Below are 57671 nucleotides of genomic sequence, written 5' to 3'. Positions count from 1 at the left end.
CGGTCACCGCCGGGCAGCGAGGTGAGCACTCCGGCCTGGCCTAGAGCGGGCAGGCCGACGTTGCTCACCCGGAGTCCATGGGCCGAGGTGAAGTCGGCCTGGTCGCGCTGCGAGGCGCTGAGCGAGGCGGCCTGGCCGAGCGCCAGCATGCCCATCGAGACCGCGAGCACCATCAGCAGCACCGGGCCGGCGTTGCGCCGGGGCCGGCGGGCGAACTGCCAGCCGGCCAGCGCGGCCGGCAGCCCACGGCCCCGGGTGGCTCGCCGTTCGCCCAGCCGGGCGGCCAGCGGCAGCAGCCGCAGCGCCAGGACGGTGCCCGCGCACAGCGCCAGCGTCGGTGCGGTGACCAGCACCGGGTCCAGGCCGAGTTGGCCGCCGGCGTCGGCCGACAGCGCGCCGCCGCCGGCCGATCCGCCTTGCCCCGAGCCGTAGTGCGAGAGCTGCAGGTAGGCCAGCACGGCCAGGGCGAGCAGGGCGAGGTCGGCGCCGGAGCGGGCCAACCCGAAGGCCAGCGCCTGACGCCGACCGGCCCGCCGCTGCAGTACCGCGCCGCCGGTCCGCGCGACGGTGGGTATCAGCACGATCAGTACGGCGCCGATCGCCACGCCGACGGTGATCAGCCAGGAGCTGAGGTCCAGTCCGCCGTCGAGGCGCACCCCGGTGTCGGCGAGTGGGCCGAACCGGCCGAGCAGGCCCAGCAGGACGGGCGTGAGCAGCGGCGCCAGCAGGGCGGCCGGCAGCGCCAGCACACCCGCCTCCAGCGCGGTCACCCCGGCGACCCGGTACCAGGCCGCGCCACGCGCGGTGAGCAGTGCGTTCTCGGTGGTCTGACGTTCGCTCAGCAGCCTGGTCACCAGGACCAGCGCGGCGATCGCCAGGACCGCCAGCTGCAGCGCGCCGATCACCAGGGTGGACTCGGCGACCAGCAGGTCGTTGTGCAGATCACCCAGCGCGTCCGGGAGTTGGCTGGTCGCCGAGTTTCCGGTGGTGTTCTGGAAGGCGGCGATCCGCTCGGGGATGCGCGTGCGCAGGGCATCCATGTCGGCGGCCTTCGCGGCGCCGAAGTCGCCGGTGACCAGCCAGTTGATGCCCTGCTGGGCGACCGCTCCGCTGCTGAAGGCGGTGTCGGGGGTCAGCAGCGGTCCGTACGTGGCGAAGCCGCTGACCTGCAGCCCGTGCCCGCCCAGCGGGTCGAGCTGCCAGTACGGGTCGGTCCCGTCGGCGGGGTGGTAGGTGCCGGTGACCAGGACGTCCTTGGCCGAACCGTCCAGGCGGTCGACCAGGCGCAGGGCCAGCGGCAGAGCCGACGGATTCAGGCCGAGCCGGCTGATCGCCACATCCGGCGCCGCCACCTCGACCGGCGCACCGGCCGTGGCGGGCTGCGGCAGCCGGCCCCCGGTGAGGGCGACCTTCGCCGGGTCGATGGTCGCGAGCAGGGTCAGGTCGGGGTCGGCGGGCTTGCCGTCCGCGGTCTTCGCACCGGTGACGGGCAGGGCGTAGGCGTGGCTGCGGGCCACCATCCGCACGGTGCTGGGCAGCGAGTCGAAGATGTCCCGGGCCAGCCCGTGCACCTGCTTGTCGGCCTTGGGCCGCCCGGCGAGGTCGGTGTCGGTGGTCACCTGGACGGTGGCCCGGGAGCGGTCCTGGACCAGCAGTGCGCGGCGCACCCCCGCGTCCCCGACGCCCGCGTCGAAGGCGTTGAGCGCGGCGAGCACCGCAGCCGTCAACACGATGGTCAGCGCCGCGGCACCGGCCAGCGCGAGCCTGCTGCGCAATCTGCGCAGGACGAAGCCGCCCATGGACGCTGTTCCTCCCCCGAAGTGGTTACCGCCTGGCGGTAACCACCCACCGAATACCGGGCGATGTTGTCAGACTGCGAACTCTGGGGGAAGGGTTCTGCGGGAAATGAGTCCGGAGCGGAAGCGAACGCGCACCGGGCATGTCAACTGGTCGGTAGCCCCGACCGGTCGGGGTCGATCAATCGGAGTTGATCATCGACGCGGCGGCGTACGTCAGGTAGTCCCACAGCTGCTGCTCGGCCGCCGGCTCCAAGGCCAGCTCGTCCACCGCCACGCGCATGTGCCGCAACCAGGCGTCGTGCGCGGCCCGGTCCACCTTGAACGGCACGTGGCGCATCCGCAACCGGGGGTGCCCGCGCTCCTCGCTGTAGGTGCGCGGGCCACCCCAGTACTGCATCAGGAAGAGGGTCAGACGCTCTTCGGCCGGACCGAGGTCCTCCTCGGGGTACATCGGGCGCAGCAGCTCGTCCCCGGCCACCCCCTGGTAGAACCGGTGCACCAGCCGGCGGAAGGCGGCCTCGCCGCCGACCGCCTCGAAGAAGCTCTCCTCGCGAGTCCCACTACGCCCGATCTCAGTCACCCGACCATCCTACGGCCGGGTTCTGAGCCTCGGTGTAGGCGTTGTTCCAGGCGTTGTTCCATGCCTCGATCGGGCCTCGCTCGGGCCTTCCTCAGGCCTCGCTCGGGCCTTGCTCGGGCCTCGCGCTGGCCTTCCTCTGGGCTTCCTCAGGCCTCGCTCTAGGCTTCCTCCCAGCTGAACAGGCGCCAGGCGATGCCGGTGAGGACCAGGGCGAAGGCCAGCAGACCGGTCATCGCGGGCAGCGCGTCCAGTACTCCGCCGCCCCGGCTGAGCACCGACTGGGCGGAGGTGACCAGGTACCGCAGCGGGAAGACGTGGGAGAGCTGCCGCAGCCACGCGGGTGAGCCGTCGAGCGGGAAGAAGGCGCCGGAGAGGAAGGACATCGGCAGGATGATCACCTGGTTGATCCCGTTCGCCGCCTCCTCGGTCTTCGCGATCGCCCCGGTGACCAGCCCGATCGACATGAACGCCAGGGTCGCGCAGACCACCAGCGGGATCACCAGCCACCAGTTCCCGGTCAGTTTGAGCCCGAACACCGGCGTGGTCGCCACCAGCAGGAAGATCGCGGTCTGCACCAGCGCAACCACGGTGGTCACCAGCACCCGCGAGCCGACGATCGACCCGATGCTGACCGGCGCCAGCCGCAGCCGCCGCAGCAGCCGCTTCTTGCGCCAGGAGACCAGGCTGAGCGAGGCGCTGAAGATCGCCCCGGTGGCCACCGCCCAACCCAGCAGGCCGGGAGTGAGGTACTGGATCGGCTTCATCGTCTGGTCCTCCACCTGCGAGGCAGCCACCGTCCAGGCCGGCGGCTGCCCGGTGGCCCGCTGGTTGGCCGTCTGCACCACGGACTGGAGGACGGCCTGCAGACCGCCCGCGCGGACCTGGTCGGAGGCGCTGTAACGGACCACGATCTGCCCGTTCGGTCCCTGCTCGACCAGCCCGTCCAGGTCGCCCTTGCGCACCTTCTGCAAGGCGGTGGCCTCATCACCGATCTGACTGATCGTCAGCACCTGCTCCAGGCCCTTGCGCTCGTCGCCCTTGATGGAGTCGAGCGCCGCCACCGGCCCGACCTGGGCCACCTTGACGTGCGGCGAGGTGGCGCCCTTGAAAAGGAAGCCGAAGAGCAGCAGGAACATCAACGGCAGGGCCAGCATGAAGAAGAGCGCCGTGCGGTCGCGCAGGAAGGCCACGAACATCACCCGGGAGAGGCTGGCGAAGGCGCTGGCCCGCTCTCTCGGTACGTCGGCCTGCTTGTCGGGCGCGTCGGCCTGCCTTATGGGTGCGGCGTTCATGCTCGGTACTCCCGTCCGGTCAGGTGCAGGAAGACGTCCTCGAGCGTGGCGCCGCGAACCTCCAGTCCGCGCAGTGCGTTCTGCTCGGCCAGCACCGAGAGCACCGGCGCGGGCAGCCGGGTGGCGACCGAGAGCAGCACTCCGTCGTCCTCCACCGCGGCCACCTCGGCGCCCGCCGCCGCGAACAGCTCGCGCGCGGCCTCGGCGCCGATCAGCCCCGACTCCACGCTGATCCGCACGGTGTCGTCCAACTCCCTTACCAGCGTGGCGGGTGCGCCGGTGCGCAGCACCTTGCCGTGGTCCATCACGGAGACCCGGTCGCAGAGCACCTCGGCCTCGTCCAGGTAGTGCGTGGTCAGCACCACGGTGCGGCCCTCGGCGTTGATGTCGCGCAGCAGGTCCCACAGGTTGCGCCGGGCCTGGGGGTCCAGGCCGGTGGTCGGCTCGTCCAGGAAGACCAACTCCGGGTCGTGCACCAGCGCGCAGGCGATCGAGAGCCGCTGCGCCTGGCCGCCGGACATCTTGTCGGTGGGCACCGAGGCGGAGTCGGTCAGCCCGACCCGGTCCAGCCAACTGTCGGCCCGCTTGGGACCGATGCCGTAGAAGGAGGCGAAGGTGCGGATGGTCTCGCGCGCCGTCAGCCGGTCGAAGAAGGCGGATGCCTGGAACTGCACGCCGATCCGCGGCAGCAGTTCGGTGTTGCGCGGCCAGGGCTTCAGCCCGAGCAGCTCCACCCGCCCCTCGTCCGGCTCGCGGATCCCCTCCAGGATCTCCAACGTGGTGGTCTTGCCGGCGCCGTTGGGCCCGAGCAGACCGTAGAACTCGCCAGTCTCGACGGTGAGTGACACCCCGTCGACAGCCTGGACATCCCCGTACCGCTTCCGGATCCCGTCGGCGGCTATTGCTGTTGTCATGGGTCCAGACCCTAGGCCCGACCGGCCACCTGTGCGAAGTACCCACGCCGGGTCTGACGTTCGCGGCGCACGGTCGGGACCAGCCCGGCCGTGCCGCCGAGCAGAACGATCGCGCCCAGAATCGAGCCCGGAGTGACGTACTCCCCGGCCGGGCGGACGACCGAGGGCTCGCCGGGCGCGTAGCGGACGGAAACCTCGGTGCCGGTGGCGAGGTCGGTGACGCGGTTGTCGTCGGCGTTGTAGGTGCGGCCGTCGATGGTCCAGTGGTACGCGCAGGTCCGGCCCTTGCCGACCTGGTCGCAGTGGTCGATCACCGCCACCGCCGGAGTGCGCAGCACCAGGTCGTCCCGCAACTGCGCGGCCACCGTGGCCAGCCCGCCCACGGTCAGCAGGGTCAGGACGAAAGTCATCGCGTACCAGGCGTCACTGCGCGCGGGGATGTCCGAGTGCTTGGCCAGCTCGGCCGCGGCAATGCCGTTGCGCACGGTCAGATACCCGCCGATCAGTACCGGCAAGGCCCCCGCGACCACCAGGCTGACGACCAGGTACCGCAGTCCGAGGAACGCCTCGCCCAGCAGCACGGCAGTGGCCAGCACGAGATAGCCCGCGCCCCAGCTGGTGGTCTGCCTGCTCAGTCGTAGAACTCGCTGAGCTGCTGCGTTCCCCGGGTCGATCACGGCTGGACGGTAGCAGAGCGGCTTCGGGCGCCACCGAACCTGTGCTCGAAGGCCGCCCGGTTCGCGGACCGCGGGGAACGGTCCCAGACGGCGAAGACCACCCGGGTGAACGCCGCGCCGTGCAGCGCCAGCGCCCGCTCGAAAGCCGCTGCCACCGTCTCCGGGTCGTTGCGGAACACCCCGCATCCCCAAGCCCCGAGCACCAGTTCACGCGCACCGTGCTGGGCGGCCACCGCCAGTACCCGCTGCGCCCGCTCGGCCAGCAGCTCCGCCAGCTCGGCCGGCTCCGGCGGTCCCGCCGGTCCGGTCTCCGAACGCATGGCCAGTTGACTGGCGTTGGGGGCTGCCGAGGTCAGGAAGGAGGCGGTCCACGGCTGTTCCAGCAGCTCGCGCCGTCCGTCACGGATCACCGGAACGTGCGGGGACCAGATCACCCGGTGGCTGTAACGCAGGTCGGTGGAGGCGCGGTGGGCGGCGTAGTAGTCGGGTGCTTCCAGCAGGCAGCGGTACAGCAACGCGCTGCGGCAGAGGTCCTCCTCCTGAGCGGCCGCTCCGCGTACGTACCCGCCGCCGGGGTTGCGCGCGGAAGCGAAGTTGAGCACCGCGACATGCTCGGCGCCGTCCTCGGTGAGCCTCAGGGCAGCCTGGATGCTGTCCTCGGCGGTCACCTCAACCGAGCCGCGCAGTCCGCCGGTTGGGGTGATGGTGTGGTCCGGTGGATAGCTGACGGTCCCGGCGCGAGCGGCGTCGAGGAGGTCGGCGATCTCGACCGTCGTGGCGGTGGCGTTCCGGTAGGTCCCCTGCTCGGCGATCAGCTCGTTCTCGGTGGCGATGGAGCGCAGTCGGTTGCTCATGCGGCGATGCTAGCCCCTGATTATCGTCAGTGTGACGAATTTATGGCCGACCCTGGGAGCTGAGGCTTTACCAAACGGTCGACCACCTTCCCTTCCCACCGGGATAACGTCGAACTCATGAGCGTCGTCAACGTGTTCGCGGTCGCGGCCGAGCTGCCCGCCGCCTGGAAGTCCCAGGTACTGGGCCAGGTGGGAACGGCCTGCATGAAGGTCCTTCGGATGGACGAGCTGCCCGTCGAGGAGGAGGCACACGGCGCCGCCGAGGCGCTGCTCGTGCTCGACGGCCGGTTGGAGCTGGTGGTGGACGGGGAATCGATGACGGTGGGACCGGGGGAGCTGTTCCTGGTGCCGGCGGGCGCCAGGCACTCGGTGGGCGCGGGTAGCCGGGGCACGCTGGTGATCGTGGAGGTCCCCGAGAAGGTCCCCGAGGAGGTCGCCGCAGAGCTGGTGTAGCAGGCCACCCCTAGGATGGCGGACGTTCAGCCTCGGCCGCAGGTGGCCGGGTGTGCACACGGGGGAACGAGGGGGAACATGTTCGGCATCATCCGGCCGTGCCGGCACCGGCTGTCCGAGCGGCTCAGAACGTCGTGGATGGCTCATCTCTGTGGGCTGTGCCTGGCGCTCAGGGACGATCACGGCCAACTGGCCCGGTCTGCCACCAACTACGACGGCCTGGTCATCTCGGTACTGGTCGAGGCACAGAGCCCGGTCGGCTCCGGTTCCGGCCGTCGCACCGCGGGTCCCTGCCCCCTGCGTGGGATGCGGACCGCCGAGGTCGCCCGCGGCGAGGGTGCGCGGTTGGCGGCGGCGGTCTCCCTCGCGCTCGCCTCGGTCAAGGTTCGCGACCACGTCCTGGACGGCGACGGCGTGTTCGCCCGACGCCCGGTTGCGGCCGGCGCTCGCGCAGTGGCCGGCCGCTGGGAACGACAGAGCGCCGGCAGCGCCTCGGTGGTCGGCTTCGACACCGCCGTCCTGCTCGAAGCCGCAGCCCGCCAGGGCGAGTTGGAGCGCACCGCCCGCCCCGGCGGCTCGATCCTGCTGGTCACCGAACCCACCGAGACCGCCACCGCCGCAGCCTTCGCCCACACCGCCGTCCTCGCCGGCCGCCCCGCCAACGCGACGGCGCTGGCCGAAGCCGGCCGCCTCTTCGGCCGCCTCGCCCACCTGCTCGACGCCGTCGAGGACCAGGCCGCAGACGCAACCACCGGCGCCTGGAACCCGCTCACCGCCACCAACACCGACCGCACCGAGGCCGAACGCCTCTGCCGCGACGCGGTACACGGCATCCGGCTGGCCCTCACCGAAGTGCACTTCACCGACCGCGCACTGATACACCGACTGCTGGCCCACGAGACCGAAGCCGCCATCGACCGCGTCTTCGGCCACGGCCCCGGCTGCACCCTCCCCACCCACGCGGCCGCGTCCATCGCCCCGAGCGCAGTGATCCTCGACAAGCCGCCGGCGGCTCCGCAGCCGCCCCGCCGCTCCACCCTCGCCGGATGCGCGATGTGGGCGCTGATGGCCTGCACCTGCCAGCTCCTCTGCTGCGACCACGGCGACCCCTGGACCCGCGAACCCAAGCAGGGCTGGTGCCAGCGCAACTGCGACGGGGACTGCTGCGGCGAGTGCTGCCTGGAGGGCTGCTGCGAGTGCAGTTGCGACTGCTGTGACTGTGGCGACGCCTGCGAGTGCTGCAACTGCTGCGACTGCGGCTGAGCGCGGAACTGCCGAGAAGTGGGCCGTCACCTCACCCGGTGACGGCCCACCTCTGGTCTGTCTGGTCTGTCAGTTGTAGACGCCGGTGCAGTGGTACGACCGCTGCTGGCCGTTGTAGTAGTAGCCGACGCAGGCCGTCATGCTGTGCCCCGGACCGTCGTAGTACCACGGCGACTGCGCACCAGAGTTGGAGCTGTAGATGACGCTTCCGTTGTCCACCAGCCGGAACTCGCAGTAGTAGGGGTCGGAGGCGTCGTTCTGAGTCGGGTCGATGGCCTGGAAGTCGTGGTACCGGCCGTCCCCCGGGTTGTAGTGCAGTTCGATCTTCTGGGTCGCCGCGCACGGCCCCGCCGAGGTCGACCAGGTCCCCTCGACAGCGAACGCGGGAGACGAGCCGGTCAGCACCGCGCCCACCCCCAGCGCGGCGACAGCAACTCCGAGCGAGGCACGGCGAGTCAGACGAGAGAGCATGAGGGTCCTTCCAGGCAGGCGCCCCGATCTGAGGCTGCGCCGATCCTGGTCCCGTGCCCTCACGTTCGACTTACCGCGGGCTTACAGCCCCTACAGGGCCCAGCAGTTCGCCAGCACGGCAGAGTGGCCGAAGTGGAACCGAAGGCATCGGCGATGGTGAACTGGTGCGGCAACGGGCCTCCTGGGCCGGAGGGTTGGTCTCGACAACCGCACTCCTACCAAGAGGCCCGTTCTTCTACGCCCACCGAGCGGCCAGCACGAACGTTCGAGATTTCCTCAGAGAAATGATCTTTCGGAGCAGTCTGTCGGTGGACACCATCACACCCCTGGCGGGATGGCGAACGGGTCGTACTCCTCGGGCATGAAGCAGCCGTAGTCCTGGAGTGGCTGCGGATCGTTCAGCACGATGTGCTTGCGCTCGCCCGCAGGTGAGAGTCCGTCTGGGCGGTCCAGAATCCGATGGCCGGGGAGTCCGGTGGACGCTGGTGCGTCGGCTGCGAGTCGACCGAAGCGATCCAGCAGAGCCCACACAGCATCGTAGACATCGCGGATGTCCTCGGCCGCTCTCTCCTCGGTGATTTCAGGGGAGGCTTCGCGGTACGCCGCACGGGCCGAAGCGACAAAACGCTCCGGATCGACGATCACTACGTCCTGGCGCATCCGAACGCTGATCGTCATACCCGCCGTCGGGACTGGCATCTCATCCACCGCCCCACGGTACTGCGTCGGAAGCGCGACCGACCGGGGCATTCACAACCCGACCCCACCGAACACCACCCGGTTCACCACCACGCTCTGAGGGTCAGGGAACGCCGAATGTGTTTGATCGGGGGTTGCCCGAGTGTCGGTGCCCGGCTGGGTGTGGTGGGCGGCCGGAGTTGTTTCACCGACTTGGGGCGGCGTACCCCACGGTTGTGCCCGGGAGTGTCAGTCCGCCGGCTGTGACCTACGAGCCTCGGCGGCGGGGGGAGTTGGTCTATGACGCGCTGAATCGGCAGGTCGGGGTGTTCATGGCGCGGGTGGGGCGCACGGTGTATCTGCGGCCGGAGCGGGGTGGCGAGGAGTGGGAGGCGAACCCGCAGTGGCTGGAGAAGGGGGAGTGAGGGAGGTGCGGCGCCGGGCGCGGGAGGCGATGGCGGAGTTGGACGAGGCGCTCGCCGGGGTGGGGATCCAGGAGGGTACGGAGGGATGGCGAGTTGGGGAAGGTGGGGCGCTGCTGGTGCAGTTGCGGGCGCTGGGGGAGGAGGAGGTCGGGCTGCTCGTGAAGCTGATCAGGGGCTGCCCCGCGACAACATCGCAGGGCAGCCCGGCACCTACGCCCGGTGGAGCGTGATCGTCGTCCAGGCGCCGATGTGGATGCGGTCGCCGTCGTTGAGGGGGATCGCGGTGTGTGGCGGGACGGTCTCGGCGCCGCCGTTCATGGTGGTGCCGTTGGTGGAGTCCTGGTCGACCAGGACCCAGCTGCCGTCGGGCTGTTCGGCGAGGAGGGCATGCTGGTGGGAGGCGCCGGGGTCCTCCGGGGGGACGGAGAGGTCGATCTCGGGGACGGTGCCGCGGTGTTGGCTGCGGCGGCCGATCCGGAGCTGGCCCCGGCCGGTGATCGGGATGCGGCGTTCGGGGCAGTAGGGCGGGAAGAACAGGCCGGAGGCCTCGGGGCCGCTGCGCGCCATCATGTCGGTGAAGTAGTCACGGTCGGCGTTGACCACGGCCACCCAGGTGGTGCGCATCGGCTCGGGCTGCTGCTGGTGCACCGGCTGGGAGGGCGGGGCGAGGTGGAACGAGGTCCCGTACTGCTCGACGCTGGGGGGCGGCGGGGTCTGCTGCACCGGCTGGTACGGGTCGGGCTGCGGGTAGCCGTAGCCCTGGGCGGGCTGCGCCGGCTGAGCGGGAGCCGGCGGGGGGTACCCGTATCCCATGGGCTGAGCCGGCTGCTGCGGTGCGGCGGCGGCGAGGTCGTAGTCGTAGCCGCACTCCTCGCAGTACCGTCCGGTCTTCGGCGAGCGGCAGATCGGGCAGGTGACCAGGCCTTCGGTCATGCCCGGGTAGCCGCCCGGCATCGGCGGGGCCTGCGGCGGCATGGGCGGAGGCGACATCGGCGGCGGGGGCACGGGCCCGCCGAACGGCCCGGGAGCACCGAACGGCCCGGCGGCGCCGACGCCAGCGGTCGGGCGCATCGCGAGGCCGCAGTAGTCGCAGTAGTCGTCCGACTGCGACTCGTGGCCACTAGGGCAGATCGGCATCAAATCCCCCACATCTGAGCAGGTCCGGCCCACAGCGAACCTGTGAACGTCAGCCTCTCACGATACCGATTCACGCGGACGTGGTGAACGGCAGCACGCGGCGCGAGACGGCACACGGCACGCGGAAGCATTCAGCGGAAGCATTCAGTGGAAGACGACCAGCACGGCCTCCCACTGCTGGGTGGTGGTGCCGGCGGCCGCGCAGTGGCCGGTCTGGGTGACGAGGCGGTAACCGTCGGTCAGGCGGTAGGAGGAGAGCTTCAGCACCGGCAAGGTCTGCCAGCCCGCGACGAATACCGGCGGCTGGGTCTTGCTGTTGCTGCCCACCGCGCTGATCAGCAGGTCCCCGGCGGCGCAGTCCACCGGCGCGGCACTGGTGGAGAAGCTCGTGGTCGTGGCGTCGCGGAGCGAGGAGGCGCCGCCCTGGCCGCCGGCTGCGCCGATGCCGCGGAACTCGTCGACGGCCATGTGGTACTTGCTGGAGCGCGGGTAGTTGGCGGTGATCTGGTCGGCGTTGCCCAGTGCCTTGGCGTTGAAGGCGGCGAAGACCATGGTCCGGTGGCTGTAGTGGTCGGTGACGTCGCCGACCGCGGTGAACCGGTCGCCGGCGGTGTCGGTCACGGTGACCTCGCCGGGGGTGGTGGAGGTGAGCATCAGCGTGACGATCAGGGCGTCGCCGGCCGTGACCGGGTTGAGGACCGGCACCTCCGTGGTGGTGTACGTGCTGCTGTCGTCCTCGGCGCTGCCGGTCCGGGTGACGTAGGTGATTCGGCCAGAGGCTGCGGGGGCGCGGGGAGCGGTGGCGCCGCCGAGGAGGAGGAAGGCCAGCGGTATGGCGGCAGCCGCCCGCAGCAGCCGGGGACGAGAGAGCGGACGCGGCGGCGAAGCGATTCGAGCCGATGGCGCCTCAGGCGTAGCAGTAAGAGCGGCCGGAGCCGGCAGCAGCAGCGACGCGTCCGACCGCAGCATCCGCTGGTGCAGCTCCGTCACCTCGCACCCCGGCTCGATCCCCAGCTCCGCCACCAGCAGCGCGCGCAGCTCGCGATAGCAGGCCAGTGCGTCCGCCTGCCGTCCGGACCGGTACAGGGCCAGCATCAGCTGACTGTGCAAGCGCTCGTTCAGCGGCTGACGCTCGATCAACCCGCGGATCTCGGTCAGCACGGCCTCGTGGCGGCCGAGGGCGAGGTCGGCGTCGATCCGGTCGGCCAGCGTCTGGGCTCGGCGCTCGGCGAGGTGGTCCCCGACCTCGAGCAGCAGTGCCTCGGCGGGGACGTCCAGCAGCACCTGGTCGCGCCACTGAGCAAGCGCTTGGTCCAGCAGTGCGCGGGCGGCGGACCAGCGACCCTCGGCAGCGGCCTGGGCGCCGTCCTCGCTCAGGGCCAGGAAACGGTCCAGGTCCAGTTCGCCGGGGTGCACCTCGATCAGGTAGCCGGGGCCGCGGGTGAGCAGCCGCTCAGCGGCCACGGGGCCGAGGGCGGTGCGCAGCCGCATCACGTGGTTCTGCAGGGCGGCGCGGGCGGTGGGCGGGGGCTGGCCCTGCCAGAGCAGTTCGGTCAGCCGATCCGTGCTGACCACCTTGTTCGCCTGCAGCAGCAGGGCGGCCAGCACGATGCGTTGCTTCGGCGCGCTGATCGCGACGGGACCTTGGCCGGTGTCGACCAGCAGTGGCCCGAGCAGCCCGAACTCCATACGGCTTCCCCCCAGCTCCCCACTGATAGCCCACGTTGGCGGGCGACGTTACCCGGAAGCGATCGGTACGTTAGCGGTTGTCGGCAGGCTGCAGGACATGTCCAACGTGAGAATGACGGCGGCCGCGGGCGCGGCACTGGCGACCATCGCGCTTCTGTCGGGGTGCCAGTCCTCGTCGAAGCCGGCCGCGCCGGCCGCTGCCCCGACCCAGCCGACCGCGCCGATCGCAGCGCCGACCAGCGCCGCCCCGACCAGCAGCGCACCCAGCACCACCGCCACCGCCGGCGCGAGCACCGGCGCGTCCGGCGGCGCCTCCGGCGGGGCGGTGACCAACGGCACCACGCTCAAGGCGCTGCTGCCGAGTGCGTCGACCCTGCCCTCGGGCTGGACGCTGAGCGGCAGCGACGGTTACGAGTTCGACACCAAGACCACCATCATGTCCCCGGGTACGCCGCTGCTGCCGGGGAAGAACTGCAAGGAGCTGACCAACTCGGGCGCGGCCAGCCTGTCGATCGACTACCGGGCGGCGTACGCCTCGATCAAGCTCCAGGGCCCGAAGAACGCCGACGTCAGCGTGGTCATCGCCGCGTACCACCCGGGCGACGCCAGCAAGCTGTTCGGCGAGATCAAGACCCTTGCGGACGGCTGCAAGACCTACCAGGCGGACGCGATGGGCGGCGGCAAGGTGGAGGTCGACGTGACCGCCGACCCGGTGGCCAGCCTCGGCGGTGACGACAGCGCGGACCTCAAGAGCGTGCCGAAGGGCAACTTCGTGAGCAGCGAGACGCTGATCGCGCGCTTCGGCGACAAGATGCTGCTGGTCGACGGCAGCAACGCGGGGAGCGGCTCACTGCCGGACCTGATGGCGATCGCGGGCCCGCTGGCGAAGTCCCTCAAGCAGTAACCACGCCAGACCCCGCAAGACCCACGCAACACCCAAGAGCCGTCGAGCGCGCCGCCCGGGGAGGGGTGGCGCGCTCGACGTTATTCGCGCTCAACCGAGCAAGCGCTCACTCAGCCACGGGCGTTACTCAGCCTTCTTCTTCCCCGCCACCCGCACCGTCTTCGTGGACCGCGTCTCCAGCGTCATCGAGTCGGCCGCGCTGACGTCCTTGCGGAAGCGGACGGTGCCCTCCTTCGGGTCGACCACGTCCACCACCTTCTGCAGCAGCTTGAAGGTGCCCTCGTTGCCGGTCTGGTGGGCCAGCCGCACCGCCGCGCCCAGCTTCGCGGTGGCCCGGTCCACGTCGCCGGCCCGGTGCGCCTCCAGGCCCTCCTGGATCGACTCGGCCAGCTCGGCCTGCCCGGTGTAGTGGGCGACCTGCGGGCTGATCCGGGTGGAGGAGGCCAGGTCGTCGGTCCAGACGGCCTTGATCAGGCCCTGCGCCAGCACCTCGGTGGAGCCGTCGGCGGTGGGCAGCACCAGGCTGATCCGGGCGGCGAGCATCTCATTGCCCACGGCGGCCGTCGGGACCTCGACGCAGACGTGGTAGTCGCGGCTCTCGTCGCCCCAGGAACCCGTGGGGTAGTCGCCGGCCCGCGGGCCGGCCTCGGCGCGGCGCTCGGTCAGGTCCTCCAGGTCGGGGGCGACCTGCTTGACGAACTTCACCTGCGCGTTGGCGGGGGTCCAGACCCGCAGCGCGACGTCGGCCACCTGCTTGCCCATCGCGCTGGTCATCATCGAGCGGAAGTCCTCGGCCAGGCCGGACGGTTCGGCCACGATGTCGGCGGTGCCGAGCAGCGCGGAGGCGATCTTGCGCAGCTCGGCGACCTCCCAGTCGGTCCCGACGCCGCGGCAGTCGACGGTGAAGTGGCCGCTGACCCGGTCCAGGGTCTTCTGCAGATCCTCGGGCTTCTCGTGCTCGTTGCGGCCGTCGGTGAGCAGGATGCCGTGCCGGATGGCGATCTCATGGCGGCTCAGGAAGAGCTTGTCGGCCAGCGTCAGCCAGGTGCCGATGGCGGTGCCGCCGCCGGCGGTGAGCTTGCGCAGCGACTGCTTGGCGGCCTCCCGGGTGGCGGGCGAGGCGATCGCCAGGGCGCCGTCACCGGGATAGACCTCGCGGGCCTCGTGGGTGCCGCCGACCACGGCGAAGGCGACGCCGTCGCGGATGGTGTCGATGGCCACGGCGGTGGCGTCGCGGGCGTTGCGCATCTTGGTCGGCGGGTAGTCCATCGAACCCGAGCAGTCGACCATCAGCACCACGGCCGAGTCCTGGCCGCCGGCCGCACCGGCGTCGGCAACCCCCGACGCGCCGAGCGGACGGCCGCCGGTGGTGCCGCCGCCGGTGGCGGTGACGGTGACGATGGCGTTGACCTCGCGGGCGCCCTCGGCGAGGTACTCGTTCTGGAAGATGTCGGTGGTGAACCGGGGCAGGTTGGACTTGGTCAGACTGGCCATGGCCGTTGACTCCCTGGTGAGTGTTGAGCCTGATGGATGGTGGGGAGTGGGAGGCGTCAGCTCTGCGGGGGGAAGCTGGGCATCGGAGGGATGACCGGGGGAGTGGCCGGGGCGGAAACCGGGGGAGCGGCCTGAACAGTAGGAGCAGACGGCGCAGCGATCACCGGCAGGTCGATCAGTGTCTCGCTGTACCCGCCCGCCGGGTCCGGCTGCACGGGCAGCACCGCCACCGTGATGTTGTCGTGGCCGCCGGCCGCGATGGCGAAGGTCACCAGAGCGCGGGCGGCGCGCAGCGGGTCCTGACGGGCGTCGACCCGGACCAGGTCGGCCAGGTCGGTGGCCGCCTCGGCGTAGTTCCACAGTCCGTCGGTGCAGACCACCAGCACCCCGGGCACGTGCGGGGTGAAGGCGGCGGTGTGCGGGACGACCTCCTCGGCGTCCGCGCCCAGCCAGCCGGTGATGGCGTGCGCCCGGGAGTCGGCGTAGGCCTCGGCCTCGGCCATCAGGCCGGCCGCGACCATGCCGGCCGCCCAGGAGTCGTCCTCGGTCAGCCGGTAGGGCTCGGCGTCCCGTCGGTCGTCGGGGATCCAGTACGCCCGGCTGTCGCCGACCCAGCCGACGGTGACCACGCCGGCCGCGGCCACCGCGCTGACGAAGGTGCAGGCGGGGGAGTTGTGGCCGGGTTCGGGGGTGCTGCCGTCGTGGGCCAGGGCGGCGACCGCGGCGGCGGCGGTCAGGATCGCCTGACGCATCGCCGGCTCCGGGTCGGTGCCGTGCTCCAACGCGGTGAGCAGGGCGTCGCCGGCCGTGTCGGCGGCGGTCTGTGACGCCTCGTCGGGCCGGGAGGCGGAGGAGACGCCGTCGCAGACCACCGCGACCACGGCCGGTTCGCCGCCGGGCAGCGAGGTGGCGGCGATGGTGAAGGAGTCCTCGTTGCGGTGGTGGCGCACGCCGCGGTCGCTGACCCCGGCCACCCCCTCCACCGACAGTTCCACGTGGTCGCGCGGGCGCGGCTGGGCGCCGCCGCAGGCCTCGCAGTAGCCGTCGGCGGCCACCTGGGCGGCGCCGCAGTGCACGCAGACGGTGGCCTCGGCAGCCTCGGCGGGGGCCAAGTCGAAGTCACCAGCGGACTCGAGCACCGGCTCGAGCACCGGCTCGAGCACCGGCTCGGGCGGCGGCTCGGCCGGCGCCGTCAGGCTCACGCCGCAGGCGCCGCAGAACACGTCGTCCGGGTCCAGCGGTTCGGCGCAGTTGGGGCAGGCAGTCATCGTCACACCCAGGTCCGCGGGCGGGTCCGGTTGGCCCGCTCCACCAGCTCGATCCGCTCCTCGGGCCGCTCCGCGAGGCGGGCCAGCACCCGGTAGGACTTCTCCAGGGCGAACCGCAGGTCCCGTTCGGCGGCCGGGTGGCCGAGTACGTCGACGACAGCGGAGGCGCCGACCCGGTGCCCCGGCGAGCCGGCCAGGGTCCAGCCGAGGGCGGCCTCCAGCACCTCCACCGAGAGCTGCTCGCGCCGCCGGTCCTCCAGCCCGAGGGCGGTCAACTGGCCGGAACCAGCGGTCAGGTCGGCGGCCAGCGGCTCCTGCGGGGAGCGTGAGCGCAGCCGGGCCCGGATCGCGGCGATCCGCGCGGCGGTGTAGTGGGTCGAGGTCTCGGGGACCGACTCCAGCGCCCGCACGGCGGCGGCCCGGTCGCCGGCGGCCAGGCTGACCCGGGCCAGGCCGAAGGCGGCGCTGACGTAGGTGTGGTCGGTCGTCCAGACCAGGCGGTAGAACTCGGCGGCGTCCTCGCCGCGGCCGAGCAGCTCGGCGCAGACGGCCAGCGCCAGCTTGGGCGCGGCCTCGCCGGGGAAGGCGTCGTAGATGGCGTCGAAGGCCTCGACGGCGGACTCGGCCAGCGCCTGCGCCTGTGCTCGCTCGCCGGTGGCGCCCGCGTGGGCCAGCCGGGACAGGCCCTGGTACCAGACCACCCGCCAGTCGTCGGGGTGGTCGGCGGCCAGGGCGGTGAGCGCCTGGGCGGCGTCGGTGTGCCGGCCCAGTTCGAGCAGCGCGCGCAGTTCGCGCAGGCGGCGCTCGGCCGAGTTGACCGGCGCGGTCTGCAGGGCGGCCAGCGCGTCGCCGGGTCGGGTGGCCATCAGGGCGGCCAGGAACCCGGCGTTTGGGTCGTTCGGGTCGACCCGGGGCACCGGCAGGGCGAGCGCGGCGGCGGCCGCGTCCAGTGGCACCAGCCGGGGCACGCCGGGCGCGGTCGGCTGGCCGTGCACCACCAACTCGGTGTCGACCACGCGCAGTTCGGGGCCGAACAGGGTGGAGAGCGCCGGGCGGGGCTGATCGTCGGTCAGCGCCAGGATCTCCCGCAGCACGCCGGTGAGCTGGTCGGCCATCTCCTCGGCGGAGCCGAACCGGCGGCTCGGGTCGGGGTCGGTGGCGCGCACCAGCACCCGGTAGAAGGACTCGTACTGGGCGAAGACCGGCACCTGCTCGGGGCCGGGCAGCTCGTCCCGGTAGGTGGAGCTGTAGCCCTGGAAGTCGAAGGTGAGCACGGCCAGGGTGCGGGCCACGGTGTACAGGTCGGAGGCGGGTGACGGACCGTCGGTCGCGATCTCCGGCGCCTGGTAGCCGACGGTGCCGTAGATCGGTCCGTCGTCGTCGAAGCGGCGCACCGCGCCCATGTCGATGATCTTGAGCGTGTCCTCGCTCTGGATCACGTTGTCGATCTTGAAGTCGCAGTAGACCAGGCCCCGGCTGTGCAGGTAGCCCAGGGCCGGCAGTGCCTCCAGCGCGTACGCGATGGCCTGGTCGACCGGCAGCGGCTCGCGCCGGCCGTCCGGGGTGCGCCGCTCGTTGGCGATGTCCTTGAGGGACTTGCCGCCGACGTACTCCATCACGATGTAGCCGTCGGCCGAGCCGGTCCTCAGGTCCGGGTGCTCGACGAAGTTGATGATGCGCACGATGTTCGGGTGGTCCACCTCGGCGAGGAACCGCCGCTCGGCGATCGCCACCGCCAGCGCGTCCTCGTCGCCGGTGTCCAGCAGGCCCTTGAGCACCACCCAGCGGTCGCTGACCCGGCGGTCCACCGCCAGGTAGATCCAGCCCAGGCCGCCGTGCGCCAGGCAGCCCATCACCTCGTACTGGCCGCCGACCAGGTCGCCGCGCTGCAGCTTGGGGGTGAAGGAGTAGGCGTTGCCGCACTGGGTGCAGAAGCCCTCCGGCCGTCCGGGGCGGCCGTTCTTCTCCCGGCCCACCGGCGACTCGCACTTGCTGCAGAACCGCTTGCGCTCCGGGACCTCGGGGTTGACCAGCACGGCGGCGGCCGGATCGGCCTTCGGGACCGAGGGCACCGTCACCAGGCCGGCGCCGAGCCGGCTGCGGCTGCTGCTGCCCGCCGTGCCCTTGGAGCTGCGCACCGAGACCGAGCCGCGGGTGCCGGTCCGGGTGGAGCGGTGCGACCGGGAACGGCCGGACATCGAACGGGCGGAGCCGGTGCGGGTCGACTGGACGGAACGGACCGAGGCGGAGTCAGGTGCCTTGCGGGCGGCGGGAACCCCCGCCGAGGCCTCGGGGGCCAGACCGCACTCGTCGCAGAAGCCGTCCGGGTCGATGGTGCCCGAGCAGCCGGGCCGCACGCAGCTCAGCGCCGTCCCGGCCGCTGTACCAGCCGCCGCCCCGACCGCCGTCCTGCTCGCTCCGGCGAGCGGCGCGAGGCCGCACTCGTCGCAGAAGCCGTCCGCGTCAATCGTGCCGGAGCATCCCGGCCGGCCACACGCTTCGCCCATGGCTCTCATTCCCCCTGTCCGTCGTACCGCCGCGCGTCCTGCGGCGCCGCCGCCGGACGCAGCGCCTGCTGAAACCTGGCCACCGCCGCCGCAGCCGCCCGCAGATCGCACGGGGCACTCCACAGCAGCCAGCGGGCCTTCTCGTAACGCTCGATCACCTCGGGGTCCTCGACCACCCCGAGCCGTGCCGCCATCGCCTTGTAGGCGTCCAACCGGCCACGCAGCTCGGCCCGGACGGCGAGCGGGGCGGTCACCTCGGTGAGCGAGGCCCGGGCCCGCTGCAGTTCCTGGGCGGCCTGCTCCTCCAGCGCGTCCAGCAGCGGCGCGAGCCGGTGCCAGAGTCCGTTCTGCCGCAGCTCGCCGGCCTGGTGCACGGCGTCGCGCAGCGCCGCCAGCGGCCCCGGCACGGCCGGCACCTCGGTGGCGGCGATCTTGGCGAGCACCTCGCCGCGGGCCTGCCGGGCCTCGCCGAGCGTGGCGTCCGCGCGCCGCAGCAGGTCGGCGACCTGGTGCAGCCGCTCGTCGGCCTCGTCGCGCAGCCGCAGCAGCTGCTCCAGTTCGACCCGGATGCCGTCCAACTCCCGGCCGGCCCGGTCGAACCGCTCGGTGTCCACCGCGCCGGAGGCCGCGGCCTGGGCGGCCGCCACGCCGGCCGGGGACTGCTGGCCGCGCTGGGCCGGCACCCGGGCCGGCCGCCACAGGGCCAGCGGGTCGGCCACCACCTCGGCCCGAAGGGAGGTCAACTCCTGCTCCAGCCGGGCCAGGTCGTCGCCCAGCGGGTGCGCGCCCGTCCGCACGCCGACCGAGCCGGCCAGCGTGGCCACCCGGCGCAGCTCGGCCAGCAGCAGGTCTATCCGGGCGGGCAGCGCCGACCAGACCGCGTCGGCCGCGTTGACCACCTCGAGCACGGTGGCGTACCAGACGTTCATCCGGTCCATCAGCTCGGCCAGGCTGATCTGCTCCACCAGCCGGGCCGGGCCGGCCAGTTGGCGGGCCGCGTCGGGCAGCTGCCCGCCCGAGACGGTGACCGCCCGGCCGCGCAGCAGCTCGCTCAGCTCGGCCAGCTCCGGCGAACTCGGCCGCACCCGGCGCGAGCGCACCGCGCGGGCCGAGGCCAGTGCCTCGGAGTAGCGGTCGAAGAACGTCCAGAGCAGCGCCATGCCCTGGGCCGCGACCTGCCAGCGCTCCTCGGTCCGGCCCGACAGTGCCGCGCCCTCCAACAGGCGGCGACCGGGGTGGTCCTGGAGCGCGAGCAGCGCGGACTCGACGGCTTCGCGCTCGGCGCTCAGCCGGCTCAGCTCGCGGTCCACCTCCTCCCGGCTCAGCACCGGGCCAGCGGATCCGGTCAACGCCACGCCCTTCCCCTCCTGATGATGGCTACGTACTTACGGCAGTCGGCTCCCTAAGGGAGATAGGCAGCCGGCGGCGGGCCCTCGGACTTGCCCAGGTACGGCTCCAGCCACTTGCGGTAGCTGTCCTGCCAGCCGCCGCGCCGGTAGTCCTCCAACACCTGGTTGACCCGGGCGACCAGGTCGGGCGAGCCCTTGGACATCGCGATGCCGTACGGCTCGTTGGTCAGCGAGGGCCCGACCACCTCGACGGTCGGGTCCTGGGCGGCCTGGCCGACGGCGATCGCGTTGTCGGTCAAGGTCGCGTCGACCTGGTTGAGCTGCATCAGCACCAGGCAGTCCAGGTCGTTGGGCGCCGGCTTGACGACCGCCGCGCCGTGCCGGTCCTTGGTCAGCTGCTCCTGCGCGGTCGAGGACTCCGACACGCACACCGTCTTCCCCTTCAGCGCCTGGTCGATGGTCTTCGCCTTGGCCGCCTTCGGCACCACCACCTGCTGTCCGGCCTGGAAGTACACCGTCGAGAAGGAGACGTCGTTGAGCCGGTCGCAAGTGATCGTCATGGTACGCGCGATCAGATCCACCTGACCGGTCTTGATGGCTTCTATACGCTTCGCGGTCGGGACGGTCTTGAACTGGACCTTGTTCGGATCGCCCAGGATCGCCTTGGCGACTGCGTGGACCAGGTCGATGTCGAAGCCCTGCAGATCGCCGGTGGACGGGTCGCGGAAGCCCCAGCGGTAGTTGTTCTGGTCGACGCCGGCGATCAGCACCCCGCGCGCCTTGATCGCCCGCACCGCGGCGCCGCTCTCGTCGCTGCTGGGGCGCACGCTCTTGGTCGGGTCGCAGTCCTGACCGGCGGTCAGGGCCGCCTGCGCTGCCCGCACGGTGGTCGCCGGGGCGTGCCCCGGACTCGCCTGCGCGCTGGTCAGCGCCAGCGGGGTGGCCAGGACCGCAGCAAGTAGGGCAATTCTGACGCGCATACGTCCCCCCGTCATCGGTACTCCGCCAGTCGTCGGCCGAGCCCGGTCAGGCCCGCGGCCGCGCCCAGCAGGGCCAGCACGCCGACGCCCACGGTGACTGCGCCGGTCGCGTCGCGTCCGTCCTTGGCCGCGCTCAGGAAGTCGGCCTGTTCGACCTTCACCGCGTCGGCGAGGTCCTGGTCCAGGCTCTGGTAGACCGGCTGGGTGCTGTCCCCGCCGGTGCCCACCGTGGCGTCCAGGGCGCCCTGGTAGTCGCCGTTGTCGTTCTTGGCGCCGGCCGCGTCGTGCTTCTTGGTCCAGAGCGTGAACTGGTCGCGGGCCGCCTTGATCCGGGCCGCCGCGTCGCCGGGAGCCAGCTTCTGGGCGTCGGCCAGTGCGGTGGTGTCCGCCTTGACCGAGGCCGTCCACTGGTCGGCGTACGCGGTGGTGGAGCCGCGGGCCACCAGGTTGAGGTTCTCGGCGGTACGGGCCTGCAGCGAGTCCACCCGGGCCAGGTTGAGCGCCTTCAACGGGGTCGCACCGTGCGCCAGGCTGTCGTCGAGCGAGGAGTTCGCGGCCAGCACCCCGGCGGTCAACCAGACCAGGGTGGCCAGCACGGCGGCGGTGGCGCCCAGCAGGCCGAAGTTGAACACCCGGTTGGTGCGCCGGAACAGCACCAGCTGGAGCCAGACCAGCGCCACCAGGGTCAGCACGCCGAAGACGTAGGCCGCCCACGGGGTGGCCTCGGCGTCGCCGTAGTCCTGGTCCATCCGGGCGACTTCGGCGTCCGACAACTGCTGGGCGGCGGGCAGCAGCTGGGTCTGCATCATCTCGGAGGCGTGCCGCAGATAGGCGGCGCCGAGCGGCAGGCCCTGCCGGTCGTCGGCCCTGGCGGTCTCCACCAGACCCGAGTAGACCGGGAGTTGCTGGTTCAGCCGGCTGACCAGGGTCTGCGCCAGGGGCGATCCGGTGGAGCGGGCGGCGGCCTGGCTGAGCAACTGGGCCGCGTTGGCCAGGTCGTCCTGGTAGCGCTGGCGGACCTCGCGCGGCTCGTTGCCGGCCAGCAGGAAGCCCGCCGCCGCGGTGGTGTCGGCGTCGGCGAGCGAGCGGTAGATCTCGGCCGCGTTCTGACTCAGCGGCTGGCTGTGCGTCACCACCTGGTCGGCCGCATCGGTCCGGGCCGTCGCCTGCCAGCCGGTCAGCGCGCCGAGGCCGAGCACCAGCACGACCAGTCCGACGGCGGCCAGCCGCAGCCGCCCGGGGGCGGTCCTGGTGGCGGAGCGCAGGCGCCCCACGGGGGCGCTCGGGCGCGGTCGCGATCCCGGTGCTGGTCCGGAACCTTGCGCCGAACCCTGGGCCGGTGCCTGTCTCGGCGCCTGCGTCGGCGCGTGTGTCGGGGGCAGAAGCCCCGTCTGCGCTGGTGTCGCCACCCGCCCCACCCTCCCCGGAGGGCCGCCCGACGGTCGGGTACCGGCCCATTGCCAGCAGTATGGCCACCAGGTCCGACGGCCACACGCGAGTTGTGCTGATCTTGAGCATCCGGAACCGGCCCAACTGGGGGACGGCGAGCCCGGCGCCTCCAAGACGCGAGCCGTACCCTATGCGGTTCCTGCGTCCACCGCTGCCCCCGGGGCGCCCTGCGGTGATCGACATTTCGTCGGGGATGATGGCTCGATGCACATCTCAGCTGTGACAGCCGCCGGCTACCACGGTCCGCCGCCCTGGCAGTGGGCCGACCTGGCGACCTCCTGGACCGTCGAACCGGTGGTCCTCGCGCTCTCGGTGCTGCTCGGCGGCGGCTACCTGCTCGGCGTACGCACGGTGGCGCGGGCCGGCACCCGCTGGCAGCCGACCCGGACCGCGGCCTTCCTCGGCGGACTGCTGCTCTGGATCTGGGTGACCTGCTCGGGCCTGGGCGTCTACGAGCGGATCCTGTTCACCGACCGGGCCGTGCAGGTGGTCCTGCTGCTGATGGTGGTCCCGCTGCTGCTGGCCCTCGGCGCACCGGTCTCGCTGCTGGTCGAGGCCTCGCCGCCGGCCCGCCGGGAGCGGATCCTGAAGGCGCTGCGCAGCGGCCCGTCCAAGCTGCTGATGTTCCCCGCCGTCTCCACCGCGCTGCTGATGGCCCCGCCGTGGCTGCTCTACTTCACCCCGTGGTACGAGAAGACGCTGAGCAGCGGGGCCTGGAACATCGGCCTGCACCTGTCGCTGGTGCTGCTCGGCCTGGCCTACTTCTGGCCGCGGCTGCAGATCGACCCGGTGGGTCACGAGTACCCGCACCTGATCGGGCTGTTCATCACCTTCGCCGAGGTGATCTTCGACGCCGGGCTCGGGATCGTGCTGATCTACGGCGGACACATCGTCGCCGAGCACTACTACGTGGGGCTGGACCGGCCCTGGGGCCCCAGCCTGGCGCAGGACCAGACCTGGGGCGGCAACAGCCTCTGGGTGCTCGGCGACCTGGTCGGGCTGCCGTTCCTGTGCGCGCTGATCCGCCGCATGATCGTCCAGGGGCGGGAGGAGACGGCGGCGGTGGACGCGGCGCTGGACGCGCAGGAGGAGGCACGGCAGGAGGCGCGGCAGGCGGCGGTCGCCGCGGGTGAGCCGGAGAGCGAGCAGGGGACGCGCCCGTGGTGGCTGGACGACCCCAACCTGAAGCACCGCTACGGCGCCGGCTCCTGAGCACCCCGATCTGAGTACCCCGATCTGAGCACCCTGATCTGAGTACCCCGATCAGCTGAACTCGGCGGCGCGACGCTGACTAGCATGGCGGGCATGCAGCTCACCGGAACCGTGACGCCCGACCGCCCCCTGCTCGTCCTCGCCGTGGCCGAGGAGGCCGCCCACCTGGACGCCGACCTTCCGGTGCTGCTCACCGGCATGGGCAAGGTGAACGCCGCCGTCGCGCTGGCCACCGTGCTGGCGGGCGGGCCGAAGCCGGCCGAGGTGGTCAACCTCGGCACGGCCGGCGCCCTGCGACCCGGCCTGTCCGGCCGCACCCACCAGATCGGCACCGTGCTGCAGCACGACCTGGACGGCCGGGTGCTGGCCAAGCTCACCGGTCAGACCTACGGCGGCCCGCTGACCCTGGCCACCGAAGGCCTGACCCTGGCCACCGGTGACCTCTTCGTCTCCGACCCCGCCGCTCGCGACCGCCTCGCCGAACAGGCGCACCTGGTCGACATGGAGGGCTACGCGCTGGCCACCGCCGCCCAGCGGGCCGGCGTGCCGATCCGCCTGGTCAAGCACGTCAGCGACGAGGCGGGTGAGGGCGCGGCCAAGGCCTGGCGGGAGACGGTGGACGACTGCGCGAAGGTGCTGGCGGACTGGGTGCGGGAGAACCTCAAGTAGCTCAGTGGGTGGTAGCTCAGCGGTTGGTGGCTCAGCGGGTACTTCGCTGCTGGGCTCACGCGCCGCCGGCGGCTGGGCTCACGCGCCGCCGGCGGTCACCACCGCGTCGGTGAGGAAGCCCGCCAGCACGCCCGCGAGGATCATCCAGGTGGTCAGCTCCTTGAGCGCGGCCCGGCGGGCCACCGCGAGCAGCTCGATCACCACGTAGAGGATCGAACCGGCCGCCAGTGCCAGGAAGGCGATGCTCAGGTAGTCGTTGACCAGGTGCTGGCCGAGCAGGGTGCCCAGGAAGGTCGGGCCGCCGCCGATCAGGCCGAGCAGCGCCAGGCTGCCCCAGGACGGGCGGGTGCCCTCGGCGGCCATCGGCGCCACGATGCCGAAGCCCTCGGTGGCGTTGTGCAGGCCGAAGCCGATGATCAGCAGGACGGCGAGCGAGATCTCGCCCTGCGCCGCGGAGTTGCCGATCGCCAGGCCCTCGGCGAAGTTGTGCAGGCCGATGCCGACCGCGATCATCATCGCCAGGCTCGCCGCGCTCTGCTGCGCGGTCTCGCTGGCGGCGGCCCGGCGGCGGGCGTTCCAGCGGTCGTAGTAGACCAGCCCGACCAGGCCGACCGCCAGGCCGGCCGCCAGCACCAGGCCGTACCCCAGGGCGGTGCCCCAGTGCTTGTCGCCCAGCGCCTTGTCGGTCGGCTCCCAGGCGTGCGTCAGCACGTCCCAGACCAGGAAGATCAGGATCCCGATGGCGAGGGCGTTCAGCCCGGCACGCAGCTTGGGCGCCGGGTTGCGCAGGCGTCCTATCGGCAGGCCGAGGTAGATGGTGAAACCAGCGATGGCTCCGAGCAGGGCGATCTGACCGCTCGACATGGGTGGGCTCCGTGGGACGTCGGAAGAGGGTGACGACCGCAGACAGTAGGGCAGGATAGGCTCGCCTAACAAGCTGTGGGTCGGAGCCTTCGGGGCCACGGAAAAGTCCGGCCACGCACGGCCCCGCGTCGATACGCTCCCCGCCATGACTCCTCAGCTCCCCGTCGCGCCCCGCCCCGACCTGCGCCCGCCCGGTATCGAGGCCGACGAGCGGACCACGCTGCTCGCCAACGAGGTCATCCTCACCTGCACCGACCTCGACACCCCCGGCGCCCGCTCCCTGCGCGAAACCGTCCCACCCTCGATGCGCTGGCTCCTGGTCCACATGCTCGAAGAAACCGCCCGCCACGTCGGCCACGCGGACATCCTGCGCGAGCAGACAGACGGCGCAGTCGGCCGATGACCGCAACCCCGTTGTGCGCGGGGGCGGCCGGGATGGTGGCGGAGGAGACGCAGTATCCGGTGGACGAGGCGGTGGGGCGGGAGTTGCGGATGGGTGGGGGCTGAGATCGTCTACGGTGGTTCGGACGAGAGGGGCGTGGCCATGGGCTCGATCACCAACTGGATCGCGGGGCTCTCCGGGCCGCTGGTGTACGCGGTGGTGGCCGGGCTGGTCTTCGCCGAGGACGCGCTCTTCGTGGGATTCGTGCTGCCGGGGGAGACGGCGGCGGTGCTCGGTGGCACGATCGCGGCCGCGCACCGGGGGGTGAGTCTGCCGGTGCTGATCGTGGTCGTGGTGCTGGCGGCCATCCTCGGGGACACCGTCGGGTACTCGGTCGGGCGGCGGTTCGGGCCGGCCCTGTTGGGGACCCGGGCGGCGGTCAAGCATCAGGCGAAGCTCGACAAGGCGCGCGACTTCATCCGCGAGAAGGGGCCGGCGGCGGTCTTCTTCGGCCGGTTCGTCGCCCTGTTCCGCGCCCTGGTCCCGACCCTCTCCGGCATCTCGCACATGCCCTACGGCCGGTTCGCCGTCTACAACGCCGCCGGCGGCATCATCTGGGGCGTCGGCTTCACCCTGCTCGGCTTCGCCGCCGGCGCCGCCTACGCCCGGGTCGAGCACCTGGTGGGCACAGTGCTCGCGGTGGTGGTCGGGGTGCTGGTGGCGGGGGCGCTGGGCGTCTGGCTCTGGCGCCGGCGGCGACACGAAGGGCAGGGCTAGCAGGGCAGGGTTCAGGCCTGACCGCCAACCCTGGTTGAGCAGGCCCCGGCGGCGGTGCCCTGCGGGCAGGTCGGAGCGGTGGTGTAGCTCCGGGTGTCGGCGACGGCTCCCGGCAGCAGGACCAGCAGCAGCACGATCCCGGCGAGCTCCAGCGCCGACGTCACCAGTGCGGCCACCCCGACCGCCCGGATCGGCCAGACCCGTCGTACTCGCGCTCGCACCGACCTGGGTGTCTGCGCCTGCCAGTGCTCGCTGCGCTGCTGGTCCGGCCGGAGTCGCCGGAGGGCCTGTCTGTGGACCCTGGCCCGCCGGTTCTGCGGCATCTCCGCCTCCTTGATCGCCGGCGGCCAACCTGCTCGCGAGCAGGCCGACCCGTACCTCCAAATAATCGTTTGACGGTCCCGGTGCGCCGCCCGCATCCTGCTGCCATGCCCACCGAAGAACTGCGCGCGCTCGCCCACCCGTTGCGGCTGCGCCTGCTCTCGCTGCTCACCAACCAGGCGATGAGCGCCGCCGAAGCCGCCCGCGAGCTCGGCGAGACCCAGGCCAACGTCAGCTACCACCTGCGGCGGTTGCATGCCGTCGGGCTGCTGGACCTGGTGGAGGAGGTCGAGGTGAGAGGGGGGAAGGCCAAGCGGTACCGGCACGACCCGGAGAGCGGCAACCGGGTCTCGGCCCGGACCACCGAAGAGCACCAACTGCTGGCCGCCGCGCTGGCGGAGGAGCTGCGGCGGCGCACCGCGCAGCGGCTGGTCGGCGCGCGCGGGGCGATGTCCGACGCCGAACTCTGGGTGGACCCACAGGTGTGGAACCAGGCGATCGACAAGGCAGGCGAGTTGGGGATGCTGCTGCACGACGCGGCGCAGCGCCCGCACACGCCGGGCACGGTCCGGGTGGCCGCGACCGTGGTGCTCTTCGAGATGGAGCGGCCGCAGACACAGAAGGACGAGGCGTGAAGAACCAGACCCTGGCCCCGCTGCGCCACCGCCCGTTCCGCTACCTGGCCACCGGCCGCGCCTGCGCGGTGCTCGCCAACTCGATGGCCCCCGTGGCGCTCTCCTTCGCGGTACTGGACCTCACCGGCTCGCTGACCGATCTCGGTCTGGTGGTCGGCGCGCGTTCGCTGGCCAACGTGGCCGCGCTGCTGTTCGGCGGGGTGCTGGCCGACCGGGTGCGGCGAGCCGTGATCCTGCAGGGGACGGCGTTCGGATCCGCGCTGGTGCAGGGCGTGTTGGCGGTGAGCGTGCTGCTGCACTTCGCCTCGCTGCCGCTGCTGCTCGGGCTCAGCCTGGTCAACGGCGTGCTCGCGGCGCTCTCACTGCCTGCGGCGGCCGCGCTGCTGCCGCAGACGGTGCCGGCCGACGAGCTGCGCCCGTCCAATGCGCTGGCCAGGATGGGCGTCAACCTGGGGATCATCGCGGGCAGTTCGCTCGGTGGTCTGCTGGCGGCGGCGGTCGGCCCCGGCTGGGCGCTGGGCGTGGACGCGATGGTGCTGCTGGCGGCGGCCGGCAGCTACTTCGCGGTTCGGCTGCCGACGGCCGGTCCGATATCGGAGGAGACGGCGGGGGAGACGGCAGAGGAGACGGCGGGGGAGACGGCGGGGGAGAAGGCGGAGGAGAACGCGGCGGCCTCCCACCCGCTCGCCGAACTGCGGGAGGGTTGGCGGGAGTTCCGCTCTCGGACCTGGGTCTGGGTGGTGGTGCTGCAGTTCATGCTGGTCAACGCGGCGGAGTCCGGCGCGGTCTCGGTGATCGGTCCGGGGATCGCCAACGCCACCATCGGCCGCACCGCCTGGGGCATCGTCCTCGCCTCGCAGATGGCGGGCGCGGTGCTGGCCGGGTTCTTCGTGGCCCGGCTGCGGATCCGCCGGGCGCTGCTGGTCGGCGTCGGAGCGGTGCTGGTCTACGCCGTCCCGGTGCTGGCCCTCGCCCAGCGGCCGGGTGCGGTGGTGCTGGCCGCTGCGATGTTCGCGGCCGGTTTCGCGATCGAGTTCTTCGGCGTGGCCTGGGACCTGTCGCTGCAGCAGAACATCCCGGCGGACCGGCTGGCCCGGGTGTACTCCTTCGACGCCCTCGGCTCCTTCCTCGCGCTACCGCTGGGCGAGATGACGATCGGGCCGCTGGCCCGCCGCTTCGGCACCCACGCCACCCTGCTCGCGGCCGGCGCCCTGATCCTGCTGGCCACCTGCGCGGCGCTGACCAGCCGGTCGGTCCGCACCCTCGCGGTCCGGGAGGAGGAGGTAGCAGCCCCAGTGGTCGCCGCCGCCTAGGGGTTTTCGGCCAGTGGACCCAGATCCGACGATCCGTCAGGCCGCCATCCCCACACTCCCGTACGCCGCGCGCAGTCGGCGCTGCGGGTCGGCTCCGGTGCCGAGCCGGTCCAGACCGAGCAGGGCTGCGCCGAGCACGGGGGGAGCGGTGACGATCCGCGGTTCGGCGAGCGGGGCGGCGGTGCGCAGTCGGGCGTAGAGGTTGTCGAGCAGCAACGGGTGGCCGGTGGCCAGCACGCCGCCGCCGAGGACCAGTGGGGTGGCGGCGTCCAGCCGGTCCAGGCGGCCGAGCGCGACCCGGGCGAGGGCGACGATCTCGGCTGCCTGACGGTCGATCAGGGTGAGCGCCGCCGGGTCCCCGGCCTCGGCGCAGGCGAAGATCAGCGGCACGATCTCGTGCAGCCGCTCGGATCCGATCTCGCCGAGGTGGACCGTCTCGGCGACGGCGACGGCGCTGGGCAACCCGAAGTGCCCGGCGATGGCGGGGGCGAGGGCGGTCGGCTCGCCGCGGCCGTCCTCGGCCCGGGTGGCGTGCCACATGGCCTCGATGGCCAGTCCGCCGCCACCGCCCCAGTCGCCGGTCAGCTGGCCGAGCGCCGGGAACCGGGCGGTGCGCCCGTCCGGGAGCAGGCCGGCGCAGTTGATCCCAGCGCCGCAGACCACGGCCACGCCCAACGGGGTGTCGGTGCCGGCCCGGAGCAGGCCGAAGGTGTCGTTGGCGACGGCGACCGAGGCGCCCCAGTGCCGGGCCAGCAGGGCGTCGGCGAGCGCCTGCTCCTCCACCGGCAGGTCGGCGTTGGCCAGGCACGCGTGCACATGGCTGACCAGCGGGCGTCCGAGGGAGCGGCTTTCCGCTGCGGCCGCAGCCACCCCGCCCTCGGCCACCCCACTCTCGCCCCCCGACAGCAGCCCCTCGCCGAGCAGACCCTCGGTCGGCAGCCCGGCCTGCGCCGCCGCCGCCGCGACCAGCGGGGCCAGGCCCGCGACCGCCGCCTCGGGCCCGAGCAGGTGCGGCGCGAAGCCGCCGCCTCGGGCAGTGCCGAGCAGCGTGCCGTCGGCGGCGACGAGGGCGACGTCGGTCTTGCTGTTGCCCGCGTCGATGGCGAGCACGCCGGCCAGGTGCGGCGGCTGGAGGTCCATTTCTCTCCTTGCCGGGGGCCCCGGCTTCGTGCGGACCCCGGTCGTCCGGCCGGGGTGGTGGGGCCGGTTCGGCCGATCCTGTCGACGGCGGCCCCGAAGAGCGGGCGTCGCCCGGGCGGCTGCCCGGCAGGATCGGTCGGACCGGACCAGCGGGTCCAACCTGGTGTCAGGCCCAGGGCAGGTGCCCGCGGTTGTGGTCCAGCAGTCGGTCGGTGAGCTGGTCGGCCAGCTCGATCTGGCCGACCAGCGGGTGCGCGAGCAGCGCGTCGAAGACCCGTCCCCGGCCGCCCTTGAGCGCGGCCTCCAGGGCGAGGTGCTCGTATGCGGTGACGTTGGCGATCAGGCCCGCGTAGAGCGGCTCGACCGGGCGCTGCGGCAGTGGCCGCACCCCGTTCGCGTCCACCACGGCCGGGACCTCGATCACCGCGTCGTCCGGCAGGAAGGGCAGCACACCGCCGTTGCGGGTGTTGACCACCTGGATGTCGGACTCGCCGGCCGTTCCCAGCAGCGCCGCGATCAGCTGCACCGCGGCCTCCGAGTAGAAGGCACCGCCGCGCTTGCCCAGCAGTTCGGGCTTGGTGTCCAGGGTGGGGTCGGCGTACAGCGCCAGCAGCTCCTGCTCGATCGCCGCCACCTGGGCGGCCCGCGAGCCCTGTTCGCGCAACTCGGCGACCACCACGTCGTGCTGGTAGAAGTAGCGCAGGTAGTAGGAGGGCACCACGCCCAGGTGCCGGATCACCGGCAGCGGCAGGTGCAGGTCCTCGGCGATCTCCTTGCCGAAGCCGGCCAGCAGTTCCGGCAGGACCTCGCGCCCGGTCATGCCCCCGGGCGCGTCGAGCAGGGTGACCCCGCGCTCCCAGGTCAGGTGGTTCAGCCCGACATGGTCGAGCCGGATCAACTCCGGTGCCACACCGAGGTGCTGGGCGAACTTGCGCTGGAAGCCGATGGCCACGTTGCAGAGCCCGACCGCCTTGTGTCCGGCGGTCTGCAGGGCCCGGGTGACGATGCCCACCGGGTTGGTGAAGTCCACGATCCAGGCGTCCGGGTTGGCCCGGCGGACCCGCTCGGCGATCTCCAGCACCACCGGCACGGTGCGCAGCGCCTTCGCCAACCCGCCCGCGCCGGTGGTCTCCTGGCCGACGCAGCCGCACTCCAGCGGCCAGGTCTCGTCCTCGTTGCGGGCCGCCTGCCCGCCGACCCGCAGCTGCAGCAGGACGGCGTCCACGTCGGCCACCCCCGCGTCCAGGTCGGTGGTGGTGGAGACGGTGGCGGGGTGGCCCTGCTTGGCGAAGATCCGCCGGGCCAGGCCGCCGATCAGCTCCAGCCGTTCGGCGGCCGGGTCGATCAGCACCAGCTCCCCGATCGGCAGGCTGTCGCGCAACCGGGCGAAGCCGTCGATCAGTTCGGGAGTGTAGGTGGATCCGCCGCCGACGATGGCGAGTTTGAGAGACATCAGCCCTTGACCCCTGTCAGTGTGACGCCTTCGATGAAGGCCTTTTGCGCGAAGAAGAAGAGAACGATGACGGGTGCCATGACCAGGAGGGTTGCTGCCATGGTGAGGTTCCAGTTGGTGTGGTGGGCGCCCTTGAAGGACTCCAGTCCGTAGGAGAGGGTCCAGGCGCCCTCGTTCTCGCTGGCGTAGATCTGCGGCCCGAAGTAGTCGTTCCAGCAGTAGAAGAACTGGAAGAGCGCGACCGCCGCGACGGCGGGCCTGGCCATCGGCAGGATCACCCGCAGCAGGGTGCGCAGCTCCCCGCAGCCGTCCACCCGGGCGGCCTCCACGTACTCCTTGGGGATGGTCAGCAGGAACTGCCGCAGCAGGAAGATGGTGAAGGCGTCACCGCAGGCCATCGGGATGATCAACGGCCAGAGCGAGCCGCTCAGATGGAGCTGCTTGGCCCAGAACAGGTACATCGGGACCACAGTCACCTGCGGCGGCAGCATCATCATCGAGACCACGGCCATCAGCGCCAGGTTGCGGCCGCGGAACCGGAACCGGGCCAGTGCGTAGGCGACCGGCACGCTGGAGACCACGGTCAGCGCGGTGCCCAGGCCCGCGTACAGCAGGGTGTTGCGCCACCAGACCAGGAAGCCCGGGGTGTTCCAGACCTTGGCGTAGTTGGACCACTGCCAGTGCTGCGGCCACAGGTCCGAGGTCAGTGCCTGACGGTCCGTCATCACCGAGGTGAGGAAGACGAAGACGAAGGGCAGCAGGAAGAAGAGCGCGGCGGCCACGGCCATCGAGTGCACGGCCACCCAGTGCAGTGCGGCGCGGCGGCGGGCCACCGCCAGGCCCACGGTGGCGGTGGGCTTGGCGCTCAGCGTGATTGCGGTCATTCGGTCAGTCCTCGCTCGTCACGAAGCCGGCCCGGCGGCGCAGCAGCAGACTGGTGAAGGCCATCGAGAGGCCGAAGAGAACCAGGGCCACCACGCAGGCCGAGCCGGTGTCGAAGCGCTGGAAGCCCAGGCTGTAGACCATCTGCGGCAGGGTCCAGGTGGAGCCGTGCGGGTAGCCGGGCTCGAACTGCTGCCCGGAGCCGCCGATCACGCCGCTGGCGACCTTCCCGGCCACCATCGCCTGGGTGTAGTACTGCATGGTCTGGATCACCCCGGTGACCACCGCGAACATCACGATCGGCGAGATGTTCGGGTAGGTCACGTAGCGGAACTTGTGCCAGGCCCGGGCGCCGTCCAGCTCGGCCGCCTCGTACTGCTCGCGCGGCACGTCCAGCAGCGCCGCCATGAAGATCACCATCAGGTCGCCGATGCCCCACAGCGCCAGCAGGCTCAGCGCCGGCTTCGACCAGTCGGGGTCGTTGAACCAGCCGGGCTGCGGCAGGCCGAGTGAGCCGAGCAGGTGGTTGACCGGCCCGGTGCCCGGGTTGAGCAGGAAGGCGAAGGCCGTGGTGGCCGCCACCGGCGGGGCCAGGTAGGGCAGGTAGAAGGCGGTGCGGAAGAAGCCGGCGCCGGTCTTCACCTTGGTGATCAGCATCCCGATGCCGAGCCCGAAGAGCACCCGCAGGCTGACCATCACCAGCACCAGCCAGAGCGTGTTGCGCAGGCCCTGCCAGAAGAACGGGTAGTGGTTGAAGACGTAGTTCCAGTTCTTCAGGCCGGTGAAGACGGGGGCGCTGAAGCCGTCGTACTTCATGAAGGAGAAGTACACGGTGGAGACCAGCGGGTAGGCGAAGAAGACGCCGAAGCCGATCAGCCAGGGGGAGAGGAAGGCCAGCGTGCGCAGGGTCTGCCGGCGGCGCTTGCGGCGAAGGGCCGGCGCAACGGCGATGGTGCTGCTCACTTGGCCTGGTCCACGGCGGCGTCGATCTCCTTGTCGGTGGCCGCCAGGCCCGCCTTCAGGTCGCTCTGCTTGCCGGCCTCCACGTCGTAGGCGAAGTTCTGCAGACTCACCTGGTAGGCACCGCCGTTGATGCTCGGCGGAGTGGTGGAGGTGTTGGGGTTCCGGGCGATGTCCAGGAACACCTTGAAGTTCGGATCGGCTTCCAGCTTGGGGGAGTTGAGCGCGGCATTGGTGCTCGGCACGTTGTGGATGGCGTTGGCGAAGCTCACCACCGCGTCCGTGTCGGTGGCCAGGTACTTCACCAACTCCCAGGCGGCGGCCTGCTTCTGGCTGCTGCGGGCGATGCCGACGATGGTGCCGGTCTGGTAGCCGCGCCCGTAGGTGGAAGCCAGTGCGTCCGGCACCGGGAAGGGGGCGGTGGCCCAGTCGATGCCGGGGTTGTCGGCCTTCAGCGAGGCGGTGCGCCACTCGCCGTCGATGGCCATCGCCACCTGGCCGGTCTCGAACGGGTTCTTGGCGCTGAACTCGTCACCGAAGGAGGTGCGGAACTTCTCCAGCTTGTCGAAGCCGCCCAGCTTGTTCACCAGGTTCTTCTGCCAGTTCAGCATGTCGGCCACGGTCGGGTCGGCGGCCAGGTCCGACTTGCCGTCGGCGCCGAAGTAGCTCGAACCCCACTGGCCGAGGTAGTGCGCGGGGGCCGACTCGTAGCCGTGGTAGTCCGGCATGAACCCGAGCTGCTGGTAGCTGTCCCCGTTGGCAACGGTCAGCTTGACCGCGTCGGCGTCGAACTCGCTGAGCGTCTTCGGCGGTTGGGTGATGCCGGCGGCGGCGAAGGCCTTCTTGTTGTAGTACAGGCCGAAGGCGTCGCCGAGCAGCGGCAGTGAGCACTGGTCGCCCTGGAACTGGCTGTACTTGAGCATCGAGGCGGGGAAGGTCGAGGCCGGGTCGATGTGGTCCCGCTGGAGCATCGGGTTGAGGTCGATCCAGGCCTTGGAACTGCAGAACTTGCCGACGTTGTCGGTGCTGAAGGAGGACACCACGTCCGGCGCGTCCGGGCCGCCGGCCCGCAGCGCCTGGTCGATCTTGTCGTCGGTGATGTTGGCGACCACCTTGACGTGGATGTTCGGGTGCGCCTTCTCGAAGGCGGCGATGTTGTCGTCGATCGCCTTGGTCTCGTTGTCCTGGCTCCACCCGTGCCAGAAGGTGAGGGTGACGTCCTTGCCGGCGGCCGAGGCGTCGTTGTTGCCGGTGGAGTTGCTGCCGGTGCAGGCGCCGGCCAGCAGGGCGACGGCGGCGCTCAGGGCGAGCGCGGCGACCGGGCGGCGGCCGCGCGGGCTGCGGGGGTTGGACACGGGTCCTCCAGGGGGTACGGGGGCAGGCGGCATCGCCCGACGGCCCGGCGGGGGTTGGGGGAGGCAGTGCGTGGTGACGGAGCATGGTGATGCAGGTCGGCGGCTGCGGCTCAGGCGGTGGTGAAGGCCCTCTCCCGTGCGGCGGCGAGGGCCCGCTGCAGGGCGCCGTGCAGGACCGGGGAGCCCTGCACGGTACTGCTCAGCAGCTTGGGCCGCGGGACGGCCAGACCGGTGAGCTCGTCCTGGACGAGCTCGCGCAGCCGCTCGCCGCCGGCGGTGGGGATCCCGCCGGAGAGCACGACGAGTTCGGGGTCGATCACGGCGACGACCGCGGCCAGCCCGGTGGCCAGCCGGTTGGCCAGCACCGCCAGGAACTCCTCGCCCGCGCCCGGGGTCTCGAGCGCGCGGGCGATCGCCGCCTCGGCCGTCCTCGCGGACAGCTTGTACTGCTTGGCCAGGGCCAGCACGGCGTTGGCGCCGGCCAGTTCCTGGAACCCGCCGGAGTTCTCCCGGCGGACGTTGCGAACCACCGGCGCGCCCGGCACCGGCATGTAGCCGACCTCACCGGCACCGCCGGTGAAGCCGCGGTGCAGCCGGCCGCCGATCACGATCGCCGCACCGATGCCCTCCTCGGCCCAGAGCAGCACGAAGTCCTCGCACCCCTGGGCGGAGCCGAGCGCCTGCTCGGCGACGGCGGCCAGGTTGACGTCGTTCTCGATCGCGACCGGCGCGCCCAGCGCCCCGGTCAGCTCGGCGGTCAGGCCCGAGGTGTGCCAGCCGGGCAGGTGAGCGGCGTAGCGCAGCTTGTTGGTCTGCGGGTCCAGCGCGCCGGGGGTGCCGATGGTGATCTCGCTCAGGCTGCCGGGGGCCAGGCCCGCCAGGCGCAGTGTCTCGGCCAGCCCGTCGGCGACCCGGCTCACGGTGCCCGCGGCCTGCCGGCCAGGGGTGGGCAGCAGGTGTTCGGCGAGCGTGCGCCCGGTGATGTCGGCCACCGCGAACCGGATCTGACTGGGCGTCACATCCAGTCCGGCGACGTAGCCGGCGGCCGGGTTCACCTCGTACAGCTGGGCGTTGGGGCCCGGGCCGCCGGCCGTGGTGCCGACCGGGACCACCAGCCCGGCGGCCTCCAGGCGGGCCAGCAGCTGGGAGGCGGTCGGCTTGGAGAGGCCGGTCAGCGCGCCGATCCTGGTCCGGGAGAGCGGGCCGTGCTCGAGCAGCAGGTCGAGGGCGGCGCGGTCGTTGATGGCACGCAGGCGACTGGGGGTGCCGGGACGGGGGGCGGCCGCGGGGCGGGTGGTGTCGTTCACGTGCTGATCCTCCTCCGTCGGCCGCCGGGACTGCCACCCTCGTTCACTGCGGGCTGGCGATTGGAAACTTTACTAACAATCGCTGGGCTGTCAATGGATCCGACGCGGATACGGGTACGAGGGATCGCGGAGATGACCGGTCGGGGACACGACGGGTCGGGGATACGACGGGTCGGGGATACGACGAAGCCCCGCACCCTGACTTCAGGGTGCGGGGCTTCGGATCGGCCGGCTCTGAGAGAGGCCCTAGCCCTGCGGGGCGCCGACCGGCACCGGCTCGGGCTCGGACCCGGCCGCGCTCTGCGCCGGAATCCCGGCCGGGCTCACGGCGCCGCCGGTGGCCCGGTCCAGTGCCTTGATCACCCGCTTGCCGACCTTCTGCATCGGGATCTCCACCAGCCGGTAGAGCAGCTCGGCGGCCAGCAGCACGAAGACGAAGAAGCCGACCGTCCACAGCACCTTCTGCGAGAGCGGCGCGGTGAAGGTGGGCCGGGCCACCGGGCCGCCCATCGCCATCAGGATCGGCACGTGCACCAGGTAGACCGAGAAGCTGATCGCGCCCAGCCAGGTGAGCACCCGCGGGAAGCGGCGCTTGCGCAGCAGCATGAAGAGGCCGAACGAGGCCCAGGCCAGCGCGTACGAGGAACTCCAGGCCACCCAGCCGGCGGTCCAGGTCTGGTTGGCGAAGCTGCCCCGGTTGTACAGCCAGCCGACCAGGAAGCCGGCCACCGCCACGAAGACGCAGACCAGCCAGGCGAGGACCCGGTCGATCTGGCCCTGCTCGCCGCGGTAGACCACGGTGCCGGCGAACATGGTGGCGAAGATCATGAAGGTCTCGAACGCCGGAGCCCGGCCGTTGAGCAGCACCAGCACCAGCGCGACCCCCGCCAGCATCAGCGAGCCGGTCCGGATCAGCGTCCGGCTGCCGGTCAGGATCGCGACCATCGCCGTCGCTACCACCACCAGCACGGCGAGCACCAGGTGCCGGGTGCTGCCGGAGTTCACCGAGATGGTCATGGTGGTGATCGAGGTGCCGAGCAGCAGTGCCACCCCGGCCAGGCCGGTGGCGATCCCGGCGCTGCGCCGGTGCCAGCCGAGCACGAAGAGTGCGCTGACCAGGTAGTAGAAGATCATCTCGTAGGTGAGTGTCCACATCACCCGCAGCGCGCTGGTCACCCCGAGCAGGTCCTGCAGCATCATCGAGTTCGCCGCGAGGGCCATCGGCGCGTGCGGGTGCTGGAACAGGTCCACCGCCTGCTTGCTCGCCGGCAGCGCCAGCACGCAGACCGCGATGGTGACGATCATCGCCGGATGGATCCGGAACACCCGGCCCACCCAGAACGCCCGCACATCACCCCGGCGCTCCAGCGAGGCCGGGATGATGTAGCCGCTGACGATGAAGAAGAGCATGACGCCGTACACGCCGAGGTCGAAGTTCTGCCGCACGTCGCCGCCCCAGGAGACCAGGGTGGTGATGTCGAAGTGCTGCAGCGCGACGGCCAGCGCCGCGATCCCCCGCAGGGCGTCCAGCCAGCCCAGCCGGGACGGTCCCTTGGCAGTGCCCTGCGTCCGGTCGGCGCGACGCCCTCGCGCACCGGACCCCGCTCGTATCAGATTCACGCACGGAGACTAGCGGACCGGACAGCCGCCGATTCCGGCAGCGGGCACCCCCCCGTCAGGGCAGCTTGCCGAAGGCCGCCTGCTCCTCCGGCGAGGGCGGCGGGATCGGGCGGGAGGCCAGCGAACGGGCCGAGGCCGGGTCGGCCAGCGCGGACGGTGCCAGCGCCTCCGGGGTGGTGGGCTTGGGGGTGGCCGCCGAGGCCTCCTCCTTCAGCTTGATCCCGGCCGCGTCGAAGGCGTTCTTCAGCCGCAGCCGCAGTTCCCGGGTGAGCAGCGCCGCCTGGCCCGGCATGGTCCTGGCCTCGATCCGCAGCACCACGGTGTCCGCCGCCACCGATTCCACGCCCAGTACCTGCACCGGCTCCCAGAGCAGCTCGTCCCACGGGCTGTCCTTGACGAGCTCGGCCGCCGTCGCCAGGATCAGGTCCTTGACCCGGTCCAGGTCCTCCCGGTACCCGACCTGCACGTCCACGGTGGCGGTCGACCAGCCCTGGCTCATGTTGGCGATCCGCTTGACCTCTCCATTGCGGATGTACCAGATCTCGCCGTTCGCCCCGCGCAGCTTGGTCACCCGCAGGCCCACCTCGAGCACGGTGCCGGTGGCCACGCCCATGTCGATCTCGTCGCCGACGCCGTACTGGTCCTCCATGATCATGAAGACCCCGGAGAGGAAGTCGGTGACCAGGTTGCGGGCACCGAAACCGATCGCCACCCCGGCCACCCCGGCGCTGGCCAGCAGCGGAGCCAGGTCCACGCCGACGCCCGAGAGCACCATCAGGGCCGCCGTGCCCATGATCGAGAAGGAGGCGACGCTGCGCAGCACCGAACCTATCGCCGCCGAGCGCTGCTGCCGCCGCTCGGTGTTGACCAGCAGCCCGCCCAGCCGGCTGCTGGTCTCGGTGTCCGAGTTCTCCGCCTCCCGGGTCATCCGGTGGATGAACTGGTCGATCAGCTTGCGCACCACCGCCCGCAGCACCAGCGCGAGCACCACGATGAGAATGATGCGCACTGCCCCCTCGACCCAGGCCTGCCAGTTGGCGTCCAGCCAACCGGCCGCATGCTGGGCACTGGTGGTGACGTCGGTCACTGGGGGTCCTCCTATGGGGGCGACACGTTCGGGCTCAGCCTATCGATCGTTCGAGTGCGGCAAGCCGCAGGTCTGGGCATAGAGATCAGTACGACCCGGTGCGGGACGAAGCTGCTTCGGCCTGTTACCCGGTAGTGGTGGCGCCGTACAAACACGTAAGGCGACACTGGGGGTGATCGCGCAGCGATGCGCGGTCATCCGCTCGTCCCGGCGCGAGCCACGCGCCGCAGGCGTCCAAGGAGGCATCCGTGCCGCATGTCCTGGTCCTCAACGCGTCCTACGAGCCACTCGGCGTCGTATCGATGCGCCGCGCCCTCATCCTGGTCCTCAATCACAAGGCAGTCAGCCTGGAAGACTCGGGTGTCACTCTGCACAGCGCCACCAGCGCCGTTACGGCGCCCTCCGTGGTCCGGCTCACCCGGTTCGTCCGGGTGCCGTTCTGCGGGCCAGTACCGCTCACCCGCCGCGCTCTGTTCGCCCGTGACCACGGGCGTTGCGTGTACTGCGGGGCCGCCGCTACCAGCGTCGACCACGTCATCCCGCGCAGTCGTGGTGGACAGCACCGCTGGGACAACGTGGTGGCGGCCTGCCGCCGCTGCAATCACATGAAGGCCGACCGCCACCTGACCGAGCTCGGGTGGCGGATGAAGCGACCTCCTGCCCCGCCCAGCGGGCTGGCCTGGCGCATCATCGGAACCGGGATCAAGGACCCGCGCTGGCGGCCCTACCTGGAGCCGTACGGCGGCACGGACCAGTTCCGTGACTTCGAACACCACGACCATACCGACCACGCGGGAGCATCGGTTCCGCTGGGCCGGTCCCGTCCCGTCCACCGCGGTGAGCAGCCGGAGGCCCTCACCGCCTGACCAGCCAAGGCCGCAGTACCCCGGTAGCCTCATGGGCCGGCGACGCACCCTCGGAAAGGGAGCGCCGCCGGCCCGCCGCGTTCGCTAGGGTCGGCCGCATGCCGCCGATAGCCGGGATCTCCTTCGACGCCGACGACACCCTCTGGGACTTCGGGACGTCGACCCGGCGGCTGTCCTGCACGTCGGCGACCACTTCCTGCAGGACGCCCTCGGTGCCCGCGACGCCGGCCTGCAGACCCGCTGGCTGAACCGCCGCGGTCCCGGCCGGAACTCCGAGCGCGCGGCGGCCGAGGGAATCGAGGAGATCCACTCGCTCACCGCCCTGCTGGAGCTCTGAGGCGTGGGTCAACGGGCGGGGCGGGACAGGGGGAGCAGGGCGAGGGCGTAGAGGGCGGCTCCCACGGTCATCAGGTCGAGGGAGGCGGCCATCAGGACGGTGGCGGCGAGGACGGTGACGGGGGTCCACCAGGGGAGGCGGCGGCGGACGGCCAGGGTGGTGAGCAGGGCGAGCAGGCCGACGTAGAAGAACAGCGGGCCGACCTGGTAGAAGGCGGGGAGGACGCCGGGGTGGCTCTGGATCTGCTCGAACAGGTGGTTCTGCTCGGCCCTGGTACTGGTGGCGAGGCTGGCGTAGAGGTCGATGACCACCTGGCCGAGGGAGCAGCAGAGGCCGACCAGGGCGGTGCCGTAGCCGAGTAGCGCCGCGACGCGTCCGCGTTCGCGGGTGAGCCGGTAGAGCTGGTGGAAGATCTCGCCGAAGAGCAGGAGTGCGGCGAGCAGCGCGAGGTGGCCGGTGGTCCAGCCCAGGCCGGGCTGCTTGGAGCCGGGGACCAGGCGGATCAGCCCGTACCCGCCGAGCAGGGCGGGGGCCGCCAGCTGACGGATTCTCAGCGAGCCGGCGGGGGTGGAGACAACAGCGCTGGCGGTCATCGGGATCGGGCCTTCCGAGTCGTTGGGGTGACACGGAAGATCCTGCCGAGAACGAGCCCGGTGGAGATCGCCGAAGCCGGTGAACCCGTGGCCTCCCCCGCACGGGCGATCAGGTCGCCCGCACGGGGGAGGACGGGAGGGAGTGTCAGGGCTGCTTCGGGCTGGCGGAGGGGCTCGCGGGCGGCGGCGTGGGCGAGGGGGAGGGCGTCGGGACGGCGCTGGGGCTGACCGTGGGGGACGGCGTCGGCACCGGCACGGTCACCGGCGGGGTGACCGGCGGCACCACCGGCGCCACCGGCTCGGTGACCGCGTACAGCTCGATCCCGTACAGCGAGTACCCGTACTTGGTGGCCCGCGCGACCCCCTGCATCCGCAGGTACACCGCCCCGGGCGCGTCGAACCGCACCGTCTCGGTGCCGCCGTGGCCGGCCGCCACCGTGGCGACCGTCGTCCAGTTGACGCCGTCCGTCGAGGACTGCAGCTGGTACGAGGTGGCGTACGCGTCCTGCCAGTGCAGGACGGCCTGTCCCAGGTGGGTGGCCTGCGGCAGCTGGAGCTGGACCCAGGCGTTGTCGGTGGCGGGGGAGAGCCAACGGGTGGCCGGGTCGCCGTCGTTCACCGCGGTGGCGGGGTACTTCGCGCTCTCGTTGCCGGAGGAGGTGGCGACCGAGGCGGGCGCGAGGTCGGGGCCGCCGGTGGGCGGGACGACATGCACCTTCAGTACCTGGTGCAGCGTCACCGGGCCGTCGACGAAGTCCACCGGCACCTGGTACGTCCCCGACGGCGTCCCGGCCGCCGCGCTGACCTGCACCGTGGTGCCGGCCCGGCCGCCGCGCGGCACGCTGACCGGGGCGGCGGCGGGGGAGACGGTCAGGCCCGGCGTGCCGGTGGTGACCCGGACGGTGCCGTTGGCGCCGTCGGAGCGCACCGCGGCCACCTCGGCCTGGGTGGTGACGGGCGTGGGCGCGCCGGCGATCACGTCGAGCACGGGGTTGGTGAGCGTCAGCCGGGCCACCGGGAGATCCGCGTACCAGGGGACGATCTGGTTGACCACCGGCGCGTCGCCGCCCGGCTGCCAAGTCAGGCGCACCGCGTCAGCCGGCTGGCCGCCGGTCGGCAGCTCGTTGTAGCCGGGGTGCAGGGTGCCGACGCCGGTCCAGCTGCCGTCCGCCCGGCGGACCTCGACGCCGGCCGTGGCCCGCACGGTGGGGTCGGTCAGCACGGTGAGCCGGTCCAGCGGGCGGGCGCCGCCGAGGTCGACGACGAGCGGCGCGTCGTCGGCGGTCGGCGGGGCGGCCGCCCGATAGGCGCTGTCGGGGTTGCCGTCCAGTACCGCGGCGGCGGAGGAGCCGGGTGCGGCGGCCGGTCCGCCGGTCACGCTGGTCTGCGCGGTGCCCGGCGCGGTGACGCTGAACTCGCGTACCGCCACGGCGGTCTGCTGGGCCTTGGTGGCGCGCAACCGGACCGCCCGGACCACCGTGCCGTCCGGCAGCTTCGCGGTCACCGTCTTCTGCTGGTGGACCGTCAGCAGTTGCTGCCAGCCGCCGTCGCCGGTGGTGTACTCGAGCACCCCGTCGCGCAGGTAGTCGTCGGCTGCGGCGGCCTCGTCGGTGCCCGCGGCGGCCGATCCGTCGGTGCCGCCCATCCGTACGGTGACCGAGGCCACCGGGCGGCCGTCGCCGAGGTCCAGGCCGACGGCGTCGCCGGGCTGCGGCGGGGCGGAGCTCCAGTAGAAGGTGTCGGGGGCGGCGTCGGTCATCAGGGCCGGGCGGTGGTCGAGCGCGGTGCCCATGGTGGTGGTCGGGGCCAGCGATCCCGCGCTCACCCCGGACCAGGTGTCGGCGGCCTTGAGCGCGCGGTCGAGGAAGGGGTCCAGCACACCGGCGCCGACCGTCACCGGTCCGGCGGAGAGCTGGTCGCGCGCTCGGCGCAGCTCCACCCGGGACTGCCAGGCGGCCGAACCGTCGCCGCTGTGCTGGGCCAGCAGCATGTCCAGGGCCGCCTTGCCGGCCCGGCCGTAGGCGCTGAGCCGGGCCAGCCAGGGGGCGGTCTCGGCCGCCAGCGCGTTGCCGGGCAGGGCGGCCTGCGAGTCGTTGCCGCGCAGCGCGTCCGGGGCGCCGGCCATGGTGGCGAAGGCGGCTCGCAGCGGGTCGGCGGCCTGCTGCAGCCTGCCCAGGTCGGGGTTGCCGCCGCCGCTGGGCTGCAGCGCGCTCCAGAAGGCGTCCAGCAGCGGGGTCAGGTAGCCGGACTCGGCCGCGGACAGCGGCGAGGAGCTGCTGTTGCCGGCCAGTGCGGTGAGCGCGGCCAGCGCGGGCCCCGCATCGGTGGCGGTGCCGGGGGTGGCGTCGGCGGCCAGGGTGCGCAGCGCGTACTGCCAGGAGGCGTCGGACTGGTAGCCGGTCGGGTTCCAGGCGAAGTCGGCCGCGGTGGCCAGCGGGATCCGGGAGGCGGCCGCCTGGCGCATGCCGGAGGTCAGCAGCATCGCCGAGCGGCGCGCGACCTCGGGGTCGCGGCCGGTGTACGGGCCGAGGTAGAGCCGGTCGGGGGTGGAGTCGTTGACCGGGTAGTTGTCCATGGTGACCAGCGGGTGGTCGAAGAGCGTGGCGGTGTCGGCGGTCTGACCGGCCGTGATCTTGCCCGGGAGCACCCCGACCCCGCTCCAGGCGAGTTGGACGGCCGGGGGCAGTGCGCCGGCCAGCGCCTTCCGGTAGGGCGTGGCGCCCTGCTGGTGGAACTCGGTGGGGACCACCGAGAGCGCGGTCAGCTCCGCGTGCCGGTCGATCAGCCGGGTCTGCACGGCGACGGCCAGCTGGGCCTGGGCCTTGGCGGCGGCGGCCGGCCCGGTGCCGTAGGCGCGCCTGTCGCCACCGCAGTGCCACTCGTCGTAGCTGACGTTGTCGAAGCGCAACTGGAAGGCGGCGAAGCCGAGTTCGCGCAGCCGGTCCAGTTTGGCGATCAGCGCGTCCTGGTCCGCGCGGGAGCTGTAGCAGAAGGTCTGGCTGGGGGCGATCGCGTAGCCGAGGGTGACGTGGTTGGCCCGGGCCCGCTCGGCCAGGATCCGCAGGCCCTCGCTCTGCTCGGTGGGGTACGGCTCGCGCCAGCGGTCCTGGCGGTAGGGGTCGTCGCCGGGGGCGTAGAGGAAGAAGTTCTGCTTGGTCCGGCCCAGGAAGTCGATCAGGTCCAGGCGCTGGGTGGTGCTCCAGGGCGTGCCGTAGAAGGACTCGGCGGTGCCGCGCAGCTGCGCGCCGCTCGACCAGTCGCGGATTGTGAGGCCGGGGAAGCCGAGCGGGGCCGGGCCCTGGCCCTGGCCGGCGGGGACGGTGCTGAGCAGCTGGCGCAGGCTCTGCGCGGCGTAGAAGGTGCCGGCCCGGTCCACGCCGGAGAGCACCACCGCGCCGTAGGAGCCGCCGGTGGTGGGCAGTTGGCCGGCGGCCAGGACGTAGCCGCCGGCCGGCAGTCCGGCCGGTCCGGTCGCGCCCAGGTCGTGCAGCACCCGGTCGGTGCCGGGGTCCGACTGCTCGCTCGGACCGCCGAGGTAGACCAGCAGCGCGCCGGGTCCGGCGACCGGCTGCTCGGGGGTGACCACGCTGGTGGCGCCCGCGTCGGCGAGCAGTCGGCGGACCGCCGCCAGCGCGCCCTGGTCGACCTCGGCGCCGGCCACCAGCACCACCTCGGCGGGGACGCTGACCGGCTTGCCCTGCTGCTGCAACTGCTGCGGGCGGGGGAAGACCTGAGGACTGGTCAGGCTGCCCAGCGGGGTGCGCGAGGAGCCGGGGGTGCTGCTCGCGGGCTGGGCGATCGGTGCGATCGGCGCGGCCGGTGCACCGGCGGCGGTGGCCGGTGCGGTACTGAGCAGACCGCCGATCACGGCGGCGGCCGAGAGGGTGGCGGCGACCCGCAGCGCGGCCCGACGGTGGGTGAGGGTGTGCGCGGTGCCGGTGCCGGTGACCGTCCGCCCGACCGGGCTCCGTTCGGCGCGGATCTCGGCGAGCAGCGGCTCGGTGCCCTTGAGGTCGGCGATCAGCCGGTCCGCGGTGCGCGGGGCGACCCGGCGCGCGGTGCGGGCGGTGGCCCGGCGGGTGGCTTCGACGGCGGGGTGGTGCAGCATCTCCCGCAGGGCCGCACTGGATTCGAGCTGCTGCCGCAACCGCCTCCCGGCGACGGCGGACACACGGACCTGCACGGGGCCTCCTGGCGGCCGGGGGCAGTCGGCCGTACGGGGGTTGTCGACGGGCACGCGAGGCTGTTCCACCGGCCCCCCGCCGACCGCACCGGCCTCGCGGCCACAGCCCACCAGTTGGGCGCGTCACTGTCAACGTGAGCTGCGCTGATGACCGTTTGATCCGACTTTGTCCGGTCAACTGACAGGGCGTCCGTTCGCTCCCGTTCCGGCGCGCCGCAAGGGATGGTGGCGGGCTCGGCCGGGTAGGAGTGGAACCCGACTGTTCACCTGCCGCCAGGAGACCGCGTTGGCCGCTTACCTCGACCGTTCCGACGAGAACCGTGACGAGTCCTCAGGTCCGGGGGCCTCGGGCGCAGCGGCGTCCGAGGACGCCCCCGGCCCGGCACTGGTCGCCCTCGCCCACGCACACGGCGTGGACAGCAGCTACGACGCCGGCGACGGCGAGCAGGTCCAGGTCGGCGCCGCCACCCTGATCGCCGTGCTCGCCGCCCTCGGCGTGGACGCGAGCGGCCCGCAGGCCGTCGAGCGGGCGCTGGCCGAGCACCGGGCCACCGCCGCCGCCCGACTGCTGCCGCCCTGCCTGGTGGCCCGCACCGGCCGGCGGACCGCGCTCGACGTGCCGGCCGCCGCGCGGCTGAGCATCGCGCTGGAGGACGGCAGCGACTGGCAGCTGCCCGCCGGACGCTCGCACTGGTTGCCCGCCGACCTGCCGCTCGGCCGCCACACCCTGCACCTGCGGCTCGCCGACCGCGCCGAGTCCACCACCCTGATCGTGGCGCCGGACCGCCTGGCCCCGCTGCCCGGACGCGGCTGGGGCTTCCTCGCCCAGCTCTACTCGGTGCTCTCGCAGCGCTCCTGGGGGATGGGCGACCTCGGCGACCTGGCCGAGCTGGCCCAGTGGTCGGCCGGCGCGCTGGGCGCCGACTTCCTGCAGATCAACCCGCTGCACGCGGCGCTGCCCGGGGCCCCCTCCGACCCGTCCCCCTACCGCCCGTCCAGCCGCCGGTTCGCCGACCCGGTGCACCTGCGGATCGAGGCACTGCCCGAGTACGCCTACGCCGGCCCCGCCGACCGGGCCCGACTCGACGAGCTCGCCCAGCGGGCCGGGCGGCTGCGCGCCGAAGTGCTGGAACACGACGGACTGATCGACCGCGACGCCGTCTGGGCGGTCAAGCGCGAGGCCCTGCAAGTGCTGCACACCGTCCCGCGCGGCCCCGGGCGGCAGGCCGCCTACCAGGCCTTCGTCCGGCGCGAGGGCGACTGGCTGGAGCAGTACGCGACCTGGAACGCGCTGGCCGAGGAGCACGGCAGCGACTGGCGGCAGTGGCCCAAGGGACTGCGCCGCCCCGACACCCCCCAGGTCGCCGCCGCCCGGGCCGAACTCGCCGCAGCCGTCGAGTTCCACCGCTGGCTCGCCTGGCTGCTGGACGAGCAGCTCGGCAGCGCCCAGCGGGCCGCCGAACGGGCGGGCATGGCGGTCGGCCTGATCCACGACCTGGCGATCGGCTGCCACCCGCACGGCGCCGACTCCTGGGCGCTGCAGGACCACCTGGCCGGCGGCATCTCGGTCGGCGCCCCGCCGGACGCGTTCAACGCGCACGGCCAGGACTGGGGGCTGCCGCCCTGGCGGCCCGACGCGCTGGCCGCCGCCGGTTACGCCCCCTTCGCCGAGCTGCTGCGGGCGGCCGCCCGGCACGCCGGGGCGATCCGGATCGACCATGTGATGGGCCTGTTCCGGCTCTGGTGGATCCCGGCCGGTCGGCCGCCGACCGAGGGTACCTACGTCCGCTACGACGCGGAGGCGATGCTCGGAGTGCTCGCGCTGGAGGCGCACCGGGCCGGCACCGCCGTGATCGGCGAGGACCTCGGCACGGTCGAACCGGGGGTGCGCGAGGAGCTGACGGCCCGTGGGGTGCTGGGCACCTCGGTGCTCTGGTTCGAACGGGACTGGACCGGCAAGGAGGGCGACAAGGGCGCACCGCTGGCCCCCGCCCGCTGGCGGCCCGGCTGCCTGGCCACCCTCACCACCCACGACCTGCCCAGCACCGCCGCCCGGCTCTCCGGCGAGCACGTCGACCTGCGCCACCAGCTCGGCCTGCTGGCCCGGCCGCTGGCCGAGGAGCAGGAGGCCGCCGCCGCCGAACTGGCCGACTGGCGGTCCGAACTGACCCGGCTCGGGATGCTGCCGACCGGCGCCGCGCTGGACCAGCAGGCGCTCTACCGGTTCCTGCTGGCCACCCCCGCCGAGCTGGTCGGGGTCTGGCTGCCGGACACGGTGGGCGATCCGCGGCCGCAGAACCTGCCCGGCACCTGGGACCAGTACCCCAACTGGCGGCTGCCGGTGGCGGACGGTTCGGGCACCCCGGTCACCCTGGAGCGGCTGGCCGCCGAGCCCGGCGCGGTGGAGCTGCGCGAGCTGCTGGGCGAGGGGCTGGCGCAGGCCCCGCGGCAGGCCCGACCCGGAAGGCCGACCCCGCCGAGCGAGGGTCGGTAACGGGCCGGTACCGTGGAAAACGTGGACAAGAGGAACGCTTTGCGCGCCGGTGCGGTCTCCGCGGCGGCCACGCTGATGATGCTGATCACGTCGCCCGCCTTCGCCAACGCGCGGGACGACGGCGACGACCCGGGCAAGGGCCTGACCTTCGCGCAGACCTTCGGCCTGTTCGTCGGGATCCCGGTGGTCTCCTTCCTGGTGATCGCGGGCCTGGTCATGCTCCCCTCGATGGGCAAGGGCAAGAAGAACTAGCCCCAGTACGTGTGTGACGTGCCCCCGCGGCCCGTGCGAACGGGCGGCGGGGGCACTCTCACACCCCGGCCGCGCCCAGCAGGGAGCCCGCCGCGTAGGTGACGGCCATCGCCAGGCCGCCGCCGAGGACGTTGCGCAGCATCGAGGGGCGGACCGGGGAGTCGCCGAGGCGGGCGCCGGTCCAGCCGGTGAGCAGCAGCGCGCACAGCACGGCGACCACGGTGACCGGGATCCGCAGCGAGGCCGGCGGCAGCACGATCGCGAGCAGCGGCAGCAGCGCGCCGACGGTGAAGGACACGCAGCTGGCCCAGGCCGCGTGCCACGGGTTGACGATCTGTTCGGGGTCGATGCCCAGCTCCACCCGGGCGTGCGCGGTCAGCGCGTCCCGGGCCGTCAGCTGCTCGGCCACCTCACGGGCCACCTCGGGGGTCAGGCCGCGGTCCTCGAAGAGCCCGGTCAGCTCGGCCAGTTCGGCAGCCGGCTGTTCGGCCAGCTCGCGCCGCTCCTGGGCCAGCGCGGCCCGCTCGGAGTCGCGCTGGGTGCTGACCGAGACGTACTCGCCGGAGGCCATCGAGAGCGCGCCGGCCAGCAGCCCGGCCAGGCCGGCGGCCAGCAGGGTGGTGGCGGAGGTGGTGACGCCGGCGACCCCGACCACCAGACCGGCGGTGGAGACGATGCCGTCGTTGGCCCCGAGCACCCCCGCGCGCAGCCAGTTGAGCCTGGTCCCGAGCCCGCCGCCGGCCGCCGGCCCGGGCTCCTGGTGGGCCGACGGTCCGTCACCCACCGCTCGGCTCCCGTCCACCCCACCAGTGTCACCCAGCCGTTACGGGGCGGCGAGGTGGCGCGCCAGCCCGGGGGTGCCCAGCCGTCGCCCGTCCGGCAGCACCACCAGCGCCTCGTACCCCGCCGTCCCGGCCAGCCAGTCCAGCGCCCGCTGCGCCCCCATCGCGTAGGCCGCAGTGGCGTACGCGTCGGTGCGGGCCAGCCCTTCCCCGACCACCGTCACCGACAGTGCCCCGTGCACCGGCTGCCCGCTCCTCGGGTCCACGATGTGCGCGCCGCGCTCCGCGTTCCCCGAGGTGGCCACCGCGAAGTCGCCGCCGCCGGCCAGCACCGCCACCAGGGCGTCCGCCCGCGCCGGGTCGGCCACCCCCACCCGCCACGGCTGCCCGGGGGCAGCCTGGCCGCGCGCCTGTACGTCCCCGCCGCCGGTCACCGTGTGGTGCGGGTACCCGGCGGCGAGCAGCAGCTCCGAGGCCCGTTCCACGGCCCAGCCCTTGACCCAGCCGGAGGGGTCGAGCCGCCCGGCCGGGCGGGCGGTGAACCAGCCGTCGGTCTCGGTCGCGACCGACGCGCAGTGCGCCAGCGCCTCGCCCACCAGCGGGTCGCACCGCTCCACGGTCAGCTCGCCGCGAGCCAGCCGGCTGAGCTGGCTGTCGGGCCGGTAGGTGGAGAAGAGCGCGTCCAGTCGGTGCAGTTCGGCGATGGCCGGCCGCAGCGCGGCGGCCGGTGCGTCGCGCACCGCGAAGGAGACGACCGTGCCCATCACCGGTTCGGCGTGGCGCAGCATCAGCTGCTCCCGGCCTGGTCGAGGGCGCTCTGCAGCGAGCGGGTGTAGCCCTCGCTGGTGTAGGTCGCGCCGGAGACCGCGTCGATCCTCGCGTTCTGGGCGGCGATCGCCTCCTGGTTGAGCTGCGGCAGCGCGTAGCTGTTGATCTCCTGGTCGCGCCGGCTGTCGGTGGGGTACTGCAGCACGTCGACCTTGGTCAGCCTTCCGCCGGTCAGCGTGATCCGGACCTGGACCGGGCCGTACCGGGTGTCGATCGCGCTGCCGGTGACGGTACGGGTGCCGGACGAGGCGTCGGAGGTCGACGGGGTCGACGTTCCACCGCTCGTACTCGTACGCGGGGTCGGTGCCCCCGTGTCGGAGGAGATCAAGGCCTGCCCGCCGCCCGAGGTGGACCCGCCGTGCGGCTTCAGGCCGAGCAGCAGCACCACCAGGGCCGCGAGGGCCGCCGTGCTGATGATGGTTCGTCGCATGACACTCCTTCAGACACCTTCGACAGGCTCAGAACGCGAAAGACTCGTGGTGGATCCGGTGCCGCGGCACTCCCGCGGCCCGCAACTCCCGCACCGTGGCGGCGGCCAGCTCCTCGGGGCCGCAGAGGAACACCTCGTGCTCCCGCAGGCCCGGCACCAGCCGGGCCAGCCCCGCCGCCGTCAGGGTGTGCCCCGCCTCGGCGCGGCTGCCCAGCAGGAACCGCAGCCCGGCCCGCCGCCGTTGCGCGACCTGCTCCAGCTCGCCGCGGAACAGCAGGTCCTCGGCCCGCCGTGCCCGGTACAGCAGGGTCAGCTCGCCCGGCCCGGCCGGCAGCGTCTCGAACAGGGGACGGATCGGGGTGATCCCCACCCCGACCGCGATCAGCAGCACCCGGCGCCCCGGGGCCACCCGCCGCTGCGCGGTGAACGCCCCGTACGGGCCCTCGGCCCGCACCCGCACCCCGGGCCGCAGCCCGGCCGCCGCCGCACTGTGCCCGCCGAGGTCCTTCACCGTGAACCGCAGGAAGCGCGGGTGCGGCGGTGCCGAGAGCGAGTACGGGTTGGCCGCCCAGCGCAGGCCGGGGGCCAGGAACTGCAGCCGGAAGAACTGCCCCGGCCGGCAGCGCAGTTCGTCCAGTCGGCGGCCGGTCAGGAAGACCGAGACCACGCCCTCCGCTTCCGGGCGCACCTCGGCGATCCGCAGCCGGTGCCGCCGGTCGCGCAGCAACGGCACCGCCAGCCGGTACCAGCCGAGCAGCGCGAACGAGCCCAGGTACAGCGCCCACCAGCCCAGCAGCCCGACCCCCTCGGCGAGGTCGGCGCCGTTCACCAGCTGGTGCGCGAAGCCGAGCGCGATCGCCAGATAGGTGGCCAGGTGCAGGTAGTACCAGGCCTCGTAGCCGAGCCGGCGGCGGGCGGCCCGGGCCGAGACCGCGCCGGTGCCGAGCAGCAGCAGGGTGGCCAGCGTGGCCTTGATCATCTCCGGGTAGTGGAAGACCAGCTGGTCGGTCTCGGAGAGCAGGCCCCGGTGTGCCGTCAGCGCGTACCCCCAGACCACGGTGAGCACGTGCGCGGTGACCAGGCCCACCAGGTACCGCCCGCCGAGCGCGTGCCAGCGGGCCAGCCGGTCGGCGCCGACCTCGCGCTCCAACACCGGGATCCGCGCCATCAACAGCAGCAGCACCGGCGCCGCGTACCCGGCCAGCAGACCGGTGATCCGGGCCGCGCCGGTCAGCCACTGGTCGGCGCCGGTCACCGCGTAGGTGTCCCGCCACCACAGCGCCAGCACCCCGGCGGCGCCCGCCGCGATCAGCACCGGCAGCAGGGCGGGCAGTGCGGCGCGGGCCAGCTCCCCGGCCTGTCGGCGGGCCGGTCGGCAGGCCTGTTGGCGGGGTGGCGACGGCTCGGCCCGGCGACGGCTGTCGGCCCGGCGACGGGTGATCGTGCTCACGGCCGGCTCCTTTCGCTGGTCAGGTCCGTCACCCTGCCACTGCAAGCTCTCAGTTCGCTCTGAAACCGTCGCCCCAAAACGCCCGGCCGGCCCGCATCCGCCCAGCTCGGCGCAGGTCAGCGCAGGTCAGCGCAGGTCAGCGGGGGTGCATAAGCTCATCGCATTCTCATCCGGGTCCGGCACGATGCCGCCATGAGCGACCAGACCCGCTCGCGCAGCACCGGCGGCACCGGGCGCCCGGTTCACGCCGACGCTGCCGTAGTGCGAGACGCGGCTCGCGAAAAGCAGCGGCCCTGCCGACCGGTGAGGGTCGACAGGGCCGCTGTTCAGTCAGGACGGACTAGTAACGGACTAGTAGGTGCGCACCGTCCACAGCTGGTTGGCGTGGCCGCCGATGCAGTCCCAGATGTCCAGCGAGCCACCGTTGACGGTGGTCCAGCCGGGCAGCTCCAGGCAGCGCTGGGAGGCCGGGTTGTAGATGCTGCCGTCGCCGCGGAGCACCCACTGCTGCTCGGCGTGGCCGGGCTGGCAGTCCCAGCTGATCACGCTGGTGCCGTTGCCGGTACCCGCGTTGGCGGTGGAGACGCACTTGCCGCCGCTGCGCAGGGTGCCGTCGGTGGCGAAGCTGAACTTCTGGCCGGCGCCGCCCCAGCAGTCGTACTGCGCCACCGGCGTGCCGTTGGTGCCGCCGTAGTTGTCCAGGCACTTGCCGTCGTAGGCGGACCGGACGTCCGTCTGCACCGGGGCGTCGACCGTGCCCATCGGGGTCGCCCCGCCGAGCAGCGGCAGCGTGCCGGAGGGGGCGATGCCCTGGTACTCGGTCATCACGCCGCCGCCGGTGCCGCCGGTGATGGTCAGCAGGTCGGGGTTGCCGTCGCCGTTGACGTCACCGGGCGAGGTGATGACCGGGTAGGTGGCGGCGCGGACACCGAGGTTGAGCACCGTCTGCTGGGTCAGTGCGGCGCCGTCCGCGCTCCAGGTCTGCTCGGCCGCGCCGGCCGTGCAGGCCGTGACGATGAGCTTGACGCTGGCGGTCAGGTTCCCCTTCGGGGCGGACAGGCAGAGGTTGGCCTTGACGTTCTTCAGCAGGCCGGGGCTGCCGGCCACCGAAGTCCAGTGCTGGGCGTCGGTGTTGTTGCAGTCGTAGAGCTGGACCGGGTTGCCGTCGGTGACGTAGCCGTTCTGGTCGTCCAGGCACTTGCCCATGACGTGCAGGCTGCCGTCGGCGCCCCAGGTGAAGCTCTGGTTCTCCCACGGGGTGCTGCCGCAGTTCCACAGCTCGGCCAGGGTGCCGTTGGCGTCGGTGCCGCCGGTCATGTCGACGCACAGGGCCGAGCCGGCGGGGTTGAGGTTGCTGAAGGTTGGCGCGGTCAGGTTGCTGGTGGGCGCGCCGGTGGCCGGGTCGAAGGTCAGCGGGTAGCTGGAGATCGCACCGGTGACGTTGTTGCGCGCCCACAGGGTCGGGGTGCCGCCGGTGGAGGTGCCGCTGCTGACGTTGGCGCCGGTGACGCCGGGGGCGATCAGCGTGGTGTTCGACCAGTCGCCGGAGCCGATCAGGTACGGCTTGCCGAGGTAGGTGCTCGGCTTGGCGCTGCCCGGGTAGTACCAGAGCTTGCCGTTCTCCACCGTGATCAGGTCCGCGTACCCCTTGGTCCCCGAGAACTGGCCCGGTGCGACCAGCTGGGTCAGGCCCGACCAGTCGGTGCCGTTGTAGCCGCTGCAGTCGCTGCTCAGGCAGATGGCCGGCTTGCCGATGGGGGTGGAGACGTTCGCGGTGTTGGTGAAGTAGCCGTTGGCGCCGCCGCTGGTGATGCCGTCATTGCGGTACAGGTACAGCGTCTTGGTGTTCTTCTGGTACGCGAAGATGTCGTCGACCATCATCTGCGACTGCGAACCCCGGTGCGTGACCAGGTAGTTGTCCCAGCTGGTGCCGTCCGGGCTGTTGGCCGGAGTGGAGGCGACCAGCGGGGTGGCGTCGGGGTCCTTGCCGCCCGGGACCAGCGTGAGGTTCCCGCTGCCGGTCGGGTCCGCGACGATGGTGTCCGGCACCGCGTCACCGGTCAGGTCGCCCGCGGTGACCTTGGCGTTCGGGTTCCACGGCGCGTAGAAGCTGTAGGCCGCCGCGGTCGCCTGGGTGTTGCCCGCGCCGTCCACGGCCCGGACGAACAGCGTGTGGGTGCCCCACTGGCTGGCCGTCAGGTTGATCGGGATGTTCGCGGTGGCGGTGCCGTTGGCGTCCGACGTGACCTGGACCGAACTGGCGCCGGAGACCGGGATGTTGGTGTCCAGCGAGTACTGGAAGGCCGCGACACCGCTCTTGATGCAGGCCTGCAGGTTGCAGCCGCCCGGCGTGGGGTCGGTGCTGGTGACCGGGATGGTGATGCCGGTGTCACCCGCGTGGGCGTTCGGCGTGATGCCGCTGCCCAGCGGCGGGAAGGTGGTGGACGGAGTGAAGGAGGCCAGGCTCGGCGGGCTCAGGTCCACGTTGAAGTAGCAGTACTGCGAGCCGGGGCTGCCCAGGGTGCCGTCCGAGGCGGTGGCGTTCCAGCCGTACTGGTGGCCGTCGGAGACCTGGCCGCCGATGTTGGCCGAGGTCCAGTTGCCCGACGCGACCCAGTCGGAGGACGGGTTCGAGGCATCGGCCGGTGAGCCGCTGCCGTTGTTCACCATGTTGTCCCACACATGGAAGTACGTCTTCAGGTTCGTCCCGCTCATCGGGGTGGAGACCCAGGCGTGCAGGTTGATGTTGGACGCGTTGCCGTTCAGCGTGGTCATGCCGATCCAGCCGGTCGAGCCGCACTCGCCGCTGTAGGGGTCGGTGTACATGCCGGTCGGCTGGTTCGGCGCGATGTCGTACGTGGTGATCAGGTACGGGTTGGTGCTGAACCGCATGAAGCCGTAGTTGGTCGAGTACTTGGACTCGTTGCCGTACAGCCCGAAGGTCAGGTTGCCGTTGGTCTTCCACTGGTTGACCACACCGGTGACGTCGAAGAGCACGGTCCGGTAGCCACCGCAGCCCGCGGCTGCGGTGAGCACGTTCTGCGAGCCGATGTTGGTGGTGACACCCGGCTGGGCGCCCCAGGCGTTGTTGTTCGGGTTCATCGCGCCGGTGAGGGCGAGCGACACGGGCCAGCTGCCGTTGGTGCAGTCGTGGTCGGCGCCGTACGTCTCGGTGAAGTACAGCTTGGACGACATGATCTGCATGCTGCCGTTGAGCGCGCTGGTGTCCAGTTGGAAGAAGCTGCGGTAGAGCCCGGAGCAGGTGTCGTAGTGCTGGTAGCCGACGCCCTCGCCGTTGGTCTGCGCCTTGTCGTAGATGTTGTCGCTGCAGCTCTCGCGGACTTCGGTGAAGTGGCTGGTGCCGGCGGTCGGCGCGACCCCGGGGTCGATGTACTCCGGGTAGGTGCCGCTCGCCAGCTGGGCCGGGTCCGGCGTCAGCGTGATCGAGTTGTCGTCGGCCTGGACGGCGAGCTTGGAGATGTGCGCGCCGTGACCCGGGCCGTCCTTGCTGGAGACGTCCGCACCGGCCGCGTCGACCGTGCCGGTGGTGCCGGCCCCGGCGACGGGCGCCACGGCGGGGCCGGCGGGTGCGGCGATCTCGCCGTCGGCGCTGCGCGCGTTGGCGCGCGGGGTCGCCTGCGGGGCGGCGGAGTCCCACATCACCGGGGCGGGCGCGGTGAAGGCGGGCTTCCCGTCGGCGGCCTTGACGGTGAGGTTGCCGTCCTGGTCGCTGCTGGTGCTCAGGCCGTTGGTGCTGGTGGCCAGGCGCAGCGTCTTCAGGGCCGGGTTGGCGGCGGCCTGGGCGTTGTGCACGACCAGCACCTCGCGGAAGGCGCCCTGGTCGGTGACGGTGGCGTTCAGGTCCACGCCCGGCAGCACGTCGGCGTAGCCGGCGGTGTCACCACTGACGGTCGGGGTCGGCAGCGCGAACGGCAGGCTGAGGGCGAGCTTGTGACCGGCCTTGTCGGTGAAGGAGGCCAGCGGGGCGGTGCCGCCACCGGAGAGGGTGACGCCGGAGGCCGCGGCGGCGGGCGAGAACGACCCGTCCGAGTTCTTCGTCAACGTAGCGTCGACCGGCGTCCATTTCCCGTTCTTCTTGACCCGGGCGGTCTGCAGATGACGGGTCGTACTCAATGAACCGTCAGGGTTCGCCACCGTCAAAGTGTTCTCGGTGGTGAGCTCGTCGATGGTGACGGGCTTTCCGGTCTTCTTGGCAGTCGCCTGGGCCCGCTGGGTGGGGCCCGTCTGAGCATCCGTCGGCTGGCTCAGGACGGGCGGCTTGGTGTTGCCGGGCCCGGGGGCCGCAGCCAGCGCGGGACCGGCCACCGAGGCGAAGACCGTGGTCAGAGCCGCTATGAGGGTGAGATGACGCTGCGGTCGACGCCGCGAGGATGGCCTGAGGCCAGGATGAGACACGAGAAGTGTTCCTTCTGATAGCAATTCGGCAAAAGCCGGCCCTGGTGACACGGGCCGGATTTTGACTCCCCCTGGTGGCGGGGTGACCCGCCGTTCCTGCTCGCGCACGTCATGGACCTGTCGTTCGGTCAGAGACTTGCGAGCCGGTGTGACCACTGTGATGCAAGTGGCTGGTGGGCAGATTATTGCTGCTGGTGTTCGAGTGGCAATACGGTCCTGCGGTGACAGTCACTGGAACGCTCCGGAGGGCGGATGTTGTTGCACGCGGGCTGGGCCGACAGCCACGGCTACCTGGACAAGCCGGCCGACCCGAGCGGCAATACGGTTCGCTCCGCCGGATCGCGTGAGCAGCGGTCTGTGTGACGGCACATCTGCTCACAGAAATGACAAGAGGGGTTAAGCGTGCGTTCACACCTGCTCTGGTTCTCGGGTCCACGGGAGAGATCACGAGCCCGGACCGGAACCGTGCTGGTGGCGTTGTCGCTTGTGGTGCCGCTGGCTGAGGCCAATACGATGGTTGGTGGTTACCGCGACAAGGGGAAGACGTGGGCGGCGGATCCGTTGCCCGCGCAGCCGAAGGTGAAGGGGCATCCGGTCTCCGGTTCGGGTGCCGTGCAGCCGGTGTCGGTGCCGCCCGGTTCGCGGGAGTTGCGCAACCACGCTCCGGCTGCGCCGAAGTCCGGAGGAGTGAGCTGTGGCACATGGAAGGCTTCGGACGGCGGAGCTGACGAGCGATCGGAAGCTGCCGTGGACCGTGCGGCTGCGGCTGCGGTGGGTCAGGCAGCACGGCGGGACCGGCCTGCTGATGCACGCGTCGATCCGCGAGCCGGTGCGGAGTCTCTCACTGAAGTCCCCTGTGGTGACGGCGTGGGAGGGCAGAAAGGACCTCTGCAGTGTCAGCTGCGAAGGCCACCTGCCCCGGTTCGTCGCACTCGACCCCGGGACGCACCGGTTGACCTTCCAGGTGGCTCGGCTGCGCGGCGGATCGACCTCCTTCGAGCGGATCGTCGAGCTGCTGCCCGGGCAGGTGTTCCTGGCCCTCTGCGACCCGGTCCAGGCCGACGTCTTCTACCGCAGGAGCCTGGCCGAGGACTCCTGGACGCTGGGCACCGTCTGATCGCGCCCACGCATGGATGCTGACCTGCGGACGCGCTGCTGGTCCGGCTCCGCTTCCACTCCTGAAAACGCGTCAGGCCGCCGACCCCGGTTCCCCGGGTGCCGGCGGCCTGACGCCGTTACAGCCCTGCTCAGCCGCGCGCGCGGTCCGCGGCCTGCGCCTTCAGCGCCCGCTCCACACCGGCGCGGGACTCCACCACCAGGCGGGCCAGTGCCGGGGCCGGCTCGGCAGCGGCCAGCCAGGCGTCGGTGGCCTCCAGGGTGGCGGGGTCGACCTGGTACGAGGGGTACAGGCCGACGATGATCTGCTGGGCGATCTCGTGGCTGCGGGTCTCCCAGACCGACTTCAGCGAGTCGAAGTACTTGGCCACGTACGGGGCCAGCAGCTCGCGCTGGTCGGCCACGTTGAAGCCGCTGATCACCGCGTCCTGGACGTAGTTGGTCAGCTTGTCCGAGTCCACCACCGAGGCCCAGGCCTCGGCCTTGGCGGCCGCGTGCGGGCGGGCCGCGCGGCAGGTGGCGGCCCGCTCCTGGCCGGCGGCGGTGCTGTCGCGGGCCAGCTCGGCCTCGATCGCGGCCTCGTCCGCCTGGCCGGTGGCGACCAGTCGGGTGAGCAGGTCCCAGCGCAGGTCGGTGTCGACGGCCAGCCCGTCGAGCTCGGCGGAGCCGTCCAGCAGCCCGGCCAGCAGGGCGAGTTGCTGCGGTGCGCGGGCCACCGAGGCGAGCGCCTTGGCCCAGGCGAGCTGGTGGTCGCTGCCGGGGTCGGCGGCGCGCAGGTTCTCCTCGGCGACGGTCGCCCAGCGGGTCAGGCCCGCCTCGCGCCAGGCCGGGTCGGCGTACAGGTCCAGGGCCAGCTTGACCTGGCGCTGGACCGACTGGACCACGCCGATGTCGGACTCCTTGGGCAGGCCGGCCACGGCGAGCTCCAGGTAGTCGCGGGCGGCGAGTTCGCCGTCGCGGGTCATGTCCCAGGCGGCCGCCCAGACCAGCGCGCGAGGCAGCGGCTCGGCGAAGTCGCCCAGGTGCGCGGTGACCGTGGCGAGCGAGGCCTCGTCCAGGCGCAGCTTGGCGTAGGAGAGGTCGTCGTCGTTGAGCAGCACCACGGCCGGGCGCTGACGGCCGGTCAGCTGCGGGACCGGGGTGAGCGGACCGTCCACGTCCAGCTCGATCCGCTCGGTGCGCACCAGCTTGCCCTCGACCAGCTGGTAGCCGCCGACGGCGATCCGGTGCGGGCGCAGCGCGGCCTCGCCCTTGGCGCCCTCGGGCAGCGCGGGGGCCTCCTGGCGGACCGCGAAGGAGGTGATGACGCCCTCGGCGTCGACCTCGATCTCGGGGCGCAGCACGTTGATCCCGGCCGTCTCCAGCCAGGCGGTCGACCAGGTCTTCAGGTCGCGCCCGCTGGTCTCCTCCAGCGCGCCGAGCAGGTCGGCGAGCCGGGTGTTGCCCCAGGCGTGCTGCTTGAAGTAGGCCTGCACGCCCTTGAAGAAGGCGTCCTGGCCGACGTACGCCACCAGCTGCTTGAGCACCGAGGCGCCCTTGGCGTAGGTGATGCCGTCGAAGTTGACCATGACGTCTTCGAGGTCGTTGATCTCGGCCATGATCGGGTGGGTGGACGGCAGTTGGTCCTGCCGGTAGGCCCAGGTCTTCATCTGGTTGGCGAAGGTGGTCCAGCCGTTGGGCCAGCGGGTGCCGTCCGGCTCGACCAGGGCGACCATCTCCGCGTAGGTGGCGAAGGACTCGTTGAGCCAGAGGTCGTTCCACCAC

49 protein-coding genes (2 of these 49 only partly in view) are annotated in these 57671 nt (G+C 72.3%); 14 read left to right on the top strand and 35 right to left on the bottom strand.

Going from position 1 to position 57671, the window contains the following annotated elements:
- The 6 genes from BR98_RS10940 to BR98_RS10915 all read right to left on the bottom strand — a co-directional run.
- A protein-coding gene (locus tag BR98_RS10940) for an FtsX-like permease family protein (protein ID WP_035842178.1) crosses the window boundary here: on the bottom strand, positions 1-1799 show its 5' portion. The gene continues 1666 nt to the left of window position 1, outside the view; only the first 1799 of its 3465 coding nucleotides appear in the window; it begins with the start codon at positions 1797-1799; the stop codon falls past the left edge of the window.
- A 178-nt stretch (positions 1800-1977) separates the two neighbouring features.
- Positions 1978-2379, bottom strand: a complete 402-nt coding sequence (locus BR98_RS10935; protein ID WP_035842175.1) for a globin — start codon at positions 2377-2379, stop codon at positions 1978-1980.
- Positions 2380-2537: 158 nt separating this feature from the next.
- Positions 2538-3671: an ABC transporter permease gene (locus BR98_RS10930; protein WP_083976260.1), complete on the bottom strand. Its 1134-nt coding sequence runs from the start codon at positions 3669-3671 to the stop codon at positions 2538-2540.
- Positions 3668-4585 carry an ABC transporter ATP-binding protein gene (locus tag BR98_RS10925; protein WP_035842170.1) on the bottom strand — a complete coding sequence of 306 codons (918 nt, stop codon included), beginning with the start codon at positions 4583-4585 and terminating at the stop codon, positions 3668-3670. The genes BR98_RS10930 and BR98_RS10925 overlap by 4 nt, the downstream gene beginning before the upstream one ends.
- Before the next feature lie 11 nt (positions 4586-4596).
- A complete protein-coding gene (locus BR98_RS10920; protein ID WP_035842166.1) occupies positions 4597-5262 on the bottom strand; it encodes a hypothetical protein in 666 nt (221 codons plus the stop codon).
- Positions 5259-6116 carry a TIGR02452 family protein gene (locus BR98_RS10915; RefSeq protein ID WP_035842161.1) on the bottom strand — a complete coding sequence of 286 codons (858 nt, stop codon included), beginning with the start codon at positions 6114-6116 and terminating at the stop codon, positions 5259-5261. Before BR98_RS10915 ends, BR98_RS10920 begins: the two co-directional genes overlap by 4 nt.
- Before the next feature lie 117 nt (positions 6117-6233).
- Here BR98_RS10915 and BR98_RS10910 point away from each other — a divergent pair, with 117 nt between their 5' ends.
- Positions 6234-6569, top strand: coding sequence for a cupin domain-containing protein (locus BR98_RS10910; protein ID WP_035842157.1), 336 nt, complete (start codon positions 6234-6236; stop codon positions 6567-6569).
- A 78-nt stretch (positions 6570-6647) separates the two neighbouring features.
- Positions 6648-7832, top strand: a complete 1185-nt coding sequence (locus tag BR98_RS10905) for a DUF5685 family protein (RefSeq protein ID WP_035842153.1) — start codon at positions 6648-6650, stop codon at positions 7830-7832.
- Between the two features lie 69 nt (positions 7833-7901).
- Here the strand turns inward: BR98_RS10905 and BR98_RS10900 are convergent, their stop codons facing one another.
- Together BR98_RS10900 and BR98_RS10895 are read right to left on the bottom strand one after the other, a co-directional pair.
- Positions 7902-8303, bottom strand: a complete 402-nt coding sequence (locus BR98_RS10900) for a hypothetical protein (protein ID WP_157537595.1) — start codon at positions 8301-8303, stop codon at positions 7902-7904.
- A gap of 318 nt (positions 8304-8621) precedes the next feature.
- Positions 8622-9011: a hypothetical protein gene (locus tag BR98_RS10895; protein WP_157537593.1), complete on the bottom strand. Its 390-nt coding sequence runs from the start codon at positions 9009-9011 to the stop codon at positions 8622-8624.
- Positions 9012-9244: 233 nt separating this feature from the next.
- Between BR98_RS10895 and BR98_RS40210 the strand changes: the two genes are divergently transcribed.
- A complete protein-coding gene (locus BR98_RS40210; protein ID WP_198042154.1) occupies positions 9245-9406 on the top strand; it encodes a hypothetical protein in 162 nt (53 codons plus the stop codon).
- Between the two features lie 210 nt (positions 9407-9616).
- On the opposite strand, the gene BR98_RS10885 is transcribed toward BR98_RS40210, so the two are convergent.
- Both BR98_RS10885 and BR98_RS36205 read right to left on the bottom strand, forming a co-directional pair.
- Entirely contained in the window at positions 9617-10543 is a 927-nt protein-coding gene (locus BR98_RS10885; protein WP_035842140.1) for an FHA domain-containing protein, read from the bottom strand.
- A 144-nt stretch (positions 10544-10687) separates the two neighbouring features.
- Positions 10688-12232 (bottom strand): AfsR/SARP family transcriptional regulator, encoded by a 1545-nt coding sequence (locus tag BR98_RS36205; protein WP_051969553.1) that lies wholly within the window; start codon positions 12230-12232, stop codon positions 10688-10690.
- Positions 12233-12329: 97 nt separating this feature from the next.
- Here BR98_RS36205 and BR98_RS10875 point away from each other — a divergent pair, with 97 nt between their 5' ends.
- Positions 12330-13136 (top strand): hypothetical protein, encoded by an 807-nt coding sequence (locus BR98_RS10875; RefSeq protein ID WP_157537591.1) that lies wholly within the window; start codon positions 12330-12332, stop codon positions 13134-13136.
- A gap of 123 nt (positions 13137-13259) precedes the next feature.
- Here BR98_RS10875 and BR98_RS10870 read toward each other — a convergent pair whose 3' ends face one another.
- From BR98_RS10870 to BR98_RS10845, 6 genes are read right to left on the bottom strand one after another with little or no spacing between them, the layout of a single operon-like run.
- On the bottom strand, positions 13260-14630 hold the full coding sequence (locus tag BR98_RS10870; protein WP_035842134.1) for a vWA domain-containing protein: 1371 nt from the start codon (positions 14628-14630) through the stop codon (positions 13260-13262).
- Positions 14631-14686: 56 nt separating this feature from the next.
- Entirely contained in the window at positions 14687-15898 is a 1212-nt protein-coding gene (locus BR98_RS10865; RefSeq protein WP_063774738.1) for a PP2C family serine/threonine-protein phosphatase, read from the bottom strand.
- A 2-nt stretch (positions 15899-15900) separates the two neighbouring features.
- Complete coding sequence (locus BR98_RS10860) at positions 15901-18414, bottom strand: serine/threonine-protein kinase (RefSeq protein ID WP_407639432.1); 2514 nt, start codon at positions 18412-18414, stop codon at positions 15901-15903.
- A complete protein-coding gene (locus tag BR98_RS10855; protein WP_035842130.1) occupies positions 18411-19760 on the bottom strand; it encodes a hypothetical protein in 1350 nt (449 codons plus the stop codon). The genes BR98_RS10860 and BR98_RS10855 overlap by 4 nt, the downstream gene beginning before the upstream one ends.
- A 47-nt stretch (positions 19761-19807) precedes the next feature.
- Positions 19808-20734 carry a glutamate ABC transporter substrate-binding protein gene (locus BR98_RS10850; RefSeq protein WP_232247321.1) on the bottom strand — a complete coding sequence of 309 codons (927 nt, stop codon included), beginning with the start codon at positions 20732-20734 and terminating at the stop codon, positions 19808-19810.
- Positions 20735-20745: 11 nt separating this feature from the next.
- The gene (locus BR98_RS10845) at positions 20746-22008 is read right to left on the bottom strand and encodes a hypothetical protein (protein WP_035842124.1); all 1263 of its coding nucleotides are present in this window, start codon (positions 22006-22008) and stop codon (positions 20746-20748) included.
- A gap of 379 nt (positions 22009-22387) precedes the next feature.
- On the opposite strand from BR98_RS10845, the gene BR98_RS10840 reads away from it, so the two are divergent.
- Complete coding sequence (locus BR98_RS10840) at positions 22388-23395, top strand: cytochrome c oxidase assembly protein (protein WP_051969552.1); 1008 nt, start codon at positions 22388-22390, stop codon at positions 23393-23395.
- A 93-nt stretch (positions 23396-23488) separates the two neighbouring features.
- Entirely contained in the window at positions 23489-24064 is a 576-nt protein-coding gene (locus BR98_RS10835; RefSeq protein WP_232247320.1) for a nucleosidase, read from the top strand.
- Between the two features lie 78 nt (positions 24065-24142).
- On the opposite strand, the gene BR98_RS10830 is transcribed toward BR98_RS10835, so the two are convergent.
- The gene (locus BR98_RS10830) at positions 24143-24928 is read right to left on the bottom strand and encodes a ZIP family metal transporter (protein ID WP_035842118.1); all 786 of its coding nucleotides are present in this window, start codon (positions 24926-24928) and stop codon (positions 24143-24145) included.
- 145 nt (positions 24929-25073) lie between these two features.
- Between BR98_RS10830 and BR98_RS10825 the strand changes: the two genes are divergently transcribed.
- Together BR98_RS10825 and BR98_RS10820 are read left to right on the top strand one after the other, a co-directional pair.
- Positions 25074-25331 carry a mycothiol transferase gene (locus BR98_RS10825; RefSeq protein WP_035842115.1) on the top strand — a complete coding sequence of 86 codons (258 nt, stop codon included), beginning with the start codon at positions 25074-25076 and terminating at the stop codon, positions 25329-25331.
- Positions 25332-25424: 93 nt separating this feature from the next.
- A complete protein-coding gene (locus tag BR98_RS10820) occupies positions 25425-26087 on the top strand; it encodes a DedA family protein (protein ID WP_232247319.1) in 663 nt (220 codons plus the stop codon).
- A gap of 11 nt (positions 26088-26098) precedes the next feature.
- On the opposite strand, the gene BR98_RS39175 is transcribed toward BR98_RS10820, so the two are convergent.
- A complete protein-coding gene (locus BR98_RS39175) occupies positions 26099-26410 on the bottom strand; it encodes a hypothetical protein (protein ID WP_035842113.1) in 312 nt (103 codons plus the stop codon).
- 105 nt (positions 26411-26515) lie between these two features.
- Between BR98_RS39175 and BR98_RS10810 the strand changes: the two genes are divergently transcribed.
- Positions 26516-27043, top strand: coding sequence for a winged helix-turn-helix domain-containing protein (locus BR98_RS10810; RefSeq protein ID WP_035842110.1), 528 nt, complete (start codon positions 26516-26518; stop codon positions 27041-27043).
- Complete coding sequence (locus tag BR98_RS10805) at positions 27040-28356, top strand: MFS transporter (RefSeq protein WP_051969551.1); 1317 nt, start codon at positions 27040-27042, stop codon at positions 28354-28356. Before BR98_RS10810 ends, BR98_RS10805 begins: the two co-directional genes overlap by 4 nt.
- Before the next feature lie 36 nt (positions 28357-28392).
- On the opposite strand, the gene BR98_RS10800 is transcribed toward BR98_RS10805, so the two are convergent.
- The 8 genes from BR98_RS10800 to BR98_RS10765 form a co-directional block, all read right to left on the bottom strand.
- Positions 28393-29496: an N-acetylglucosamine kinase gene (locus BR98_RS10800; protein ID WP_035842107.1), complete on the bottom strand. Its 1104-nt coding sequence runs from the start codon at positions 29494-29496 to the stop codon at positions 28393-28395.
- 166 nt (positions 29497-29662) lie between these two features.
- The gene (locus BR98_RS10795) at positions 29663-30949 is read right to left on the bottom strand and encodes a 6-phospho-beta-glucosidase (RefSeq protein ID WP_035842104.1); all 1287 of its coding nucleotides are present in this window, start codon (positions 30947-30949) and stop codon (positions 29663-29665) included.
- Positions 30949-31833 carry a carbohydrate ABC transporter permease gene (locus tag BR98_RS10790; RefSeq protein WP_035842101.1) on the bottom strand — a complete coding sequence of 295 codons (885 nt, stop codon included), beginning with the start codon at positions 31831-31833 and terminating at the stop codon, positions 30949-30951. The genes BR98_RS10795 and BR98_RS10790 overlap by 1 nt, the downstream gene beginning before the upstream one ends.
- Positions 31834-31837: 4 nt before the next feature.
- Positions 31838-32794: a carbohydrate ABC transporter permease gene (locus tag BR98_RS10785; protein ID WP_035842098.1), complete on the bottom strand. Its 957-nt coding sequence runs from the start codon at positions 32792-32794 to the stop codon at positions 31838-31840.
- Positions 32791-34179 (bottom strand): ABC transporter substrate-binding protein, encoded by a 1389-nt coding sequence (locus tag BR98_RS10780; protein ID WP_083976254.1) that lies wholly within the window; start codon positions 34177-34179, stop codon positions 32791-32793. Before BR98_RS10780 ends, BR98_RS10785 begins: the two co-directional genes overlap by 4 nt.
- A 77-nt stretch (positions 34180-34256) precedes the next feature.
- Positions 34257-35453, bottom strand: a complete 1197-nt coding sequence (locus BR98_RS10775) for an ROK family transcriptional regulator (RefSeq protein ID WP_051969550.1) — start codon at positions 35451-35453, stop codon at positions 34257-34259.
- 246 nt (positions 35454-35699) lie between these two features.
- A complete protein-coding gene (locus tag BR98_RS10770; RefSeq protein WP_051969549.1) occupies positions 35700-37073 on the bottom strand; it encodes an acyltransferase family protein in 1374 nt (457 codons plus the stop codon).
- A gap of 55 nt (positions 37074-37128) precedes the next feature.
- Entirely contained in the window at positions 37129-38160 is a 1032-nt protein-coding gene (locus BR98_RS10765) for a mechanosensitive ion channel family protein (protein ID WP_232247318.1), read from the bottom strand.
- 248 nt (positions 38161-38408) lie between these two features.
- Here BR98_RS10765 and BR98_RS10760 point away from each other — a divergent pair, with 248 nt between their 5' ends.
- Entirely contained in the window at positions 38409-39026 is a 618-nt protein-coding gene (locus BR98_RS10760) for an HNH endonuclease (RefSeq protein ID WP_035842094.1), read from the top strand.
- Here BR98_RS10760 and BR98_RS10755 read toward each other — a convergent pair.
- The 3 genes from BR98_RS10755 to BR98_RS10745 form a co-directional block, all read right to left on the bottom strand.
- Positions 39016-39336, bottom strand: a complete 321-nt coding sequence (locus BR98_RS10755) for a hypothetical protein (protein ID WP_035842091.1) — start codon at positions 39334-39336, stop codon at positions 39016-39018. The genes BR98_RS10760 and BR98_RS10755 overlap by 11 nt on opposite strands.
- 35 nt (positions 39337-39371) lie before the next feature.
- On the bottom strand, positions 39372-39956 hold the full coding sequence (locus tag BR98_RS10750; protein WP_051969547.1) for a hypothetical protein: 585 nt from the start codon (positions 39954-39956) through the stop codon (positions 39372-39374).
- A gap of 145 nt (positions 39957-40101) precedes the next feature.
- Positions 40102-44139, bottom strand: a complete 4038-nt coding sequence (locus tag BR98_RS10745; RefSeq protein ID WP_051969546.1) for a beta-N-acetylglucosaminidase domain-containing protein — start codon at positions 44137-44139, stop codon at positions 40102-40104.
- A 286-nt stretch (positions 44140-44425) separates the two neighbouring features.
- Between BR98_RS10745 and malQ the strand changes: the two genes are divergently transcribed.
- A complete protein-coding gene (gene malQ, locus BR98_RS10740; RefSeq protein ID WP_063774737.1) occupies positions 44426-46633 on the top strand; it encodes a 4-alpha-glucanotransferase in 2208 nt (735 codons plus the stop codon).
- A 21-nt stretch (positions 46634-46654) separates the two neighbouring features.
- Positions 46655-46885, top strand: a complete 231-nt coding sequence (locus BR98_RS10735; protein ID WP_063774736.1) for a hypothetical protein — start codon at positions 46655-46657, stop codon at positions 46883-46885.
- A 58-nt stretch (positions 46886-46943) separates the two neighbouring features.
- Here BR98_RS10735 and BR98_RS10730 read toward each other — a convergent pair whose 3' ends face one another.
- The 5 genes from BR98_RS10730 to BR98_RS10710 all read right to left on the bottom strand — a co-directional run bounded on the left by BR98_RS10730 (position 46944) and on the right by BR98_RS10710 (position 54701).
- On the bottom strand, positions 46944-47669 hold the full coding sequence (locus BR98_RS10730; RefSeq protein WP_035842085.1) for a VIT1/CCC1 transporter family protein: 726 nt from the start codon (positions 47667-47669) through the stop codon (positions 46944-46946).
- A gap of 39 nt (positions 47670-47708) precedes the next feature.
- Positions 47709-48455, bottom strand: a complete 747-nt coding sequence (locus tag BR98_RS10725; RefSeq protein ID WP_035842082.1) for an FAD:protein FMN transferase — start codon at positions 48453-48455, stop codon at positions 47709-47711.
- Positions 48455-48925: an FMN-binding protein gene (locus BR98_RS10720; protein WP_035842079.1), complete on the bottom strand. Its 471-nt coding sequence runs from the start codon at positions 48923-48925 to the stop codon at positions 48455-48457. The genes BR98_RS10725 and BR98_RS10720 overlap by 1 nt, the downstream gene beginning before the upstream one ends.
- 28 nt (positions 48926-48953) lie before the next feature.
- The gene (locus tag BR98_RS10715; RefSeq protein WP_407639431.1) at positions 48954-50375 is read right to left on the bottom strand and encodes a ferredoxin reductase family protein; all 1422 of its coding nucleotides are present in this window, start codon (positions 50373-50375) and stop codon (positions 48954-48956) included.
- A 351-nt stretch (positions 50376-50726) separates the two neighbouring features.
- The gene (locus BR98_RS10710; RefSeq protein ID WP_035842076.1) at positions 50727-54701 is read right to left on the bottom strand and encodes a ricin-type beta-trefoil lectin domain protein; all 3975 of its coding nucleotides are present in this window, start codon (positions 54699-54701) and stop codon (positions 50727-50729) included.
- A 784-nt stretch (positions 54702-55485) separates the two neighbouring features.
- Between BR98_RS10710 and BR98_RS10705 the strand changes: the two genes are divergently transcribed.
- Positions 55486-55908: a hypothetical protein gene (locus BR98_RS10705; protein WP_035842074.1), complete on the top strand. Its 423-nt coding sequence runs from the start codon at positions 55486-55488 to the stop codon at positions 55906-55908.
- 130 nt (positions 55909-56038) lie between these two features.
- Here BR98_RS10705 and pepN read toward each other — a convergent pair whose 3' ends face one another.
- Positions 56039-57671, bottom strand: partial view of an aminopeptidase N gene (pepN, locus tag BR98_RS10700; RefSeq protein WP_035842072.1) — the 3' portion only. 941 nt of this gene lie beyond the right edge of the window; only the last 1633 of its 2574 coding nucleotides appear in the window; its start codon lies beyond the right edge, outside the window — the gene reads right to left on this strand; the stop codon is at positions 56039-56041.

Source organism: Kitasatospora azatica KCTC 9699, from assembly GCF_000744785.1.
Taxonomy (GTDB): domain Bacteria; phylum Actinomycetota; class Actinomycetes; order Streptomycetales; family Streptomycetaceae; genus Kitasatospora; species Kitasatospora azatica.
Note: the sequence above shows the minus strand (reverse complement) of the source record. Positions and strands in the feature narration are given on the sequence as shown.

Coding starts and splice junctions, on each gene's coding strand:
- BR98_RS10930 (WP_083976260.1), bottom strand. CDS start 3,671: ATGAACGCCGCACCCATAAGGCAGGCCGACGCGCCCGACAAGCAGGCC.
- BR98_RS10925 (WP_035842170.1), bottom strand. CDS start 4,585: ATGACAACAGCAATAGCCGCCGACGGGATCCGGAAGCGGTACGGGGAT.
- BR98_RS10915 (WP_035842161.1), bottom strand. CDS start 6,116: ATGAGCAACCGACTGCGCTCCATCGCCACCGAGAACGAGCTGATCGCC.
- BR98_RS10910 (WP_035842157.1), top strand. CDS start 6,234: ATGAGCGTCGTCAACGTGTTCGCGGTCGCGGCCGAGCTGCCCGCCGCC.
- BR98_RS10905 (WP_035842153.1), top strand. CDS start 6,648: ATGTTCGGCATCATCCGGCCGTGCCGGCACCGGCTGTCCGAGCGGCTC.
- BR98_RS10900 (WP_157537595.1), bottom strand. CDS start 8,303: ATGCTCTCTCGTCTGACTCGCCGTGCCTCGCTCGGAGTTGCTGTCGCC.
- BR98_RS10885 (WP_035842140.1), bottom strand. CDS start 10,543: ATGCCGATCTGCCCTAGTGGCCACGAGTCGCAGTCGGACGACTACTGC.
- BR98_RS36205 (WP_051969553.1), bottom strand. CDS start 12,232: ATGGAGTTCGGGCTGCTCGGGCCACTGCTGGTCGACACCGGCCAAGGT.
- BR98_RS10875 (WP_157537591.1), top strand. CDS start 12,330: ATGTCCAACGTGAGAATGACGGCGGCCGCGGGCGCGGCACTGGCGACC.
- BR98_RS10870 (WP_035842134.1), bottom strand. CDS start 14,630: ATGGCCAGTCTGACCAAGTCCAACCTGCCCCGGTTCACCACCGACATC.
- BR98_RS10865 (WP_063774738.1), bottom strand. CDS start 15,898: ATGACTGCCTGCCCCAACTGCGCCGAACCGCTGGACCCGGACGACGTG.
- BR98_RS10860 (WP_407639432.1), bottom strand. CDS start 18,414: ATGAGAGCCATGGGCGAAGCGTGTGGCCGGCCGGGATGCTCCGGCACG.
- BR98_RS10850 (WP_232247321.1), bottom strand. CDS start 20,734: ATGCGCGTCAGAATTGCCCTACTTGCTGCGGTCCTGGCCACCCCGCTG.
- BR98_RS10840 (WP_051969552.1), top strand. CDS start 22,388: ATGCACATCTCAGCTGTGACAGCCGCCGGCTACCACGGTCCGCCGCCC.
- BR98_RS10835 (WP_232247320.1), top strand. CDS start 23,489: ATGCAGCTCACCGGAACCGTGACGCCCGACCGCCCCCTGCTCGTCCTC.
- BR98_RS10830 (WP_035842118.1), bottom strand. CDS start 24,928: ATGTCGAGCGGTCAGATCGCCCTGCTCGGAGCCATCGCTGGTTTCACC.
- BR98_RS10825 (WP_035842115.1), top strand. CDS start 25,074: ATGACTCCTCAGCTCCCCGTCGCGCCCCGCCCCGACCTGCGCCCGCCC.
- BR98_RS39175 (WP_035842113.1), bottom strand. CDS start 26,410: ATGCCGCAGAACCGGCGGGCCAGGGTCCACAGACAGGCCCTCCGGCGA.
- BR98_RS10810 (WP_035842110.1), top strand. CDS start 26,516: ATGCCCACCGAAGAACTGCGCGCGCTCGCCCACCCGTTGCGGCTGCGC.
- BR98_RS10800 (WP_035842107.1), bottom strand. CDS start 29,496: ATGGACCTCCAGCCGCCGCACCTGGCCGGCGTGCTCGCCATCGACGCG.
- BR98_RS10795 (WP_035842104.1), bottom strand. CDS start 30,949: ATGTCTCTCAAACTCGCCATCGTCGGCGGCGGATCCACCTACACTCCC.
- BR98_RS10790 (WP_035842101.1), bottom strand. CDS start 31,833: ATGACCGCAATCACGCTGAGCGCCAAGCCCACCGCCACCGTGGGCCTG.
- BR98_RS10780 (WP_083976254.1), bottom strand. CDS start 34,179: ATGCCGCCTGCCCCCGTACCCCCTGGAGGACCCGTGTCCAACCCCCGC.
- BR98_RS10750 (WP_051969547.1), bottom strand. CDS start 39,956: ATGACCGCCAGCGCTGTTGTCTCCACCCCCGCCGGCTCGCTGAGAATC.
- BR98_RS10725 (WP_035842082.1), bottom strand. CDS start 48,455: ATGCTGCGCCACGCCGAACCGGTGATGGGCACGGTCGTCTCCTTCGCG.
- BR98_RS10720 (WP_035842079.1), bottom strand. CDS start 48,925: ATGCGACGAACCATCATCAGCACGGCGGCCCTCGCGGCCCTGGTGGTG.